This is a genomic window from Bacillus sp. PSXD-155 (genome assembly GCF_049310765.1).
Classification (GTDB): Bacteria; Bacillota; Bacilli; order Bacillales; family Bacillaceae_G; genus Bacillus_A; species Bacillus_A cereus.
Genome location: NZ_JBMOWC010000037.1, coordinates 1 through 46,787, shown reverse-complemented (window position 1 = coordinate 46,787; position 46,787 = coordinate 1). Strand labels below are relative to the sequence as shown.

Genomic DNA, 46,787 nt, shown 5'->3' with positions numbered 1-46,787 from the left:
TGAAGTGACCCCCGAAAGTTAGACAGGTCGTTTCATTAGGCAGCCTCTAGGGTATGAGCCCGGTATTGTACTGGGCTCATACCCTTTAATTTTGCCTTAATTCTTTTATGATTATAGTATTCTATATACTTTGCTAATTCTTGTTTGAAATGTGTTATACTTTCAAATTCTTTTCGATACAGAAATTCCGATTTCATGATACCGAAGAAATTTTCAATAACGGCATTGTCATAACAGTTTCCTTTGCGAGACATACTTTGAGTTATGCCACAATTCTTAAGAGAATGACGGTATTGTTTCATTTGATAGTGCCAACCTTGATCAGAGTGAATGAGGAGTTTATCCGGATCGGTTACACAATAAAGGGCTTGGTCCAACATCGTTGAAACAAGGGAATAGGTCGGTCTGGAACTAATTGTATACGTGATAATTTCACCATTAAATAAATCCAACATTGGTGATAGGTATAACTTCTCCCCAAATAACTTAAACTCCGTAATATCTGTAACCCACTTTTCATTTGGTTTTTCAGCTTGGAAGTTGCGATTTAAAATATTTGGCGCAATTTTCCCAACTGTCCCTTTGTAAGAGCGATATTTTTTCATACGAACCAGACATTTTAACCCTAATTCTTTCATAAGGCGATATACTTTTTTATGATTTACTTTGTGTCCACGATTCATAAGTTCATCACGAATACGACGATAACCATAACACCCATCGTGTTCATTATAAATAGCTTGAATCAGTTCTTTTACCTCCGCATTTGGATCAGGACGATTAAAATGTTTCATCCAGTAATAGTACGTACTACGTGGAATGTTTGCGAGTTGAAGTAACTCCTTGATAGGAAATTCATGCCTTAACTCGTAGATTACTTGCGCTTTGTCTTGTTTGGTGATTTTTCTTTGTTTTGAACTAAGGCATTCAACTTTTTTAAATATGCATTTTCCATACGTAAACGCTCATTTTCCGCTTGTAAGGCTTCGATTGATCCTTCATCTACTGGTTTTATTTTTTTATCTTTCATGGTTGGATGCCCCTTTTTCTTTGATTGTAGGGCATCCAATCCTCCTGTTTCATAAGCTATTTTCCATTTCCGAAGTGTTTCATAAGACGGTATATTGAAAAGTGCCGCTGTTTCTCTGATAGATGTCCCGTGTTCATTCATATAATAAAGTACATCTAGTTTATACTGGGCTGGGTAGAATGTATAGCACTTTTCAAAGGCCTTTTCACCTGAAGACTCATATCGTCTAATCCACTCACGAAGTACGCTAGGGTTAACTCCTATAGATTTAGCAATTATTTTTCCACTTTCTGTACCATCTAAATATCGTTTCACCGCTTGGATTTTTTCTTTTGAAGAAAATTTAGCCATAAAAAATGCACCTCCAATTGTTAGACTGTGTCTAACAATTGGGGTGCACTTCAATGCGGTTGGCCTTTGTATAATTGTTTTTAATAAGTATAATGGCTTTATTTTGAGAATAAGGTTTTAATTTTATTGCGTGTTACTAATAAAATCCCGCCTAATACAGATAGCATTCCTAGAGCCATATTGTTTGATTGCTCGCTACCAGCGTTAGGAAGTTCTTTAGTGTTATTGTTTTTAGTACCATTATCTGCTTGCGTTTGTTTAGACTGTGATACTTCATTAATCTTGTTATCAACATTTTGCTTCGTTGTATGTAACTCAGCTAATTTGTCGTCAATTTTTTTCTCAGTATGCTTAAAGTCGTTAATTTTAATATCTAGGTCTTGTTTTTTCTTTGATAAATCATCTGAAACAGTTTGTTTCGATTGTTTAATTTCGTTAATTTTATTGATTAAATCTTGTCTAGCTTCTTGTAAAACAGCTAGTTTGTTTTTTACATCTTGTTTAGCTAATTCTAAGTTAGCGGAAAGACTGTCTAAATTGCTTTTAATTTTCTTAAGTTCCTCTAACGTGTTACCAGTATTCGGCTTGTTTTCTTTTAGTTCAGCGAGTTTGTCTTCAGCAGTTTGTTTCGCTTTCTTTAACTCAGCTAATTTTTCATCTACTTGTTTTTTAACTTCCTTAAGTTCATTAACCTTTTGATCAATGTTCTCTTTATGTTGCTTCATTTCATTCACTTTTTCATCGACAGTTTGTTTATGTTCTTTAATCTCATTCACTTTGTTATCGATATTTTGCTTATGCTCTTTTACTTCAGCAACTTTATCTTCTACTTGTTTTTTATGCTCTTTAATTTCAGCGATTTTATCTTCGGCGATTTGTTTGTCTTGCTGAAGTTTTGCATCTAGTTCTTGTTTATGCTGTTTAACTTCGTTAATCTTTTCATCAGCAACTTGTTTACGTTCATGTAGTTCATTCACCTTAGTATCAACATTTTCCTTAACTTTGTTAAGTTCATTTAATGTTTGATCCACGTTTTCTTTGTGTTGCTGTAATTTCGCATCTAACTCTTGTTTATGTTGCTTAATTTCAGCTAATCGATCTCCCGTACTTTGCTGAGGAGTAGCATCATTTACTTCTGCATGAGCAGAGTTTGCGCCAGCAATCATTGCTAAAGCTAGTGTAGACGCAGCGATTGTTTGTTTTGTTTTCATATTTTTGTACCTCTTTTCTTTCATATGCATGAGCTGTTTTGTGTAAAAATGAGCATATAGAAGTAGATTCTTCCATCATTATATACCATCTGCGCCGTCTAGAGGAAGTATTTGCATAATAATCTATGATTATGTAATTTTTATAGTCTCTTATTTTGGAGTAGGGGAGAACTCTTTAGCAAGATGGACAATTTTTAATATAGTAGAGTTTACATCCTTACTGTTACGAATAACAAACAAATAATCAGCTTCATTTTCTATAGGATCTACTACATCTTCATGTAGTGATTTAACTTGTTGGCGGTGGAGGACTTCTTTGAAACTGGAATAGTTTCCCCTAAAAATATTTGTACTTCGTTTACTAAGGCCTACTCTTTCATAAAGTACATCATCTGGGATGTCAAAGTGAACTAATATGCGTACATATTCATTCTGTGGAAATAATTCGTTTAGTAAATAGAATCTTCCGTTTTTACTGCGATTGGAGTTACAAATAATAAGGTGTAAATTTGTATGTTCTTTCGCATAATCAACAATGAATTTTGAAAGACCGTGCTTTAGTGTATTTGATCCTTCTGTCGGCTGTAATTTTTCATAATGTGTGTTAATAAATTCAGCTTGGTTGTCTTGGTCCATAATAAAAGAATTAGGTAACTCTTTTTCTAGCTCTTTTGCAAATGTAGTTTTTCCACTGTGTGTTTTTCCTACTGTAATGATGACTAATCTTTTCATGACGACCTCCATTTGTGTTGTTATAAACTGGAATATTCGATGTAGATCGAAATCTTCCTGTTAGAGATTACACAAATTATTGGAGCGTTAGTAGGCTGAAAACTTGACAAAAAAACTTATTTATGATATAATTTACCAATATAAAAATAAGGTGTATAATAGGGTTCTCCTGGCCAGGGGAACCCTATTTTTGTTGTGAAAATGAAGGAGAGTGTATGTGCGTGAAACAAGGTGAAGTAAGTGTAACGTCGTTAGTATCAGCTTTCGGAAGGGCGTATCATAGTGAATTTGATAATCCTAAAATCTTTGATGATTATGTAGCTAAAGATTTCATTTCACAAAAAGAACGTAACAATATTGAAACGAACATGGTTCAAGGGATTCACTTTTTCAATAAAGACATTGCAGAGCAGTTTCAAGACAATCCAAAAGAAATATTAAATTGGATTACGCAAGTTCAGTTATCACCAACACCTTTAGCACGTGCTGCATATTGTGAAAGAGTATTACTACATGAAATTACATTAGGAGCGAAACAATACGTCATACTCGGTGCAGGCTTAGATACGTTCAGTTTTAGACACCGAGAATTAGAAAATAAAATAGAAATATTTGAAGTGGATCATCCTTCTACGCAGGTGTTTAAGAAGGAAAGAATAAAAGAAACAGAACTTGAAGTTCCAAAAAACCTTCATTTTGTTTCAATGGATTTTACGAAAGGATTTTCCTATGAACAGTTACGCAATGAAGGATTTGAACATAAAAAGACTTTCTTTAGCCTTTTAGGTGTTACGTACTATTTAACGAAAGAGGAACTTGCTAGTTTATTAGAATGTTTATTCGAGATGGTTCCGGCAGGTAGTTCTATCGTTTTTGATTATCCCGATGAAAACTTGTTTACAGAAAAGGGACTGTCCAATCGAGTTGAAAATATGGTGAAAATGGCTGCGGTAGGCGGAGAACCGATGAAATCATGTTATTCTTATGCTGAAATGGAAGCACTGTTAGAGAAGGCGGGCTTACTCATGTATGAGCATTTATCGCCAGAAGACATAAATAAATTATATTTTGAAGGACGAAACGATTATTTAGAAGCTTTTGAGACGGTGCATTATGTACATGCGGTGAAAAGGTAAGAAATTAGTAGGCATGGGGAGGAATCTCTGTGTCTTTTTTTATAAAAAAGGAAATGAGCTGTAGTGGTGGAAAATATAAATATATAATATATATAAATTAATGTTTGTAGAAACTAAAGGAAAGGGGAATTAGAAGATGTTGAAATTACGAGGAAAATACAATGAAGCGAAAGTGTATACTACGAATGTAGAAGAAACGGCAGCAGGTCAAATTATTGATCTTTGTAACCAAGAATTTGTAAAGGATAGCAAGATTCGTATTATGCCAGATACACATGCGGGCGCAGGTTGTACGATTGGGACAACAATGACAATTCAAGATAAGATTGTTCCTAATTTAGTCGGGGTTAACTAATCGGCTCAGACTTTAAACTACTCACTCAATTGACTGGGAACCCTAACGATAAAAGGCGAGGGTAATCAGCAGCCAGTGGTTATGGTGACATAATCGAATGGTTCAGAGACTTGTACCATGTTAGCAGACTAAGGTACAGAATTATTCCTCATCCATTTTGAATTGAAGAGGAATAATTAATACGGTGAGCCTACAGTAGAGACTGCATATCTCGATGACTGTAGAGAAGGTATAGTCCACTCTTTCAGGAAACTGGAAGGTAAGTACGATATTGGTTGTGGCATGGAAGTTGTGATGATTAATAAGAAAAAAGAGGAAATCAACTTCGATCACTTAGACGAAACGATACGTAAATTTGTCCCAAGTGGTTTTCGTATTCGAGATAAGGAACATAGATTTTCAAAAATGATTGATTTTGATAGTGTAAGAGCCCCGTTTACATTGCAACGTGCTCAAAAAAGTATTGGTACACTTGGCGGGGGCAATCATTTTGTCGAACTGAATGAGGATGATAAAGGAAATGTATACATTGTCATTCATAGTGGTTCGCGTAATTTAGGGAAACAAGTAGCAGAGTATTACCAAAACTTTGCTTACGAGCAACTTATTAACGTTAAATCGATTAAAGAGGAAATCATTGAACGTTTAACGAAAGAAGGCAGACAACAAGAAATACATGAAGCTTTACGTAAAATTAAGAAACCGGTGATTCGCAAAGAATTAGCTTATTTAGAAGGACAAGGATTTAAAGATTACATGAATGATATGAAAATTGCACAAAAATATGCGGAGTTAAATCGTAAAGCAATGATTGATGAAATCGTCACTAAAATGGATTGGAAAGTATCAGATCAATTCACTACAATTCATAACTACATCGATATGGAAAATATGATTCTACGAAAAGGTGCTATTTCAGCTCAGAAAGATGAACGAGTAATCATTCCAATTAATATGAGAGACGGTTCTATCATTGCATTTGGTAAAGGGAATCCAGATTGGAACTTTTCTGGACCACATGGAGCAGGACGTATTATGAGCCGTAAGAAGGCGAAAGAAGTACTTAACTTAGAGGATTTTCAAAATACAATGACAGAGGTTTGGACTACATCTGTTGCAGAAAGTACTTTAGATGAAGCGCCAATGGTATATAAGCCAATGGATGAGATTATTGAGAATACAAAAGAAACAATTGATATTAAACATATTATTAAGCCGATTTATAATTTTAAAGCGAATTAAAAGAGGAGTAACGTTTATTAAAGAAAGAGAACTTGAAAAGATAGCATATTTTGTGGCGGTTATATAACAGAGATTAAAAAGACAACATATTAAACTAAGAGATTCATCATATTCATTTACATTTATGTAATGTAAAAGGCTAGAAAGCTAGATTGGCGCGAATTGCTAATTGTGGAGTGTGTAAAAAAGACAAAATCTCTTAAAAAACACTTAATTTTTTATTCCATTAATCTTTACATTCTCCCCCTATAATGTGAATTGGACAAGCACCTAAGAGAAAGCAGAACATGTCAGTTTGTACATTCTATTATTAGGGGGAGAATTTGTATGAAAAAGACGGTTGCTTCGTTAGCAGTTATGGCGGCATTATTACCGACGTTTTCAGTGCATGCGGAAGGGAAAGAGCAAGCCCGAAAATCAGCTACAACTTTTAATGTTATTAGTGATATTCAAGGTGATTTAGGGGATTTTGATCATGTGCTAAAAGATATGAACAAAGTGACGCCACTTTCTAGAGCGCTTATTATGAATGGGGATATAACGCCGACTGGACAACAGTCACAATATGATGATGTAAAGCGTGTGTTAAATAAAAATAAGCATCCAGAAAATGTATGGTCTACTGTTGGGAATCATGAGTTTTATGCTGGTAAATGGACAGCAGATGGGAAACTCTCTCAAAGTACATGGCCAAATGGTGTAAATGAGGAAACTTTATTTAACCGCTATCTGAAATTTAGTGGACAAGAAAAGGTATATCATAAAAAAGAATTAGACGGTTATCCGCTTCTATTTTTAGGAACTGAAAAATATATGAAATACCACGATTCAAAAATGTGGGACGAAGTATATATGAGTGATGAGCAATTAGGTTGGTTAAAACAAAATTTAGAAGAGTACAGTCAAAAAGATAAAAATAAGCCAATCTTCATTTTCTCTCATCACGTTTTACCTGATACAGTATCTGGATCAAGGCAATCGCCGTACTTACAAGATTATTTAAACGTGGATAAATTGTACGATATATTAAAAGACTATCCGCAAGTTGTTTTCTTCACGAGTCATACGCATTGGGATTTAAACTTACCTGACTGGGCTGGTAAAAAGAAAATTAAAGGCGGAGATGAAAAAGGTTTCACTGTTGTAAATACGGGCGGGATTGAAACAGGTTGGATGTCAGCAGGACCAAATGGAGGAGAGAAAACTGCTCCAGATGGCTATTCATTTAAACAAGGGTTACAAGTGAAAGCATATGGTAACGATGTAATTGTGACAGCTTACGATTACAAACGTGATAAGGATATAAAGAAGTTATTAATTAGTGATTCAAAAATTGCGCAGATGGCACCAAATGTAACGACAGATGATAGTAAAAATATAATTGTCGGTGCAACTGAATATATGGAGTATTCTATAGAAGGAACGAATGAGTGGCATACGTATAGTAAAGCAAACCCTCCGAATTTTGATGGGGATAAAGTCGTATACGTACGCCACAAAGGTGAAATGAATTTAGAGCCGGGATTAACACAGTTACTTCGTTTTTCGGTAAATAAGTGATTGGAGGGAGTCCACATTTGAATGTGTGGGCTCTTTTTTTGTTGATGAGAAAGGGGTTGCCTGTCTGTCGTTTTTTGTCGATAGATCGATATATTAAGAAAATCGTTGATATACTGCAAGTTACGATCGATATATTTGAAAAATCGTTGATATATTGTAAGTAATGAACGATATATTTAAAAAATCGTTGATATAAATTTCATGTACCGTAATTAAGTTAAAATCATTAATACGGTTTTACTTATCAAAATGAAATTCTAATACATTTTTAACCGAGAAAGATGACTTCACCATTTTTACGTGTAATAATAGTAACGTTACATATATTGTGAAAGAAGTACAAAAGGAGCGTTACAATGAATTTAGCTAAATTCCCGAGAAAAAAATATACAGAATCATATACACCAATTGAAAAGTTAAACAATTTTTCTGAAGCACTTGGTGGCCCGACTATTTATTTTAAACGAGATGATTTACTTGGTTTAACAGCCGGTGGCAATAAGACGAGAAAGTTAGAATTTCTAGTTGCAGATGCACAGGAAAAGGGTGCAGATACGTTAATTACAGCTGGTGGTATTCAGTCAAATCATTGCCGCCTGACACTTGCTGCTGCGGTAAAAGAAAAAATGAAATGTATTCTTGTATTAGAGGAAGGGCTTGAGCCAGAAGAGAAGAGAGACTTTAACGGAAACTATTTCTTATATCACTTATTAGGTGCTGAGAATGTCATTGTTGTACCGAACGGAGCAGACCTGATGGAAGAAATGCATAAAGTAGCAAAAGAAGTAAGTGAAAAAGGTAGTACACCATATGTAATTCCAGTTGGTGGATCAAACCCTACGGGCGCTATGGGATACGTTGCTTGTGCGCAAGAAATTATGGGGCAATCATTTGAGCAAGGAATTGATTTCAGTTCAGTTGTTTGTGTAAGTGGTAGCGGCGGTATGCATGCTGGTTTAATTACTGGTTTTTCTGGAACACAAAGCCATATTCCTGTAATCGGGATTAACGTAAGTAGAGGAAAAGCTGAGCAAGAAGAGAAAGTAGCAAAACTTGTAGATGAAACTTCAGCACACGTTGGTATTCCAAACTTTATCCCGCGCGACGCTGTTACGTGCTTTGATGAATATGTAGGGCCAGGCTATGCGTTACCAACGCCGGAAATGGTAGAGGCAGTTCAGTTACTTGCGAAAACAGAAGGTATTTTACTTGATCCAGTGTATACAGGTAAGGCGGTAGCGGGATTAATCGACTTAATTAGAAAAGGTAAATTTAATAAGGAAGAAAATATTTTATTCGTACATTCAGGTGGTTCACCAGCTTTATATGCGAATACGTCTCTATTTGCGTAAGTGTAAAAAGCATTGGGTAACCAATGCTTTTTTGTTATATACTGGAATTGTCGGGGAGTAGGAGGAGGATTATATGAACTCAAATTTAAAATGGATCATATATACGGTACTCGGCATTTCTATTCTATTAATCTTATTTGTAGTTTATGGGGTGTATTCTTATTTTACATTTTAAAAGCGTAATGGAAGTGAACTATTATATACACTAAAGGCGGAGAGCGCTATGCAAATGAGAAGTTTGTATTTAGTCTTCAGCGTGATTTGTTTATTTGTAGTAACCAGCTGTTCAAATAATATAGGAAATCATGATCAAACAATCGAAGTACAAAAACATGCTGGTGATAATCATTATGAGGATTTGAAGGTAGTTACAGACAAGAATAAAGTATTGCAAGTAAAGAAAATATTAAATGATACTAACTTTGAAAATAAAAAGGTGGAAATGTCTCGTTCAGCTGATTATCAGTTTGTTTTTCAGTTTAAAAATCCGAAAATAGAAGCGAAAGCTGTTTTATATCAAATGTGGATTAGTCCTAATAAGGATAAAGTAGAAATAATGGCGGGGAATAATCAGTACGCTCAATTAGCAGAGAAAGACGCAGCTGCTTTTATGAAGATTGTTACTGGTGAGAAGTTAGCTGAATAAAAGTATATGGTAGATTTTGCTCTCTAATTCCCCGCTTATTTTTCGCTTTGAGGGATAATTAGTGAGAAATATCGAATGAGAAGTAATCGTGAAATAGTAAAGAATATATTCACGGCTAAAAGAAGAGTTGTTTAAAAAACTCTCCGCATCGTTATGTAATGTTAATAAGAAGAAGTAGAAGGTAGAAGTAAATCTAAATAAAACCAAAAAGGGATAAATAGGAAAATGTAGAATCTTTATATATAAGATGTTCTGAATTTTTAGATATAAGGTAGAGTGGAGGAAGAAAGATGATTCAATTTCCTATGGAAGCTGCTGAACAATTTTTTAGATCCTATAGTATTGGTAGGTTTACAGTTAGTGAAGATGAAGGGAAATTAATTTTTAGTACAAACTTAAATGGTCATTCTAATTTATGGGCGATGGATTTACCCAATTTATCCCCTTATCCATTAACATATTGTAATCAATCAAGCAATTTTATTAAAACGGATTCTTTAAATCGATTTATTTTAGCTGGATTTGATAAAGATGGGGATGAAAATTATCATATTTATGCATTAAAACCAGAGGGTGGTGGATTGCTTGAATTGATTCCAGCAGGAGAGACAGAAAAGGATTACTTTGTGCATTTAACAGAGGATGGGGAACGATTATACTATGTCACAAGTAAAGATAACCCAATGTTCTTAAACTCTCGTTGTTATAATATACGCACAAAAGAAGATACGCTGTTGTTAACTGGTGTGGAGACACCTACATATGTAGAGGCAGTAAGTCCGAATGAATCAAGTTACATTGTTTTAAAGTCATATAGTAATACGTATAATGTAGGATATGTAAAAAAGGGAGAAGAACTTATTTGTTTAGTACCTTCCAGTGAGAAAGAACATACTGTAGGCTCTATTTCTTATATTGATGAAAATACAGTGATTTTCGTTACAAATTATGAAGAAGAGTTTTCCTATGTAGCTTCTTTTGATTTAAATAAACAGGAATTCAAACCAATCTGTAAAATAGAGAAGGAAGATATATCCGATATAAAATGGCATGCTGAAACAAAAAATGGCTACATTGTTTCGTCGAAAGGTGTTACAGATAGGTTATATAAATTTGTATGGGATAAAAAAGAGTTAATTCTATTGAATTCTCCGGTAGATACGATAAGTCAAATTGAAATTACAAAATCGGAACATTTATATTTACTAGGTGAAAGTGCGACGAAAACAGCAAACATCTATTACAAGAAGAATAGAGATACAGAATGGGCAGCATTAACAAAAAACTATGTTATTGGTCTATCTGAATCTTCTTTTGTTGAACCGGATGTTATAACATATGCCTCTTTTGATGGATTAAACATAGAAGCATTATTATTCCGGTCGAAAGGAGAAGTACAAAACGGATATACAATATTTTGGCCTCATGGTGGTCCACAAAGTGCTGAGACGAAAGATTTCAGAGCATTATTTCAATATTTATTAAGGCAGGGATATAATATTTTTGCGCCAAACTTTAGAGGTAGTACAAGATATGGTTCAACGTTTACAAAAATGATTGAAGGTGATTGGGGAGAAGCACCGCGTTTAGATTGTGTAGCAGGGATCGAATGGTTATTTGAACAGGGGATATCAACTCCTGATAAATTATTTGTTATGGGCGGTAGTTATGGAGGATATATGACCTTATTGCTTCACGGGCGTCATTCAGAGTATTTCCGTGCAGCCATTGACATTTTTGGACCTAGCAATTTATTTAGTTTTATCGAATCTATGCCTGAAAATTGGAAACCGCTTGCAGTTAATTTAATAGGTGATATTAATAATGATAAAGATAAGCTTATACAAGATTCACCAATTACTTACTTAAATCAAATGAATAAACCACTCCTTATCATCCAAGGGGCAAATGATCCACGAGTTGTAAAGGAAGAATCGGATCAAATTTTTCACGCGTTGCAAGAACAAGGAGTAGATGTAGAATACCTAGTATTAGACGATGAAGGGCATGGATTTTCAAAAAAAGAAAATGAAATATATGTATATCGTCGCATAACAGAATTTTTAGCAAAGCATAAGTAAAAGAAATGGCATTTTACGGGGTATAATCATATCGCTATCAGGCTAAAAATGCAGAGAAATGACAATGAAATTATTGAATAAATAAGAATGAAACAACTTAATCGTTACGTAACAAAAACGCTATTCTTTCCCTATAATCATAGGAAAGGATAGCGTTTTTGTTGTGAACTTATTGATTTTGTATGAACTGGAATTGTTGTCTAAAGAGTTACAACAGATTTTTTTATAAATTGAAAGACAAGGAGACGAACTTGGATGGAGTATTGGAAGCACACAATAAATATATTGAGGAGTACATGTTTGAAAACATTAAATCAATGGAAAATGAAATATTTTGTTGGAATGTCTGAGCTGCGGACCAATTCTATCACTTTAATTAACTAAAAGAAGAATTTCCCCATCCCGATTAGACTACTAATCATTCCTATTCCACTCATGGTGCCTTTTCCTGCTGTAAATAAGTTTCCAAGCATTCCTAGCTGACCGTTACCTCCGTTATTTCCCCATCCCATTGGGGCCCACGGACTACCCCATCCTGGAGGGTTTCCAAAAACACCCGAGTTATTGGTATTGATATGAAAAGGCTTGGCTGGCGGAGATAATAAAGCGGCAAGCTGACCTTGTGCGAACATCCCTGCATGATTGAATGGTTGGGCCCAGGGGAAGGGAGGTTTTTGAAAATTAAAACCTGCATGGCCTGGTAATGGAGTCCAATTGGCAGGATGACCTTGTGGCATTATCCCTGCATAATTGATTGGCTGCTGCCCCCAAGAGAAGGGAGGGGGTTGGGGATTGAATCCCGTATAATTGGCTGATGAATCCCAACTAACTGGATAGACTCGATAACTCCAATTCTCAGGAATCTTCAAATCATTCATTACCTCAGATTTAGTTATTTCGGGCTGTGAATATAATGAAATTTGGTTAGTATATTGTTCCCCGTTTCCCTTTGGATTCAAATACCAATATTGGTCCATACGCTTATTCTCCTCACTTTAAAAATGTAATGTTAGACTTAGCCTATGTAATATTCCTTTTTATGGATGGTTACATAACTAGATCTACAAGCCTGTATTTAAAGGAATGGGTGTGTGGACTTGTTGATTTAAAGTTTCACTTTATTTTAGAAGGGTATTTTCAGTTGCTTCTTTTATATATTTTAGCCTAATTTAAATTCCGTTAACAAACGTTTTTATAAAGGTTTCATCAACAAAAAGATTTTAAAATGGTATGTTGAGCAAGTGGAATTGCTAAAAAGAGAATATCCATTCGAAGAGTTTGGCAAAATACTGCAAGGGTAATGTTTTCTTGTGCAAATATGTAAACGATTTAAATGAATTAATGAAATTTATAATGAAGGGGCAATTAAATATATGAGTGAAACATTACATAAAAGAAAACCACCATATTTAATGCTTGTAATTCTTTTTATTGGGGCATTTGTTTCATTTCTAAATAACTCGCTTTTAAATGTAGCCTTGCCATCAATAATGAAAGATTTAGACATTCAAGATTATTCAACGATCCAGTGGCTTTCTACAGGGTATATGCTTGTAAGTGGTATATTAATTCCGGCATCAGCATTTTTAATAACGCGTTTCTCGAATAGAAGCCTATTTATTACATCTATGTTGATTTTTATTCTTGGTACTGCCTTAGCGGCTGTAGCGCCGAATTTTGGTTTATTACTTACTGGTCGGATGGTTCAAGCGGCAGGCTCTTCAGTTATGGGGCCTTTGTTAATGAATATTATGCTAGTAAGCTTTCCAAGAGAAAAAAGGGGAACAGCAATGGGGATTTTTGGACTAGTTATGATTACAGCTCCAGCAATTGGACCGACACTATCAGGTTATATTGTAGAGTATTATGACTGGCGTTTGCTTTTTGAAATGATTTTACCGTTAGCAATCATTAGCTTACTGTTAGGGATTTGGAAATCTGAGAATGTCATGAAACAAAACAAAAATGCAAAACTTGATTATCTCTCATTACTATTATCTTCTGTCGGTTTTGGCGGTTTGTTATATGGATTCAGTTCTGCGAGCTCCGATGGTTGGACAAATAAAGTTGTTTTAACAACCTTAATCATAGGCGCTATTGCCCTAATTGCTTTCATTATTCGTCAATTAAAAATGAATGAGCCGTTATTGGATTTACGTGTTTACAAGTACCCAATGTTTGCACTTGCGTCTGTAATTGCAATTGTTAATGCAGTGGCCATGTTTTCGGGTATGATTTTAACCCCAGCTTATGTACAAAACGTCCGGGGTATTTCACCGCTGAGCTCTGGGCTGATGATGCTTCCAGGTGCGGTAATAATGGGGATTATGTCACCAATTACAGGTAAACTATTTGATAAATATGGTCCTCGTATTCTTGGTATAGTAGGACTTTCCATTACAGCCGTTTCAACTTATATGCTAGCAAACCTGCAACTCGACTCTAGTCACACACATATTATTCTTATTTACACACTGCGGATGTTTGGGATGGCGATGGTGATGATGCCACTTATGACAAATGGTCTTAATCAATTACCAACTCGTTTAAATCCGCACGGTACAGCTGTTAATAATACAGCTCAACAAGTGTCCGGTTCGATTGGTACGGCTATTCTTGTTACGATTATGAATTCTGTAACAAAAACAAAAGTTGAAAGTTTAATGTCTGATATAGATCCAACAACCTTCACAGAAACTACGAAGGCAATAGTAACTCAAAAGGCTTTATTATCTGGAATTCAGTATTCATTCTATGTAGCGCTTGGCATGAATGTTGTTGCACTACTATTAGTTTTTTTCGTTAAACGTGTAGATACAAGTGCAGAGGCTGTCGAGAAGTTAAATCGGTAGAGAAGAATAAAACGTTAGATAATGATTCCTACAAGTTGTTTGCTGCTAAGGCGCCGGTATTTAAAGCTGGAAAAGAACTGAAAGAAGCAGTGAAATAATTATGTGGTGAAAGAGGACCTGATATTCATATCAGGTCCTCTTTCATTAGTAACACGGTATACTTGCTTATCGTATTGGTTTAACTAAACTACTGATTTTTCGAATACTACAATCTTAAGCTCGTCAACTTCTCTATTTTTGGGTGTTTTAGAAGAAAATGAATCAAAATAATCATTTTTATAAACAAATACAAGAGATGAGATCTGTTTGCAATTTCTCATAAACATTACAAGTTTAGATTATCTTTTAACACCAACATTAAAAGGCTCCAATTATATTTATTCGCTTCATTTTAATTTAGTATTTTTCTACAAGTTATAAATCTAATTGCCAAGCTTATACGTAATATCATAATCATGAATAGTTAGGGAAAAGATAAAATAAGGTAATCAATTACATATCTTTATTTCATGCTTTTTTGAAAGGGTGTTTTAAATGGAAAAAAAAGTATCTGCCATTCCTCAGCCGAAAACATATGGACCGCTGGGTAATCTCCCATTAATCGATAAAGATAAACCGACCCTATCCTTTATCAAGATAGCGGAAGAGTATGGTCCCATTTTTCAAATTCAAACTTTAAGTGATACCATCATTGTCGTTTCTGGACATGAATTGGTAGCAGAAGTCTGTGACGAAACGCGGTTCGATAAAAGTATAGAGGGTGCTTTAGCAAAAGTTCGTGCCTTTGCTGGGGACGGATTATTTACTAGCGAGACTCACGAGCCTAACTGGAAAAAAGCTCATAATATTTTGATGCCTACATTTAGCCAACGGGCAATGAAAGATTACCATGCCATGATGGTCGATCTTGCTGTACAACTCGTTCAAAAATGGGCACGGCTTAATCCGAATGAAAACGTAGATGTTCCGGAGGATATGACTCGCCTTACGTTAGATACAATTGGTCTATGTGGTTTTAATTACCGATTTAATAGCTTTTATCGTGAGACCCCTCATCCTTTTATTACTAGCATGAGCCGTGCTCTAGATGAGGCGATGCACCAATTGCAGCGGTTAGATATAGAAGACAAACTTATGTGGAGAACGAAACGTCAATTTCAGCATGATATTCAATCCATGTTTTCTTTAGTAGATAATATTATTGCTGAACGTAAAAGTAGTGGAAATCAGGAAGAAAATGATTTACTTTCCCGTATGTTAAATGTGCCAGATCCGGAAACTGGTGAAAAATTAGATGATGAAAATATTCGTTTCCAAATTATTACCTTTTTAATAGCTGGACATGAGACAACAAGTGGATTGTTATCTTTTGCAATTTACTTTTTATTAAAGAATCCGGATAAGTTGAAAAAAGCCTATGAAGAAGTAGACCGTGTTTTGACAGATCCTACTCCAACATACCAACAAGTTATGAAACTAAAGTATATACGGATGATTTTAAATGAATCGCTACGTCTATGGCCTACCGCTCCAGCATTCAGTCTCTATGCAAAAGAAGATACAGTGATTGGCGGGAAATACCCAATTAAGAAAGGAGAAGATCGTATTTCTGTTCTTATTCCACAGCTACATAGGGATAAAGATGCATGGGGAGACAATGTGGAAGAATTCCAACCTGAACGATTTGAAGAGCTGGATAAGGTTCCTCATCATGCTTATAAGCCATTTGGAAATGGCCAGAGAGCATGTATCGGTATGCAATTTGCACTTCATGAAGCCACTCTTGTAATGGGAATGCTTCTTCAACATTTTGAATTAATCGATTATCAAAACTATCAGCTGGACGTAAAACAAACATTAACGCTAAAGCCCGGTGATTTTAAGATTAGGATTCTACCCCGAAAACAAACTATTAGTCATCCTACTGTTCTTGCACCTACAGAGGACAAGCTGAAAAACGATGAAATTAAGCAACACGTCCAGAAGACACCTTCTATTATTGGGGCCGATAATCTTTCACTTCTTGTTCTGTATGGCTCGGATACAGGTGTAGCAGAAGGGATTGCAAGAGAATTAGCAGATACAGCTAGTTTAGAAGGAGTTCAAACGGAAGTGGTAGCTCTTAACGATCGAATTGGAAGTTTGCCAAAAGAAGGAGCGGTACTTATTGTGACTTCTTCTTATAATGGAAAACCGCCAAGTAATGCAGGGCAGTTTGTGCAATGGTTGGAGGAACTAAAACCAGATGAGCTAAAAGGGGTTCAATACGCAGTTTTTGGTTGTGGAGATCATAATTGGGCTAGTACCTATCAACGGATTCCAAGATACATTGATGAGCAGATGGCTCAAAAAGGAGCAACAAGGTTTTCTAAACGCGGAGAAGCGGATGCAAGTGGTGATTTTGAGGAACAGCTTGAGCAATGGAAACAAAGCATGTGGTCTGATGCGATGAAGGCATTTGGATTGGAACTCAACAAAAATATGGAAAAAGAGCGCAGTACTTTGAGTCTGCAATTTGTCAGTCGTCTTGGAGGATCTCCTCTTGCACGAACATATGAAGCAGTTTATGCATCTATACTAGAAAATCGTGAACTCCAATCATCCAGCAGCGATAGAAGTACACGACATATCGAGGTATCCTTGCCAGAAGGCGCTACATATCAAGAAGGAGACCACCTTGGAGTGCTGCCAATTAATAGCGAGAAGAATGTTAATCGAATTTTAAAACGCTTTGGATTAAACGGAAAGGATCAAGTCATACTGAGTGCAAGTGGACGGAGTATAAATCACATACCTTTAGACAGTCCTGTTAGTTTATTGGACCTTCTTAGTTATAGTGTCGAAGTTCAAGAAGCAGCCACTCGTGCACAAATACGAGAAATGGTAACATTCACAGCATGTCCTCCTCATAAAAAAGAATTGGAAGCATTATTAGAAGAAGGAGTTTACCATGAACAAATACTAAAGAAACGGATTTCAATGTTGGACCTTCTTGAAAAGTATGAGGCTTGTGAAATCCGATTTGAACGTTTTTTAGAACTTCTTCCTGCGCTCAAACCGCGTTACTATTCTATTTCAAGCTCTCCACTCGTTGCACAGAATCGTCTGAGCATTACGGTCGGTGTTGTTAATGCGCCTGCATGGAGTGGGGAAGGGACATATGAAGGAGTCGCTTCTAATTACTTAGCTCAGCGTCATAATAAAGATGAGATTATCTGTTTCATTCGAACGCCACAATCAAACTTTGAATTACCTAAAGATCCAGAAACACCAATTATTATGGTTGGGCCAGGTACTGGAATTGCACCATTCCGTGGATTCTTGCAAGCGCGTCGTGTTCAAAAGCAAAGAGGTATTAATTTAGGACAAGCGCATCTATATTTTGGTTGTCGTCATCCTGAAAAAGATTATCTCTATCGTACAGAACTAGAAAATGATGAAAGAGATGGATTAATCTCTTTACACACAGCTTTTTCTCGTCTAGAGGGACATCCAAAAACATATGTACAGCATTTAATAAAACAAGATAGAATCAATTTAATTTCGTTATTAGATAATGGAGCACATCTTTATATATGTGGTGATGGAAGTAAAATGGCTCCGGATGTAGAAGATACCCTTTGTCAAGCATATCAAGAAATTCATGAAGTCAGTGAACAAGAAGCAAGAAATTGGTTGGATCGTGTGCAAGATGAAGGGCGATATGGAAAAGATGTTTGGGCTGGTATATGAATGTTTCTTAATTAGTTACGTATTAACTAATGAATTTCTTTCGAATAAATTTCACTTTATTAGTATAGTGTATTTAGATGAATAGTGATTAACCGGACTATTTAGTATCTACTAAATAAAAAACAGGACCTGATATTCATCTATCAGGTCCTGTTTCACATAGACGTTATACATGGATATTTTCCACACATTATCAATGTTTGTAATGTAGTTAGTCTTGTGGGTCAGCAATAAAATCAGATATTATTTTTTCGATATCGAAAGGAGTAATCCCTTTATCCAAAGAAAAAATGCTTTCTGCTTCTTCGATTTCTTGAACGAGTTCACCTCTAGCTTCAATATGTAATCGGAACAAGTCATATAAATTCGGTTTAACTAAATTAGTTAAAGCCTTTCCAACTAGTATCATACCTTTTTGATTAGCCTCGATGGTATTATCATATGTTAGATCTCTTGTAAGAGACAAATCTGTCCAAATCAATTTTCGTTCCTTTAAGTCTAAAATAACTGGAATAGAGATTTGGGTGTCGGCAGTAATATCCACTTTATCTTGAACAGTAGAAGGTTCAAATATTTCACCTGAACCAGGATATTGACGAACCATCCAACCAGTAAAGCATTCTGGTAAATCTTTATATGGTTGATCTGTGTAAGAAAGCAAAGTCATGACTACATAGCGTCCACCATATTTCAGCACAGACGGAATATCGAAATCAATGAATTCAGATGCCCCCTTTGGTGCAGAAGTAATATCTCCGCTATGGTAGGCTTTGAAATTTTTTGAACGTAAGTTCGTGAAGGAGACATGTTCTTTGTATTGCCAATCTTCGTCGTACATTGCAGCAGACAAATCAATGTCAACGCGTCCTGTATGTTGTCCATCCACATAGCCTTCTTTCCACCATAGGAAAAAACGAATCGTATCTCCTTCTGGCAAATCTACTTTACTCCCTCGAGATAATGTGCGAAGCGATTTGCTGGCTGAACGTTGAGAGAAGGGAACTAAGTGATTTTTTAACTGTTCATCCAAAAATACTTTTCCGAGACTTGGAAGTTCTGCGAAGCGATTTTTTAAAGTATCTTCACACATTTTTACAATCATTAAACAAATATCCTCTGAGATAAATGGAAGTGTATTTTCAATACCTATAGCTTTTGCTACATTTCCCTTTGGAAAAAAGGTACGAAATTCATTTTTATCATTTCGATGCTTAAAATGAGCCGTGAGTTGAAGTAATACAGGAGTAGAAACGTTTCCTATTATACTTAGAAAATCTTCGAGAATATTGAAAACATCTGTTGACTTATTACTACATAAACGGATTAAATGATCCAAACGTCTGGCAAATTCCCCTGGGCGAGTTTTTAAAAGATTTTTCGCTGTCATGATATCACGATTCAACAAAGCTGCTTCTATTTTTCCATTAAATGTTTCAACTTTAATGTTGTTGCGAAGCATCTCAAATGCTCGGTGGGTTTTTGGGAAACGAGTATGATATTCTGCTGGATGAAGAATTTCACCTAAACGAATCCAACGTTTTTTGTATCGAATCATATCTTCGGTAATGTTTCCACATTGCTCTAACAATCCTAAAAGGAAGCGTCTTTCGGCTCGGTTAAACTTCTTGAATCGAACGGAGGATGCTAAACTCACATCACCTTCAGATAAAGCAACTGCAAGGCGAAGAACATCAGTTGCTGTTTTAAAATACTTTGCAGCAGCATCGGCTGATATTTTTCTGTTTATTAATAAAACCCCGATTATAAAAGACATATTTTCCTTATGAGGAATTACATTAGGTAGAAAACAGGAAACATCTTCAGTGTGTGTAATAGCCCATTCTACATCTGTCTTATCAGTTGAGGAAATAGAGCTGTTTGCACTAATCAATTGAGAAATCATTTGATTGAAATCTTCTTCACTTCCTAAGTCAATCACTTTCAAATCAACGCTATCTAAAAGAGGAAGTCGTTCTTCTACTTTTGATATAGGTAGGCACAACGTCACATAGTGAATAACGGCATTGATGTATAAATCAGCGTCACTTAAATCCATCATTTGTTGCGGAAAGTTTGGATACATAGGAGTAAACTGAATATGTGCACCAACCATTTCTTTTAAATGTTTTACCAACTCTTTGTAAAAAGATGTGAATGCATCAACCGAAAGTGTTTGCAACTCTTCTATTAAAGGCTCGGAAAAAGTAAATCCTAAACTTTCCAAGTTTTTTAAAACAGTGGCTAAATAAATGTTCGGTAGTTTATTTTCTTCTCTTTTTATAATTACTTTCAAACTTCTTCTTATGTAAATAGAATTTTTCATGAGAACGCCAGCTATTCACTCCTTATAAAAGAGGGGGAATAGTCCGACTGTCCTCCTTTCAGTGGTAGATTTTTATTTTTACATGCATAAACACACTAATTGTAGAGAAATGCACTGAGGGTATAAAGCTATTTTTTAGTGAAAAATTAGGGGTATAACATTTAGTTGTTAAGTGGTAATTTGTTAATTAAGAAAAGAAAACCTCTACATCAATGGTTGATAAACTAAAGTTTATTCAAACCTAAAGAAGAAAGAGGTTTTATAGTCTAATTATTTTCATAGGAAATTGACAACTCTAAAACAATTTGAAATTTCTACAAAGAAGGAAGAATTGTCATAGCCTATGTGTTTAGCAGGAAAGTAACATCCCTATTTCGCCAAAGAAGTTAGAAGGAAGGAACGTCATAGCCTGCTTTATTAGTATATTCTCATGCGAAGAGCAATTCAAGTATACAGTCTGATTTTTTATATTTTTCTTAAAGGGGAATTTTCATGTTTATCCCGCATTGACGGGTAGCCCGATTGGTGAGGGGGATTAAAGTTTCACTTTATAAATAGGGAGACCATCACATGCCCTTTTTATAATACTATTACGGGAGGATTTTTATTTTTGATATATTATACCATTTATTTAATGGTATAATATGATATTAGTTCTATGGTTAGGGGTGAATTAGTTAACCTTGATACAGATTCAGAGAAAAATATATATTGGAATTATCCAGATACCAATCCATATATTGAATGGGTAAATAAGAATATTGTTAGAATTGGAGATCAAACTTTAGATGTTTCGCAGAAAGAAAACTATGATTGGCGTGATGATGATAAGCACGTTAAAGAAATGCCTAAACAGTTTAGTAGATAAAACAAGAAAATTTAAATTTATTTAATCTTATTCGTTTAACTATAGATAGGATTATATGAGTGAAAAATTCCATTTAGATCTTCTAAATGGAATTTTTTAGGTTTCTAGATACGACTACTGATAAAAATGGAACAAACTTGTTACTTAGGTTGTCTATTAATTATACGCATAAAACAGGGGTTCATGATAGTTCGCTCATTTTATCCCGCTATTTGCCCGTAAAAGCCCGATTGGTGAGGGCTTCTTGCATTTCACTTTATGAAAAGTGAAATGCAAGAAGAGTGATATCCGATACACTCTTTAATTGTATCGATATGTATAATACCTAGAAAAACTATATATTCTTGAAAGAGGTTGAAAATGTATGATAGTCTTAAACAAGTTTTTTAACATTTTACATTACAAAAAGATGGTACCTGTAGTATTTCTTTCATGTGCAACGCTTATAGGCTGTTCCGATGGTAATACTCAATCTGAATTACCTAAACAAACGAAACAAACAAATCAAACCAAACAAGAAACTAACGGTAATGATTCTTTTGCTAAACTTGAAAAAGAATTTGATGCTAAACTCGGTATTTATGCATTGGACACTGATACGAATCAAACCGTTACGTATCAATCAGATAAACGGTTTGCATACGCATCTACCCACAAAGCTTTAGCTGTGGGAGTACTTTTACAAAAGAAATCAATAGAAGATCTAAATCAAAGAGTTTTGTATACTCGTGAAGATCTTGTTAATTACAATCCAATTACAGAAAAGTATGTTGATAGGGGTATGACTCTGAAAGAGCTTGCAGATGCTTCCCTTCGATATAGTGATAATACTGCACAAAATCTTATTCTTAAACAATTAGGTGGACCTAGTGAATTCAAAAAATCACTGAGAGAAATAGGAGATACCGTTACAAATCCTGAACGTTTTGAACCAGAGTTAAACGAAGTACATCCAGGAGACGTACATGATACTAGTACCCCAAAGGCATTAGCTACTAGTCTTCAGGCTTTTACGCTAGGAGATGTACTTTCAACTGAGAAACGGGATTTATTAATAGATTGGATGAAAAGGAATACTACGGGAGACAACTTAATTCGTGCTGGAGTTCCAGGAGGATGGGAAGTAGCTGATAAGACGGGATCGGGATCTTATGGAACCAGAAATGATATCGCAATTATTTGGCCACCAAATAAAAAGCCAATTGTTCTTGCGATACTTTCTAATCATGATAAAGAGGATGCTAAATACGATGATAAGCTTATTGCAGAAGCAACCAAAATAGCGCTGGGTGTCTTAAAAGCTAAAAATAAATAATAATAGTATTAGTTATTGAAATTTTCTTGTTTTTTCGTCACAATACTGTGACGATCTTTTTATGTATTTTACAAAAAATCGTCTTAAGTAAAGAAAAAAGATAGAAACCATCTCTATTAAGTTTATTAACTAACAACAAATATATGCTTTATTGAATACTTATTGCATTTAATGTGGAGGAATAAAATGGAGTCAAAAATTCTTATTGTTGATGATGATAAAGAGATTAGAAATCTTATCTCGGTATATCTGGAAAATGAAGGCCTAAAAACTCAAAAGGCAGAAGATGCTATACAAGCTTTACAACTGTTAGAAGAAAAGGAATTTGATTTGATTATTTTAGATATTATGATGCCGAATATGGATGGCATTGAAGCATGTATGAAAATTAGGGAAGATCGCAATATGCCTATCATTATGCTATCTGCAAAATCTGAGGATATAGACAAAATTCAGGGCCTAGCCTCTGGTGCAGACGATTATTTATCAAAACCGTTTAACCCACTAGAATTAATTGCTAGGGTAAAATCCCAATTAAGAAGGTTTAAAAAATACAATACGTCCATAGAACATAATAAAAGCATTCTAGAAATTGGTGACTTAACCGTGAATACAGATACTCGTCAAGTATGGGTAAGGGGAAAAGAAACAAGGTTAACTCCAAAAGAGTTTGCTATTCTCGAACTACTCGCCCGCAACAAAGGGATTGTCCTGAGTGTAGCAAAAATATATGAAGCAGTTTGGAAAGAGGTTTTTTATAAATCAGATAATACCGTCATGGTGCATATTACAAAAATAAGAGACAAAATTGAAGAAGATTCTAAACATCCCATTTATATTAAAACTGTTTGGGGAATTGGGTATAAAATATGAAGAATGTTAGTTTCAGAAATAAGATTATTATAAAACTTCTTGGTGCTGTTGCAATTAGTTTTTTTATTTCATTTGGTTTAACAATCCTCATTGTGCAATACGTCATAGATCCATTTTTTATAAAACACGAAGATTTTGGCATATTTGAAGTGAGACTCGCAATGTTGTTCTTATTTACGTTCGCAATCTTAAACTTTATAGTAATCTTTTTGCTATTGGTTCGAAAGAAAATAGTATATTTGAAGCTCATTTCGGAAAATGTGAATGATATTGCAAATGGAAAACTGGGTTTAACAATTGGGATTAAGGGGAAGGACGAATTGACCCAACTTGCTCAAAATATCAACTATATGTCCAAGGAATTGGAGAATACATTTGAACAAGAAAGACAATTAGAACGTACAAAAAATGAACTTATCACCAATGTATCTCATGATTTACGCACACCTTTAACATCTATTATTGGCTATATAGATTTATTAAAAAGAGGGCAATACAACAGTAACATACAATTACAGGAATACCTTGAAACCACGTATTCAAAGTCACAGAGACTGAAATATTTAATTGATGAGCTGTTTGAGTATACTCGTTTATCAGGTATAGATGCTAAGTTAAACCTTAATGAAGTTGATTTATCAGGTTTGTTGGAACAAATAGTTGGAGAATACATACCTATATTTGAAAAGAAAAGTTTAATCGTTCAAAGATCTATCGCGGAAGAAACAATACCTATCTTCATAGATGTAGAAAAAATGGTACGTGTATATGAAAATCTCTTTATGAATGCGATAAAGTACAGCATGAAACCATCCGAATTATCTATATGTCTTGAACTAATAGGTAACAAGGCAATTTTGAAAGTATCAAATAAAGTCGAGAGACCGCCTGTTAGCGATCCAAATAAATTGTTTGAAAGGTTTTTCAGAGGGGACAAGGCAAGAAAAGATGACCAGGGAAATGGACTGGGACTTGCTATCGCAAAAAGAATTGTTGAACTTCATCATGGTAATATACATGCAGAATATAAAGATGGTTGGATGTCTTTTATTGTTGAACATTCAATCAAATAGACTGGCTTATGGAATTACAGATTCCATAAGCTTTTTTTTAAAACTTAAGAATTCTTAAGGATTTTACGGGGTGTTTCCTAATTTTCATAGTTTATCATGGATGTATTCAAAGTGATGAGGTGAGCAAAGAAGATAAAAGAAAAGATTTCATTGTAGCTTTAGGGTGAATGCAACGTGTCTATTTTGTTAGTAGTAAACAAACATAGTAGCTTATTGTAATGAAATAAAAAAGTAGGAGGATATAAATGATAAAACCAGTTGTAGATGTAAAAAACATTCAAAAATTGTACGGTAAAAAAGGTGAGAATCAATCACACGCATTAAAAGGTGTATCATTCTCAATTCAAGAGGGAGAGTTTGTTGGTATTATGGGGCCTTCTGGTTCTGGTAAAACAACATTATTAAATGTAATTTCAACGTTAGATAAAGCGACAGGTGGCGTTGTTGAAATTGCAGGAACGGATATTACGAGGATGAAGCAGGGTGAACTTTCTGATTTTCGTTCACAAAAGTTAGGATTCATTTTCCAAGACTTTAACTTATTGGAGAATTTATCTATCTATGAAAATATCGCACTCCCACTTTCACTTCAAGGTGTTTCATCTCGTAATATTGGAAAGAAAGTAGAAAAAGTAGCTGATATGTTAGGCATTACAGCTATACTTCAAAAATATCCTTCTGAAGTATCTGGTGGACAAAAGCAACGTTCCGCAGCAGCACGTGCGTTAGTTCATGAACCAGCAATTATTTTGGGAGACGAGCCGACTGGATCCCTAGATTCTAAAAATGCAACGAGTTTACTTAATGCCATGACAAGCTTAAATAAAGAGCAAGGTGTATCCATTATGATGGTTACGCATGATCCTTACAGCGCAAGTTACTGTCAACGTATTTTATTCATTCAAGATGGTGAGTTATATAAAGAAATTCATCGCGGTAGTACCCGTGAAGAATTCTATAAAGAAATTTTAGATGTGCTTGCAAACTTAGGCACACAAAAAGCGTAAGGAAGGAAGTTTAATCATGTTATTTAAGCTCTCTATGTCAGGCCTAAAAAGTAAGTTGCAAGATTACATTGTTTTACTTGTTGGTCTTATTGTCTCTATTTCAACTTTTTATATGTTTCAAACGCTAGCATCCAATAAAACGTTCCTTGAATCTAACTCTTCTATTAGGGATATTATGGCTGTCTTTAAAATTGGTTCCGTTTTGTTAGCGATTATCACATTTTTCTATATTTTATATGCAAACTCTTTCTTATCAGCTCTTCGTCAAAAAGAATTTGGTATGTATATGATGTTAGGAGCAAAAAAGCATAAAGTTACATTACTTATGTTTATCGAAACAATCATATTAGGTGCCACCTCTCTTTTGATTGGAATTACAATTGGTGTAGGACTTGCAGAAGGTATCGGTCAGCTATTAATGAAACAACTCGAGTTTGCTGGCGAAGGTTATAAAGCATTTTATCTGCCATCTATAGCTATTACTTGCATCTTTTTCTTTGCACTCTTTGTATTATCTGCAATTATGAATAGTATTAAATTATCTCGCATTTCTGTACTGCAACTTGTACATGCTGATGAACAAACAGAACGTGTTGCCATAAAAGGAAAAATGACAGTTGTAGTTGCATTCCTTGGTATTCTTTTATTGGGTATTGGTTATGCATCACTTATTTATATATCATATGCAAATTCGCTAATTGTTTTGGGATTAATGGCCGTTGGATTAATCTCAGCAACTGTTGGTACTTACCTTATATTTGGATCACTTCTTCCAGTTATGATTAACAAGCTAAAGAGTAATAAAAAACGTAGTGAAAAAGGCCTTAATGCTTTTACTTTTGCACAATTAAATTTCCGCATTAATAGTCTAACAAATGTGCTTGCAACAGTAGCAATTTTAGTGGCTCTTGGTGCTGGTGGAATTGCTTGTGGTATGGCATTTAAAAACAACATCCTAAAAATTACAGATCAAATACAAATTTACGATTCAGTTATTCATAATCCAACAGCGGAAGAAAAGACAATTTTGGGTAGTATCTTATTTCAAGAAAAACTTGAATATCATTACAAAGTTGATGATAGATATGTTTATTATCTTAAAGAAGATGTAGAGAAAAATCGCCCTTTCTTGCAAGGTATGAAAATAGAGAAAGTTTCAGAGGAAATACCAATTGGTGCGTTTTCAATGAAACGGGCTGAAGGAGAGACAGACACAAAACAATGGATTCAGGCTTTCAGAACAATCCAGCCAAATTATTTATATCCTGATTATGAAATGAAAATTGTAGATTATAAAATATACAATCGATTGAAGGGGAAAGAAAGTATTGTGTTTATGGGGAAAACAGATGATTTTGGATCATACATAAAAGAATGGAAAAAACTTGATGAATTACAGATAGCAAAATATAAAAATGTGAAAGCGGAAGAATTGGGTAGTAAGTATCAAACATATATTATGAGTCATGATTTTGCCAGCGGACTAATGTTTATGGGTTTCTTCGTTGGAATTGCATTTTTAGCAATGATGGCAAGCTGCTTAATGTTTAAAGTTCTGTCGGGAGCATCAAAAGATGTAACACGTTATCAAATGCTTCATAAAATTGGTGTTCGCCGAGAGTTATTAACAAAATCAATTTATAAAGAGTTATTCTTCATATTCTTATTCCCAGCAATTGTAGGGATTACTCATATATTAGTTGGTATGAACATGTTTAGCCCTCTTGTAATCGATCCGTACTCTCGCATTTGGTTACCACTTGTTATTTTTGTAGTAATTTACTCGATGTATTACTGGATTACTGTTCGATTATTTAAAGGAATTGTACTCCCTAAAAAAGATTAATGTAATGATGTTGTTTATCCCGCATTAACAGGCAGCACGATTGGTGAGGGCTCATAATCAGTGGGGGATGAACAAACCCCACTGATTAAAGTTTCACTTTATCTTTTACTGTACCTTGTAATTACATTTTACCTTGCTGTAAAGAAACAAAAAACGTTTTTTTATTCAATAATTCCAATTTCTAGAGCCTTTTGCACAGCTTCTTCTTTGTTGCGGACTCCTAGCTTTGTATAAGCTGTGGAAGCATAATTTCTGACCGTACCATTCGATAAATATAACCTTGATGCTATGGTAGTGTATCGAAGTCCCTTTGCTACTAGCTGCAATATTTCTATCTCCCTAGCTGTTAGCTCATAAGCGGTTGCTTTTGATTGTGGTGTCTCTTTTTGCGCATCAAACTTCTCAAATATTTTGTGAGACATTCCTTGATCAATCAGTGTCCCACCTTTGTGAATAAGTCGGATCGTATTAGCTAGCTCCAATGTTTCAATAGATTTGAGTAAAAAACCGTCCGCACCGTTGCGAAGCGATTCCAACGCCTGTTCGGTATCCTGAAAAGTAGTAAAAATCAATATGCGGATATGTGGCCATTGTTGCTTAATCTTTTTGGTTGCTTCGACTCCATCCATGTGCTGCATATCTAAATCCATAAGTATAACATGGGGTTGAAGGCGCCCACACAAATCGATGGCTTCATTGCCATCCTCGGCCAAACCGATTACATTTAAATCTTCATATCTATCGAGTAGTGTCCTCAAACTTTCCCGAACAAATGGCTGGTCGTCTACAATTAACAAACGAATAAGTCCATCTTTTATTTCAGTTTGTCGCGGCATGGTACATGTAACAAGCATTCCTTCATCTGGCTTTGTATATACAGACAATTGACCTTGCAAATTCATTGCCCGCTCTTTCATCGCATTCATACCGAAGCCTTCTTGCCATTCTACATTTCCTTTTCCATTATCTTGAACTTCTAATCTCGTATATTGTTGTTCAAACTGCAATGTAACTATAATTTCAGTCCCTTGACCATGACGTACTGCATTTGTAAGAGATTCTTGTAAGCAGCGAATGAACGCGATTTTCGCTTGCCGAGATAATTCATATTCCTCTCCGTATGCCCGAAAACTTACATTTACCTGAGCGTGCTCCTGAAATTCGGCTCCAAGATTTTGTAGAGATTGAATCAAGGAAGGCGATTGACACGGAGAATCCATTTGATGTAGGTAACCTCTCACATCCTCGATGCTTTTACGTCCCATTTCAAGCAGAGAATCTAGCCTCTGTATACCCGTTTCAGTAGCAAGTTCGGTGCGCAACGTTTCCATCCCCATAATAATAGAAGTATAAGCGTGACCAACTGTATCATGAAGCTCACTTGACAGTCGGTTTCGTTCTTCAGCCAGTGTAATGCGTTCAATTTGAGACATATATTGCTCAAGTACCGCGTTTTGTTTACGAATTGATTCATTTTGCTTATGATTGACGATTAATAAATGAAAAGCGAAGCCCATTACATATGCGAATCCATAATAGGTGACCATAACCCAATAGCTATTACTTGGCGCAACCGCATAGAAAATTCCAGTTGTTATAAAAACCGTTATTGGAGCTGTCCAATAATAGGACAAATGCTTACTATTCGCAGCAATTAGAAACACCGATATAAGAAATGTGTTGTAAGCTTCTGGAAATAATAAGGTTAAATATATACATAGTCCACCATACAGCAGTATTTCTGTGAACAAATAATATTTATAATTGAATAGTAAGGCTACCCATGGAACAGAGAAGGCAATAATTTCCCAAAGAATAATAATCCAAAGTGGTAATGTTAAACCATCCTGAAAATTTAATGTAGCTAGAATGATAGACACACTAGCAAGTAGGCGTACCCCTAACATAATCCAATCATACCAAAACCAATACTTAACCATATCTAACAAGTCCTTTACCCCCTAAATAGCCTACCATTTTACTTCCTATATTATAATTTAATCCTTTCTGCCTTATTATACTTTTTAATTTAAAACTACGATACTACTCACAGACTGCAAACTTCTATTGATTTAGTTGCCGAATCATACTACGTGTATAGCCCCCAATTTTCTTTGTCAAACCATCTACTATTCTAATACTTATGGCGGTAAATACTATACCCATAAACATTACAAAGAGTGACTTGGCAAAAGTATCTATCTGTATGAATATAATGTTCATATCGATGTATCGATACAGTAGTGGTGCCAACAGGAACATAAGTGGCATTACATAAAAAATGATTGCACTAATGAGACTGAAAATGCCAATCGCAAATTTCTGCATTAACCAATAGACAGCACACCAAGTGTGACGATCTGTTAGCACTAATTTCACCTGAGACCAGTTCGATGTATTCATTGTTATACTTCTATCGTAAGAGTCTGTTGAAATATCTGTATAAATTTTCGTCTGTATGCGCTCGAATTGGATAAAGGGTGTGGTAGTCTGTAGTACGCGCATAATTAATGGAATCCCAACAACAGTAAATGAAAGGGTTAAACTAAATAGCAGAGCTATTATATAAAAACAAAAATAAAACAATCCTGTAACGAAAGTTAGCAATAAAAAATAACCATTCTGGATGAATCTTGATTTCATAAAGTTCATCGCTCCTATCTATGTAATAACCGAATCATACTGCTTTTTTTGTCATTCTCACTAGTGTAAAAGTGTCATATGACAGTTCTAAATGATGTTAAAAAGGGGAGAGTAGCCTACTTCTGGTTAAAAAAGATGCTTTTATCCCGCTATTTGCCAGGCAGTAAGACTCCCACCCCAAAATTCAGCGTTAGGTGGGGGGCGGGCTGCCGGTAAACGCACGATTGGTGAAGGCTAATAATCATTGGGGGATGAACAAAAACCTGCTGATTAAAGTTTCACTTTATTAATCCCCACAAAACAATCCCGTTCTTACATCTGCAAGAACGGGATTGTTTTGTACTTTTATTTAATATGAGATGGACTTGTTTTTCGAATATGAAAAATAATATCAAATTGCTCAAGCAATGAAGTATCAAAGTACACCGAACTGTTCGGGATGATTTGTCCCCCTATACTTAGTAATGGTCTTTTTGCTTTAACCCATTTTTCTGCTTGTCCTTTAAGGTGACGGTTATCCAATAAAAACATTTTATATGGTACTTTCCCGAGAGTATAATTGAAACTTTTTACATCTTGTGGAATAGTGTCAGTTGTAATCTTACCTCCAGTGGAAGGATCATATTCGCTGTATAAGGTAAAATTCCCCTCCGTAGTTGTACTACCAATTGTGACATAATTATTGTCTAAACGTTCCTTCAAAAATTGCCCCGCAACATAAGGGTATAATTTCTCATCGATAATTCCTTTAGCTATATGAATATTGTGTGCCCATACCATCGTTTTACCACCAAATGTCTCTTGTGCCCACATTGCATGATCGGCCAAGTATTGTTCATGTAGTTTTATTATACTTGGATAGTCGTTAGGAAGTAGCATTGTGGTAAATTTCTCTATTGCACTTGCTGTTGCTTTCGCCCAGATGTACTCGGATGGAATTATTTCTGTGTTGGCTTGTTCATTCTCATCTTTTAGTAATCGGGCTACTCTCCCAGCGTTTGTTTTAAACTTCTCTTTCCTTTCAGGAGCAAGTTTCATATATTCCTGTATACTTCCAGTAAAAGAAGACAATTCTTTATAATTTTCTTCTACTTCTGCCAGCAAATCTGGTCGATGCAGCCTTACATAATCAATTACTTTATTAAAGCTACCTTGGTCCAACGCCTTTAAGTCGAGCCCAATAAATTGGATCTTTTTTTTATTGGATGGATCAGCATTATAATCTTTCATCCACTCAATCATGGCTATAATTTCATCAGTAGGATATAACAATTTTAAAAATTCCCTAGGGTTTCCTTTTCCTGTTTGGATATATTCATTTAGTTTTAAGCCGTTTCCCCAATCTTCTTCCATTGCAAAATTCGTAAAACCCATTTCAGTAACCAAATATTTCACAAGGCGAAACTTCATAGTAAAAATTTCAGAGCTTCCATGAGTATTCTCTCCTAATCCTACATATTGCGCGTTCCCAATCATTTTCTTAAGTGGTTTTAAATCTTCAAATGGTTTTGACGGCTCTATCGTTTTTAATGGGTTAGCCTGTGATTGTATTGATTTAACTATATTTTTTTGGACTGATTGACCTGAATTTTCGACTGCTACAGTTTGAGCGTTTCCTACTTCCGCGCATCCTGTGACTAATAAAGCTGTACTAACCATTGCAATCATTCTTTTCTTATTCATTGTTGCCCACCTCAATTGAATTATTTTTATAAACAAGATTGATTCATGTACTTGCACGAATCAATTGCCTTAATTTAATTGTTATTTATTCCATATCATATTTTCTAGTTACATATTGTCATAAGATTAATTGACACAAGTCATAGGTTAATCATTACACTTTTGTACTATCGGCTATGACAGTTTATAAATAATAATTAAATTGTTGAATCGCAAGTAAGACTAGATTATGAATTTGGGAGGGATTTTAAAGATGAATGATCTGTATGTCAAAATATTTTTATTCTAAGTTGTAGCTGTTGAAATGACAGGAAGTAAATTTGATAAACAAATGAATAAAAGGGGAAGGGCGGATTACAATGTTATTACACGCAAAATCGTTCCACAATAAAGATAAAATCCATCGTGCTAAAATAGGACTTCAACTTTTTCTAAGTATCTTAACCATTACTTCTATTATTCTAAATGTAGTAGTAATGATTACTAAAAGTATGCCGCTTATTGTGGTATATATGTTTACCCCAGCATTTTCTTCTATTTTGACTCGCATAATATTGAAAGAAGGGTTTAAAGATGTATCTTTTAGTCTCGGTAACTTAAAGATATGGAAGGGGATTGGTTTTGCTCTGTTAATACCTATGATTATATGTGGAATTACTTATTCTATCGCCTGGTTGAGCGGAATTGCGAAGTTTCAGCCCCCGCAAGGTGGTATGCTAGAACCTATTTACAATATACTTGGATTTCAATATCTACCGATACCATTAAGTTTCATTTTTATAGTAGTACTGAGCGGAGTTTTAGGAAGCTTGCTTAACTTAATCCCAGTTATGGGGGAAGAAATAGGATGGCGAGGTTATATGCTCACAAGGCTAATCGATGCAGAGTTTTCACGTCCCATTCTTATTAGCGGATTAATTTGGGCAACGTGGCATGTTCCAATTGTTATTGCTGGTCTATATGTAGAGGGAACATCTGCCCTACTTTCAGTACTTGGCATCTATTTTTGTATTGTGCCATTCAGTTATATTACAGCTTATTTACGACTTATCACAGGTAGCGTTTGGCCTTCGGTTATCATTCATACTACTTGGAATGCCATTATTCAAGGACCTTTCGCACGTGCAAGTACAGGAGATCAAACTGAGATTTGGATTGGAGAATCTGGTTTGATAACCGCTATTATTATCTTGGCTACTGCAATAATTATGTCTCGAATCGTAAATTCTACTAAATAGCATACGGATGTGTTTTAAATTCTATTAGTGTAATATAACGATACTGAAATAAGACGCTCCTAAAAATATTAGAAAAAATCTAGTTGAACGGACTCTTACTTAATCTTAGGCTGCTGGATATATGGGAGGCATCAAGCTAAGGGTTTAATTTATAAAAATAAACTTGATTGTCATAAAAAACATAATGTTTTTCATTTAAAGGCTATGAGATGAAATTTCATCATCTTCATCACGTTAGACCTTCAGGAAATAAAAAGTTAAACGATTATACAAATACTCTAACTGAAAAAAACGATAGTCCTTTTATCAAAAATGTAGAAGGACTATCGTTTATTTTTTTGACAAAATTAGGGGTTGATGTTCATAAAAATGGATAATATAATTCGTATTTTACGTAAAGAGAAAAATTTCCCCCTAGAATATTAAGCTAAATCTCTTGGTGTGACGGTTGATTTAAGTTTCACTTTATGACTTGTAAAGGGCTGTTCAATGCATCGTACTATTAAAAAATCTAAATTTAATTATTAAATTGCGATAAAATGTGGTCGGAAATAATGAAATTTTAGGGAAAATAAGGTACACTAGTCTATGATTTTAGTTGAAAATCGTTTGACGTTAATGCATACGGGGGAAAGATTGATGAACAACAATACAACAAATGAATCAGTTGAAGAAATTGATCAAAAACGAGTAAGATCCAAAAAACGTTATACAAATTGGAAGTTTATCGCAGTGGGTATTGGTGTAATTGCACTTCTTATTGGGGGAATGAGTTATTATCAGGCAACTCACTTCAATTCGAATGTTACAATTAATGACACAAAAGTTGGTGGTCTGAGCGCTGATCAGGCAATACAGAAATTAAAGACATCTGGACTAGCAAACAAAGTCTATGTTGATCAAGAACAAATTTTAGATGAAAAAGATACAAAAACGGAACTTACGGAAAAAGATTTGCCTCAAGTTAAGAAACTATTAAAAAGTCAGTGGACATTTTTCCCTTCCTCAAAGGGAGAAAATTATTCATTACTACCAGAGAAGGCAGATCAGTATCGTAGTGAAACGATGAAAAAACTTGTAGAAGAAACGCTCATCTCTATGAATGAAAAATTAAAAGCGCCTCAAGATGCTATGGCGAAGCTAGAACAAGGGAAAATTGTTATTTCGAAAAGTGTTGAAGGAAAACAGTATGACGTTACTAGTCTACTGAAAGATTACGATAAGCAAAAATATAAAAGCGAAATTCATCTGAAGTCTGCATACATAAAACCTATTAAAGAAGACGATCCGATTGTCAAAAAAGAGGAGAAAGCACTACAGAATCTTCTTGGGCAGTCTGTTGAGTATAAAGTGCAGGATGAAGTTTATCCTTTAAAAGCGAAAGATTTAATTCAAAATGCCTCTATGTCAAAGGATATGAAAGTTACAATTGATGCGAGTGACATTAAGAAGAAAATTACTGAAATTAATAATGCCAAATCAACATTAAATAAAGATTTCTCATTTAAAACGCATTCCGGTTCAGTTATATCAGTAAAAGGGCAAGGCTACGGCTGGGCACTAGATGTTGAAAAAGAAACTAAACAAGTTCAACAAGCCTTTGAGAAAGGCGAAAAGTCGCTTTCTGCTTCTAATATTCACGGAAATGGTTGGGAGAAGGAAGGTATCGGTTATAAAACAACATCGAATAATGGCATCGGAGACACGTATGCGGAAGTTTCAATTGCAGAGCAACAAATTTGGATTTATAAAGATGGAAAATTAGTCGTTACAACAAATGTAGTAACGGGTAAACATAGCACGGGTGAAGATACATCACCAGGTGTGTGGTACGTCCTATACAAACGAACACCGTACACGCTAAGAGGTAGCGCAGTAGGGAAAGCTGATTATGCGGTTAAAGTAGATTACTGGGTTCCATTCACAAATAGCGGTCAAGGATTCCACGATGCCGGCTGGCGAAAAGACTGGGGAAATAATGCTTATTTAACAGGAGGATCAGGTGGGTGTGTGAACCTTCTTCCTAATGTTGCAAAAACTGTATATGATAGTTTGAACACGTATGATCCAGTAATTGTGTACTAAAAAATAGCTACGTATCTAGAAATAAACAAAGCAGGAAATCTTACCTGATGGTATATGAAAAAACACCTCTTGCATTCGCATACTAAGTGTGCAAATGTAATGGAGGTGTTTTTGTTTGAATATAAAAGTGTATTGCTTATAAGAAACAAAGTAGAAAGAGATTAAGAATAAGTATTCAAATAATCAATAAAATTGACAATGAATATCATTTTCACTTAATATAGAATCGTCGCATTTAATTAGACATGAATTTTTTGTTAATATAATAGATTTCTATTAAGTTGTCATATTTACGAACTATCATTAAATATTTTAAGAATTTAAACGTAGGAAAGGGTAATATAAAATGAACTGGAAAAAAGGCGGGTTATGGGTTATTATTTTTTTCGTTGTAAAAGGCACGATTTCTACACTTTTAATCGTTACAGGTGCTAAATATTTTGATCTATCATTTATGCAACTTATCTTATTAATTCTGACCTTATTAGTGATTTCTCTAATAAGTCGAAAGTTACTGTATAGACATAAACAAAACAAAAAGCAAAAAGAGCTAAATATATAATGAAGCCCCAGAGACCATTGGATTTCTGGGGTTTTATTTTGATAGTTTTTTCGCATGTATATTAATTTAACAGAATAGGTTGTCCAAAATGATAAAATCGATGATGTTTAAAATGCGTCAGTTATTTTTACATAAGGATTGTAGAGAGCCTTTGAATCAATCTTTATTCTGAAGCGACAGACACGTATAAATTATGCTCTTTTTTCAATTGGTAGTTTAAATGTAAAAGTACTGCCTTCTCCTAATTTACTTTCAACCGTAATTTCTCCTCCATGTAGTTCGACAATCCATTTTACCATCGACAATCCTAAACCTGTGTTTCCGATGTTTGAAGATGTTCGTGCTGCGTCAACTCGATAGAAGCGGTCCCATATTTTAGTAATATGTTGCTCGCTGATGCCGATGCCATTATCGGAGACTTTACCTATTATGTTGGTTTCATCACGGAATAGTTGCATATGCACAGTTCCGCTCGCTTTACTATAAGCAATCGCATTCGTTAGTAAATTCATTAATAAGCGCATCATCAATGTTTGATCTGCTTTAATAAATAGGTCTTCCTCTATATTAGTTGTTATATCAATCGAAGCTTCTTGAACCATTAATGAAAGCTCTTCTACAACGATTTCCGTTAATTCACTCATATTGATACATTCAAATTGGAAAGTATTATGGTTTCCTTGGTCAGCTCGTGCTAATAATAAGAGTTGTGAGATTAGAGCGGACATTTTACGTGATTGTTTTAAAATTACTTCTAACGATTCTTCCATTTCTTTCGGATTATTTCTCTGCGATAAAGCGTATTCGCATTGCGAAATAATAACAGATGTTGGTGTTCTTAATTCATGAGATGCGTCAGATGTAAATTGTTTTTCACTTTCGAATGATGTCTCCAATCGCTCAAACATTTTGTCAAAGGTTTGTGCTAAATGATATATTTCGTCTTTCGGTGAACCCTGTAAATTAATTCTCTTCGAAAGGTCTTTACCATCACCAATTTTACTAGCTGAATCACTCATTTGTTGCACAGGTCGAAAAGCTCTTTGCGTAATAAAATATCCCCCGACTGCCGCAATGAGAATAAGTAATGGGAATGAGATGATCGTTACTACGATAAGCGTATTCATCGTTGAGGATAATTGGTTCATAGTCATTATTCCACGAACCCAGACTTGCTCATCGCCGCCTGCATTATGGAGAAAATCATATACTATCCATTCTTTATTGCCGTCTTTAATGGTTTGTATTTCATCGGATTTAAGCGATATCTTTTTATTAAAGCTTGTTGGACTATGTCCTACCAACAGCTCACCTTGTTTACTATAAATGCTTATATTTACTCCATCTTCTAAGGTTTCAAAATCATCGTCAATCTTTAACTGCCCATGCTTATATTCGATATCTTCCATGCTTTCTTTTACTGTGCTCTTTAATTGATCTTTCATATTAAAAAGCAAAACTTTATCTGAAGAAGTTAAAATAAAAGCTAACACGAGTGCCATAATAATTACAATTAGCCCCGTATACCACAGGGTCACTCTCATTTTTATTGATAGTCTTTTCATGATTCTACTCGCAATACGTAACCAGTTCCGCGTACTGTATGAATTAACTTCGTTTCAAACTGGCTATCAATTTTTTTACGAAGATAGCGGACGTAAACATCAATAATATTCGATCCGCCTTCATAGTCGTAATTCCACACATGTTGCTCAATTTTATCTCGTGTCAGCACAACTTCTTTATTACGAATCATATATTCTAAAATAGCAAATTCTTTACTGGAAAGAGTGATAACTTGGTCTCCTCTTGTTACTTTATGCATATTGCAATCTACCACTAGGTCAGCGATTTCAAACACATTAGATGTATTTCCTGTTTTTCTTCGCATTAACACTCGAATTCTTGCTAACAGTTCATCAAAAGCAAACGGCTTTACTAAATAATCATCCGCACCTAAGTCGAGTCCTGTTACACGATCATCAATTGTATCTTTAGCTGTAAGAAGCAAGACAGGAGTTGCATTATTGTCCGCGCGTAATCTTTGTAATACGCGTAAACCATCTATTCCGGGAATCATAATGTCAAGGACAATCAAATCGTAGGTAGCCATGTTTATATAATCTAGGGCATCTTCTCCATTCCCACATGCATCGACACTATAATGTTCTGCATTTAATCGTTTCACCAATATATTTTGTAAGTCTTGTTCATCTTCGACAATAAGAACTCGCATTAACATTCTCCTTTTCTTCTTATTAATATGTATCACTATAATTCCAAAACATTAAAGAAAGATTAGAAACTAGTTAATTATATCATTTTATCCCGCATTAACGGGCAGTAAGACTACTCCCTCAAAATTCGGTGAATGCGAGGGAGTTAGGTAGGGATTAACTGCCTGTAAAAGCCTTCACTTTATTTTTTTGTACATTAATCTTCCTTTAATGTTTGTTCAGTAATATAAAGGCAAGGATAAGGTGCACATGTAAAGGGAGGAAAACAGAATGGGAAAATGGATGCTGATTGGAGCAATGTCCTGTTTATTCTTAACAGCTTGTTCTACTCAAGCTGATAACAATACAGAAGTACAACAACTGAAAGTGGAAAATGATAAATTACAAAAAGAAGTCGCTCAACTACAACAAGAACCAAACAAAATAGGGCCTGCTACAAATGATAAGAAGCAAATACAAGATTTCAAAAACGAAGTCACATCTATTGTAGAAAAGGCAAATAAAACGAAACCAGTTGGAGCAAAAGAAGAAAACTTAAATACGTACTTAGCAGCAAAAAAAGAAATTGACCAATTGGATGACAAGATAGATCTATCTGATAATCAGCTAGAAGCAGATTATCACGCTGGAACGATAACTGTTGAACAATATCAAACGCAAGAAAAAGAACACGATATACTGGAAGATCAATTAGAGCAAGCAGAAAATGCACTTGAAGCAAGATTTGGAATAGATGATTAATCATTAAGGAGTGGATGAAAATGTTAAAACATAAAAAGAAAATAATTATAAGTGTAATTGCTATTTTAGTAAGTGGTATTGCTATTGTTGGTGGATATTATGGTATGGGTTACAATTATGCAAAAAAGAATGAAAACTACACAGAGAAACAAGTTCGTGAAATTTCTTTAGCTCATACAAATGGAGAAATTATGAATGTGAAAAAAGAATTTGAATTAGAAGATGACAACTTAGCACAATCAAAATTTGAATATGAAGTGGAAATCAAGACACCTGATAATCTGTTAAATATTTTAAAAGTTAGTGCTAGGACAGGTACAATAGAAATCAATAATGAAGATTAAATAAATATCGCATATTTGAAAAAACACCTAACAAATTTGTTAGGTGTTTTTTCATGTTTATACTTTACTATTTTAAAATGTGGAAAATCTTCATACTTCTACAATCTATATAAATGACTCAAGCTTCACATCTTATGAATTACTTGAAGCGCTAAACTTAAGCAAAATAATGAGCTATCCTATGGAAGAAAGTTGAGGTAGCTAATCGCATATGTTTTATTGAAAGGATGTGATTGAATTATGGAACGGCCGAATTGGGGAATTGGAGGATTAGTATTCGTTGGCTGTATGTTTCTTGGTGGAGGAGTGGGATCTATGTTAGGTAATGCCCAAACTGGATGGCTAATAGGAATGGGCATTGGATTTCTTGGGATGGCTTTAACGAGACTGTTCAGAAAATAATGTAACTGAGATTCTTCTTCTGGTAAATAAGGAAATATGTAAGTAATTCATGGCATAAGAGTTCTATAAATTATAGTTAGAATTTTCTCTTTTGTATTTGTCTTTTCTAAATTTCTCCATACATAGATACGATTCTCAAGTCGGAGGATAGCACCTTAGGGTGTCTTTTTTATGCTTTTTAAAAATGTCTTAATATATATAGCTGAGTTAATTTAAATAATCAAGAATAATTGAGCTAATAGCTCTCGGTAGATTGCCATCATTTTTTTAATAGATTAGATTCATTACCGTTTCAGACCTATGTATTCATTCATAACCTAACAGTAAAAGGGGGGATGATTAAAGGTATGGCGTTTAATGATGAATTAATTTGTCAACAGTTTGCAAGAATTATTGGCGGGCAAGAAGGATTCGCCGGTGGGAAATGCGTGGCAACAATAAACAGGGATGAAATACGAGCAACAATCTTAGGAAAACGTTTTAGAGTAACAACTTCCTTTTCATTCGAATCACGAGACAATAAAACTGGACGGGCATTATGCCTAGGTCGAGTAGCACTCTTACAAAAAGAAGTCACTGAATTTGTGGCGACAATTATTAAACAAGGAATAATCGTTTCGTCTATACACAATGAGTGGTTATGTGATGATCCAAATTTGATTTACGTTAATATCGAAGACGTTGATGATCCACTAAATTTTGCAAGAAAAGTCAGAAGAGCATTGTGCAATTAACTAAGTTTTTTAGTTAAATGAGTGATTACGTTAAATAGAAGATTTCAGCGTGTTGAATGTTATATTTGTAAAATAGATTTAAGTGGATGGTTTTATAAAACGAAAGAAGGTGTTTCATATTTGGAATGCCTTTTCTTTATGTTTTCGTTGCTAATGTGGGTGGTTAACTGATTATATGCTGTTTATCTTGCAACAGCAAGAACGGGATGAGGTATCTTGAAAGGTGTTTGACAGTCTGTAGATACCATATTTTATCAAATGTTATTAGAATATCATAAAACGACAGGGGAGAAATCGCCAGAGAAATACGTCAGATTAGTTATTCCTGCTATAATCTAAGGGTGCGATTTTGTTTTCGAAAAATAATAGGTAAATCATTTGACAATTAAAATAATCTACTTTAATATATGTGCCATAGCATATATATGGTGAAACAAATACATTCATTGTGAATGATTGACTGGTATGCTATATCCTTTTATATTTTAATTTATAGAGGTGATATATGAACTTACATGATTTAATAGGCTATCTTGTTCACCGTACTGACGTGAAAATGACCAATTATTTTACGAAGAAATTAAAGCCGTATGGAGTTACGCCAGAGCAGTGGGGGATTATTAGTGTTCTTTGTAGCCAAAGGAGCACTACTCAAAAAGAGTTGGCGGAAGCTATTGATAAAGATCAAACTACTGTTGTTAGAATGATACAGTCAATGGAGAGAAAAGGGATTGTAAAGAAGGCTTTGAATGACCAAGATAGGCGTTCACATAACCTTTTTTTAACTGAAAAAGGTGACGAGTTAAAGAAAACAATCTTGCCTGTAGTGAAAGACGCTCACCATTTCGTTACGAGTAATTTGAGCGAGGAAGAAATTAAAGTATTACAATCGTTATTAAACAAATTGTATGATACACACTATTAATATTTGTTCCTTATTGATGCTACGCTATTCATAAGGAACAAACTTTGTTTTAGGTATTATATGTGCTATAGCATATAATTTTTGTTTGTTTGGACGAATGGGAAGATAACTTTATTTTGTATCATATCTGATTCAGGGTCACTTTTTTACCTAGTACCAGTCAAATTTTCGTATTATATATGCTATAGCATATAATTTCCGGCCCTTTAATATTGAGAAGGGTAATGTAAATTGAAGCGACTTCCATACGGGTAATCTCAGGAAATAGGGTAAAGGTAGTGACTACTACCTGAACAATACTGAGTTTTTATCAAATAATAAGAAAGGTGTGATTACTATTTTAATTTTCATCAATATTGTAAAAGTAGTGTTGTTTCTGTTCTTTTTAATGACAGGAACGAAAATTATATCGGGGAAAATGGCAGATGAATTCAAACGATTTGGTTTACCTTCGTTTTTTAATTTCTTAACTGGAGCTTTTGAGATTGTAGGAGCGATTGGAATGTTGATAGGAATTTGGATTCCAACAGTAGCTTTATTAGCAGGATTGTTATTAGGCGGTACGATGCTTGCAGCCGCATTAACTCTAATTGTATTAGCGAGAGATCCCTTTAAGAAAGCAATACCTGCACTTGTTTTGTTTGTCCTTAGTTTAGGGATAAGTTTGTATCACATTTTTTAAACATAACTGAAAACTATTAAACTTTCACTTTATGCGTTCAAGTTACTATCGTTTTGTGATTATGTTACAAATAGGGGGATTCTCCAATTAGTGCTTGAATAATAATAGCAATACGAATTTAGACATTACTTTCATTCGAATCATGATCAGTAAAAGAATGGGAAGAATTTTTATACAAAGGAATTCTCGATGAATTTTATATTAAAATAGGAGTGAGTGAAGATGGCATATTTATTACAAGTTGATTTTCCGTTTGAAGGTCCTTTTGGTGAAGAAATGGAAAAAGGATTTTGGGATTTAGCAAATAGTATTAACGAAGAAGAAGGATTCCACTGGAAAATATGGACTGAGAATGAAGAAACAAAAGAAGCTGGAGGCATTTATGTATTTGAAGAAAAACAAGATGCTGAAAAATATGCGGAAATGCACAAGAGCAGACTTGAAGCAGCTGGTGTTAAAGATATTAGAGTAAGAATTTTTAACATCAATGAAAAGTTAACTAAGTTGAATCGTGGTTATATTAAATAATTCCGACAGTCGGAGCAAGCGTAAAAAGGAGGGGGATAATCCCCTCTTTTTTAATTCTTAAATTGATGGTGAGGGGGCTCGCATAAAAAATAAACCTAGTACTATCATGAGATATTTTTTATTTGAACGATCTACAAGACTTCCTGACCAAATATTAGTAAACAATGTTGATAAAGCCCTAATAATATATAAACCAGAGACAGCAATTGCCGATTCTGTTATGTTAAGAACGATTAGGTTTAGAGCAATAATGTAGATTTTCGTTTTACTTTTATCTCAGCAAGTATAACACCGCTTAGAATAAGTAATGCTCCGATATACCCTTTGAGTGACAATACTTCGTTCATGAACAGGTATGCAAATAGTGCAGAAAATACAGGTTCTAATGAAAAAATGAGTCCTGTATGTGTCGGTGTTGTGTATTTCTGTGCCATCACCTGAATGATGTAGGCAAAAGCACTGCAGAATATACTTAATACCAGTACAGCGATCCAACTTTCTTTAGTGGATGGAAGTTGCGGTTCTTCGAAAATCAGGGCAGAGAGTACGCCAAACCCTCCTGCAAATCCCAACTGAAGAATTCCAAGCTGCAATGTATTGGCAACTTTAGCCGCCCTTCCGGTGACAATAATATGAAAAGCATAAAAGAGAGCAGCGAGTATACAGAGTAAATCTCCAGAATTAAGTGTTAATTGATTATTCAAAGTCAGTAAACCAATTCCAGTCATTGCAACAAGGGAACTAATGATTAGTCTGTAGCTCAGTCGATCCTTAAACAGAACGATAGATAATAAAGGGATAAAGATTACGGTCAAACTGGCTAGAAAACCAGCATTTGAAGCTGATGTCGTTTTTAAACCTAAGATGACTGAAGCAGATACAACGAAAAGTAAAAATCCTAGAATAAAGCCGTATTTTAAGGTGACAAAATGAATTGAACGAAATTGTTTAAAAAAAACAGCAGCACAAACCAAAAAAGCAATACCAAAGCGTAATGCAACAAGAGAAAATGAAGGGACAGTTTCCAATCCGATTTTCATAAAAAGGTAGGAAGTACCCCAGGTCATTGTAACAAGTAAGATCATAAGATTAGCCTTTATTGGTTTCATTTTTAGTTCTCCTTTAAAATTTTTATGTACTTAGTTTAATTGTGATTCAAGTATTAGTAAAACGAATATATGTAATGTTATACTTGAACAAAATTCATACATGAGAAAGTAGGAGAATCGATGAGTCTGACTAAGTTAGAAATCTTTCTGAAGACGGTTGAAATGGGGAACTTATCAAGAGCGGCCGAAGCACTGAATGTGACTCAGTCAGGTGTCAGCCATGCGATTAGAAGTCTTGAATTGGAGTATGGTTTTCAACTGTTATCCCGGAATAAAACGGGTGTTCGATTAACAGAAAATGGTGAGCGTGTTTTAACGCATGTTCGTGAAGTAGTAAATCATAATGAGCGATTGAAGCAAACTGTTGCAGAGATTAATGGGATAGTGGCAGGAACCTTGCGCATCGGAACCTTTACAAGCGTTTCTATTCACTGGTTGCCTGCAATCATTCATCGATTTCACTTGGAATATCCTCGAATTGAAATCAAATTAATGGAAGGTGATTATGGAATGATTGAAACGTGGATTCAACAAGGGGTGATTGACTTAGGTTTTATGTCACTACCGTCGTCGGGCCATCTAGAATCTATTCCACTAAGAAAAGATCGAATGCTATGTGTCCTTCCTAAAAATCACTCATTAAGTAAACAATCTATAATTCAGTACGATCAGCTCAAGAAAGAGCCTTTTATTATGCCTGCTTCTTCATGTGGTTACGATGTTAGGAAAGTATTACAAGCTGCTAGGGTTCATCTCGATATCCAATTTGAAACCGGTGATGATCATGCGATTGTCGCGATGGTGGAGAACGGCCTTGGAATCAGTGTCATGTCTGAACTCGCATTACAAGGACAATGCAAAAATGTTACGGTTGTGGAATTGGAAGACAAACCTAAACGATCGCTTGGGTTGTCACTTACTTCAATTAAACACGCATTACCAGCGACAAAACGTTTTATCGAACATACCCAAAAATGGCTGGATGGCGATTGAATATATAGGCAAGCAAAAGAAAATTAACATTTTATGATATTTAGTCCATATAGGGGTACCTTTTCAAAAGAAGAAATGAACGGGGAAAGAAAAGGACCAACTCACAGAAGATATTCACAAAAGCTCTCCAATTATAAGTATGTAGTTAGTGTATTCATCTTATAACGTATAAAAAGACACTATAGAAAGTGTCTTTTTATACGTTGACATACTATGAAAGAAAATGTAGTGATTAATAATAATTTGTTGGATGCTTCTTGGTTAATCCTAGTATATTAATATAGACAAACGTAAATTAAATTTTTAATATATATAGATTTTTTATGTTTGTACACATCGTTCGTCAACTTCTTTTCGTTTTGATAATTTGTTATTCTGATTTGTAATAACGATAATCAACTAGTAAGTTAGAATAAAGATTTAATACTTGCTAAGATTGTAAGTACTCCTACAATAATAACAAATACATTGCTCATTTTACCTCTATATTTAGCTAATACCGGTACTTTACGGATCGCATACATTGGTAATAGACATAAGATAGCAGCAACTAATGGACCGCTTAGAGCGTCAATGAGCCCAAGAATACTTGGATTTGCATAAGCAACATACCAGCATGTTAATACGACAAAAGTAAGAATTACTGTCTTAACTGTTTTTTCTTCTATATCTTTTCCACGTGTTTTACCAAATTTGATAATCATGTCACGCATTACTTCATATGATCCTATATAATGACCAAGGAAAGACTTTGTTATAGCCATAAAAGCAATAATAGGAGCTGCAATCGTAATTACTGGCGAATTAAGTTCATTAGCGAGATAGGATAGGATTGATAAGTTCTGCTCTTTTGCCACTTTTAAATCATCTGGAGTCAAACTCAGTGCGCTGCTCCAAACGAAGAACATAACAACAACGAATGTCATGATATAACAAACTTTTTGTATTTGAGCACATTTAGCATCAGTTGCTTCTATTCCATACATAGATCTTTGTTTTATCACAAAAGACGAAATCATTGGAGAATGGTTGAATGAAAACACTATGATAGGTAGTATCATCCATATCGTTCCCAAATAACCTGTTCCGGTTGAAGCAGTAGAGACATCTGAAAAACTAAGCATTGATGTGTTCCACTGAGGAATTAGAGATATTGCGATAAATAGTAGAGAAGCTATGAAAGGGTATACTAGCAAGCTCATAATTTTTACAGTGATATCTTGACCAAAATTTAGTATAGCGATAAGACCCAGTACTAAGACAAGCGATAAAATGGCTCTTGAGGGCTCTTTCATATGTAATTGATTCACAATAAAACTACTTGCAGTATTTGTAAGTGCAACTGAATACATCAAGACAATTGTATAAATTGAGACGAAGTATACGATGTTAAAAATAATACTCGCCTTATTTCCGAAATACTCTCTTATTGTACCCGTAATTCCCTCATCGGCAGAATTGGAAGCATATATCATTTTAGCAAGCGCTCTATGTGAGTAATACATAACTGGATAGGCAAGTAATGTAATGAGTAATAATGATAATAAACCACCTGAACCTGCATTAATTGGTAAAAAGAGTACTCCTGCTCCAATTGCTGTCCCAAAAAGGCTCAATGCCCACGTAGTATCTTGCTTATGCCACTTTTTAGGATCCAAATATTTCTCGTTTGTAATCACAGCATTTTCAGATTGCAATTCTATTTTTTTAGCAGTATTCCCATTCATATAATAAATCCTCCTTGTATCCTATTCTTAAGTCTTAGGAATATAAGTCGTTCTGGAAAATGAATCTCCTACAAGTTCCTCAAATCGTGTGTTCTTCTCTAATTGAATCTAAAATCCAACGTTTGTTAACGCTTTCAAAATCTTTTGATTGTAGATGGGTATATTTAAGTGAATAAGGATTAAAAAATTGTAAGTATGTCCAGAATTCCCCCTAAAACTATTGCTTTTAATTCGTGAGACATCTGTCTTCCATCCCTTTATATCGCTTCAATAACCTCGTCAACATTGTAGACATTGCTAAGGCATAGCTAATGCGATGTCTTTTGCTACTAAAGAATTTTTAATGAATTTTCTTTTGATTACACACCTTTCTATGAGTGATTTTTTCATCTTGTCCAATTTTAGAAAGTTGATATTTTCTAAGGTACTAATAGGTTATCCCTAGACATCCCTATTATAGCTTGTATATTTATAAGTTAAATATTTTTGTATTTTAAGAAAAAATGAACAAACAGAATTTTGAATAGGTAATAAATTCAACATTACATGTAGTATTTGTGTCTAATGTT

General features: G+C 34.6%; 37 protein-coding genes and 2 pseudogenes. 26 read left to right on the top strand and 13 right to left on the bottom strand.

What is annotated here, in order from left to right:
- Positions 1–35 precede the first annotated feature (35 nt).
- From ACO6VI_RS25695 to ACO6VI_RS25685, 3 genes are all read right to left on the bottom strand, one after another.
- Positions 36–1,381 (bottom strand): IS3-like element ISBth10 family transposase gene (locus ACO6VI_RS25695; protein ID WP_098840180.1). Its coding sequence is split into 2 segments (ribosomal slippage): positions 36–940 and positions 940–1,381, totalling 1,347 coding nucleotides; the frame shifts between segments, so codons are not numbered across the junction.
- A gap of 98 nt (positions 1,382–1,479) precedes the next feature.
- Positions 1,480–2,592, bottom strand: coding sequence for an LPXTG cell wall anchor domain-containing protein (locus ACO6VI_RS25690; RefSeq protein WP_088020608.1), 1,113 nt, complete (start codon positions 2,590–2,592; stop codon positions 1,480–1,482).
- 150 nt (positions 2,593–2,742) lie between these two features.
- Positions 2,743–3,324, bottom strand: coding sequence for an AAA family ATPase (locus ACO6VI_RS25685; protein ID WP_063547936.1), 582 nt, complete (start codon positions 3,322–3,324; stop codon positions 2,743–2,745).
- Between the two features lie 215 nt (positions 3,325–3,539).
- Between ACO6VI_RS25685 and ACO6VI_RS25680 the strand changes: the two genes are divergently transcribed.
- From ACO6VI_RS25680 to ACO6VI_RS25650, 7 genes are all read left to right on the top strand, one after another.
- Positions 3,540–4,460, top strand: coding sequence for a class I SAM-dependent methyltransferase (locus ACO6VI_RS25680; RefSeq protein WP_080469842.1), 921 nt, complete (start codon positions 3,540–3,542; stop codon positions 4,458–4,460).
- Positions 4,461–4,596: 136 nt separating this feature from the next.
- Positions 4,597–4,815 (top strand): RtcB family protein, encoded by a 219-nt coding sequence (locus tag ACO6VI_RS25675; RefSeq protein ID WP_000916247.1) that lies wholly within the window; start codon positions 4,597–4,599, stop codon positions 4,813–4,815.
- A gap of 282 nt (positions 4,816–5,097) precedes the next feature.
- Positions 5,098–6,057, top strand: a complete 960-nt coding sequence (locus ACO6VI_RS25670; protein WP_098840554.1) for an RtcB family protein — start codon at positions 5,098–5,100, stop codon at positions 6,055–6,057.
- 327 nt (positions 6,058–6,384) lie between these two features.
- The gene (locus tag ACO6VI_RS25665) at positions 6,385–7,617 is read left to right on the top strand and encodes a DUF4073 domain-containing protein (RefSeq protein WP_063547930.1); all 1,233 of its coding nucleotides are present in this window, start codon (positions 6,385–6,387) and stop codon (positions 7,615–7,617) included.
- A gap of 356 nt (positions 7,618–7,973) precedes the next feature.
- On the top strand, positions 7,974–8,969 hold the full coding sequence (locus ACO6VI_RS25660; protein WP_023522464.1) for a D-cysteine desulfhydrase: 996 nt from the start codon (positions 7,974–7,976) through the stop codon (positions 8,967–8,969).
- Between the two features lie 223 nt (positions 8,970–9,192).
- Positions 9,193–9,615: a hypothetical protein gene (locus ACO6VI_RS25655; protein ID WP_088020612.1), complete on the top strand. Its 423-nt coding sequence runs from the start codon at positions 9,193–9,195 to the stop codon at positions 9,613–9,615.
- Between the two features lie 290 nt (positions 9,616–9,905).
- On the top strand, positions 9,906–11,696 hold the full coding sequence (locus tag ACO6VI_RS25650; RefSeq protein WP_063547924.1) for a S9 family peptidase: 1,791 nt from the start codon (positions 9,906–9,908) through the stop codon (positions 11,694–11,696).
- 380 nt (positions 11,697–12,076) lie between these two features.
- Here the strand turns inward: ACO6VI_RS25650 and ACO6VI_RS25645 are convergent, their stop codons facing one another.
- Positions 12,077–12,673 carry a hypothetical protein gene (locus tag ACO6VI_RS25645; RefSeq protein WP_063547922.1) on the bottom strand — a complete coding sequence of 199 codons (597 nt, stop codon included), beginning with the start codon at positions 12,671–12,673 and terminating at the stop codon, positions 12,077–12,079.
- A gap of 396 nt (positions 12,674–13,069) precedes the next feature.
- Between ACO6VI_RS25645 and ACO6VI_RS25640 the strand changes: the two genes are divergently transcribed.
- The gene (locus tag ACO6VI_RS25640; RefSeq protein WP_023522461.1) at positions 13,070–14,548 is read left to right on the top strand and encodes a DHA2 family efflux MFS transporter permease subunit; all 1,479 of its coding nucleotides are present in this window, start codon (positions 13,070–13,072) and stop codon (positions 14,546–14,548) included.
- Between the two features lie 534 nt (positions 14,549–15,082).
- Complete coding sequence (gene cypD, locus ACO6VI_RS25635; RefSeq protein WP_063547920.1) at positions 15,083–18,280, top strand: bifunctional P-450/NADPH--P450 reductase; 3,198 nt, start codon at positions 15,083–15,085, stop codon at positions 18,278–18,280.
- 211 nt (positions 18,281–18,491) lie between these two features.
- On the opposite strand, the gene ACO6VI_RS25630 is transcribed toward cypD, so the two are convergent.
- The gene (locus ACO6VI_RS25630; RefSeq protein WP_063547918.1) at positions 18,492–20,603 is read right to left on the bottom strand and encodes a TerD family protein; all 2,112 of its coding nucleotides are present in this window, start codon (positions 20,601–20,603) and stop codon (positions 18,492–18,494) included.
- Between the two features lie 661 nt (positions 20,604–21,264).
- Between ACO6VI_RS25630 and ACO6VI_RS25625 the strand changes: the two are divergent.
- The 6 genes and pseudogenes from ACO6VI_RS25625 to ACO6VI_RS25600 form a co-directional block, all read left to right on the top strand.
- A pseudogene (locus ACO6VI_RS25625) lies at positions 21,265–21,471 on the top strand (DUF5412 family protein); the annotation flags it as partial.
- 364 nt (positions 21,472–21,835) lie between these two features.
- The gene (gene bla, locus ACO6VI_RS25620) at positions 21,836–22,786 is read left to right on the top strand and encodes a class A beta-lactamase (RefSeq protein WP_088020614.1); all 951 of its coding nucleotides are present in this window, start codon (positions 21,836–21,838) and stop codon (positions 22,784–22,786) included.
- A gap of 186 nt (positions 22,787–22,972) precedes the next feature.
- On the top strand, positions 22,973–23,659 hold the full coding sequence (locus ACO6VI_RS25615; protein ID WP_016081007.1) for a response regulator transcription factor: 687 nt from the start codon (positions 22,973–22,975) through the stop codon (positions 23,657–23,659).
- A complete protein-coding gene (locus ACO6VI_RS25610) occupies positions 23,656–24,732 on the top strand; it encodes a HAMP domain-containing sensor histidine kinase (RefSeq protein ID WP_063547914.1) in 1,077 nt (358 codons plus the stop codon). The genes ACO6VI_RS25615 and ACO6VI_RS25610 overlap by 4 nt, the downstream gene beginning before the upstream one ends.
- A gap of 245 nt (positions 24,733–24,977) precedes the next feature.
- Complete coding sequence (locus tag ACO6VI_RS25605; protein WP_153593060.1) at positions 24,978–25,739, top strand: ABC transporter ATP-binding protein; 762 nt, start codon at positions 24,978–24,980, stop codon at positions 25,737–25,739.
- 16 nt (positions 25,740–25,755) lie between these two features.
- A complete protein-coding gene (locus ACO6VI_RS25600) occupies positions 25,756–27,585 on the top strand; it encodes an FtsX-like permease family protein (protein WP_422424400.1) in 1,830 nt (609 codons plus the stop codon).
- Positions 27,586–27,746: 161 nt separating this feature from the next.
- Here the strand turns inward: ACO6VI_RS25600 and ACO6VI_RS25595 are convergent, their stop codons facing one another.
- The 3 genes from ACO6VI_RS25595 to ACO6VI_RS25585 form a co-directional block, all read right to left on the bottom strand.
- Positions 27,747–29,534: a response regulator gene (locus ACO6VI_RS25595; RefSeq protein WP_422424399.1), complete on the bottom strand. Its 1,788-nt coding sequence runs from the start codon at positions 29,532–29,534 to the stop codon at positions 27,747–27,749.
- 115 nt (positions 29,535–29,649) lie between these two features.
- Positions 29,650–30,228, bottom strand: coding sequence for a sensor domain-containing protein (locus ACO6VI_RS25590; protein ID WP_088020616.1), 579 nt, complete (start codon positions 30,226–30,228; stop codon positions 29,650–29,652).
- Positions 30,229–30,573: 345 nt separating this feature from the next.
- On the bottom strand, positions 30,574–31,911 hold the full coding sequence (locus tag ACO6VI_RS25585) for an erythromycin esterase family protein (RefSeq protein ID WP_161519805.1): 1,338 nt from the start codon (positions 31,909–31,911) through the stop codon (positions 30,574–30,576).
- Between the two features lie 359 nt (positions 31,912–32,270).
- Here ACO6VI_RS25585 and ACO6VI_RS25580 point away from each other — a divergent pair, with 359 nt between their 5' ends.
- The 3 genes from ACO6VI_RS25580 to ACO6VI_RS25570 all read left to right on the top strand — a co-directional run bounded on the left by ACO6VI_RS25580 (position 32,271) and on the right by ACO6VI_RS25570 (position 35,796).
- Positions 32,271–33,149, top strand: coding sequence for a CPBP family intramembrane glutamic endopeptidase (locus ACO6VI_RS25580; protein ID WP_098851873.1), 879 nt, complete (start codon positions 32,271–32,273; stop codon positions 33,147–33,149).
- 639 nt (positions 33,150–33,788) lie between these two features.
- The gene (locus ACO6VI_RS25575) at positions 33,789–35,234 is read left to right on the top strand and encodes a L,D-transpeptidase family protein (protein WP_142340405.1); all 1,446 of its coding nucleotides are present in this window, start codon (positions 33,789–33,791) and stop codon (positions 35,232–35,234) included.
- Between the two features lie 346 nt (positions 35,235–35,580).
- A complete protein-coding gene (locus tag ACO6VI_RS25570) occupies positions 35,581–35,796 on the top strand; it encodes a hypothetical protein (protein ID WP_001104104.1) in 216 nt (71 codons plus the stop codon).
- Between the two features lie 191 nt (positions 35,797–35,987).
- Here the strand turns inward: ACO6VI_RS25570 and ACO6VI_RS25565 are convergent, their stop codons facing one another.
- Both ACO6VI_RS25565 and ACO6VI_RS25560 read right to left on the bottom strand, forming a co-directional pair.
- On the bottom strand, positions 35,988–37,361 hold the full coding sequence (locus tag ACO6VI_RS25565; RefSeq protein ID WP_088020617.1) for a sensor histidine kinase: 1,374 nt from the start codon (positions 37,359–37,361) through the stop codon (positions 35,988–35,990).
- On the bottom strand, positions 37,358–38,032 hold the full coding sequence (locus ACO6VI_RS25560; protein WP_001264528.1) for a response regulator transcription factor: 675 nt from the start codon (positions 38,030–38,032) through the stop codon (positions 37,358–37,360). Before ACO6VI_RS25560 ends, ACO6VI_RS25565 begins: the two co-directional genes overlap by 4 nt.
- Before the next feature lie 271 nt (positions 38,033–38,303).
- On the opposite strand from ACO6VI_RS25560, the gene ACO6VI_RS25555 reads away from it, so the two are divergent.
- The 7 genes from ACO6VI_RS25555 to ACO6VI_RS25525 all read left to right on the top strand — a co-directional run bounded on the left by ACO6VI_RS25555 (position 38,304) and on the right by ACO6VI_RS25525 (position 42,389).
- The gene (locus ACO6VI_RS25555) at positions 38,304–38,774 is read left to right on the top strand and encodes a hypothetical protein (protein WP_088020618.1); all 471 of its coding nucleotides are present in this window, start codon (positions 38,304–38,306) and stop codon (positions 38,772–38,774) included.
- 20 nt (positions 38,775–38,794) lie between these two features.
- Entirely contained in the window at positions 38,795–39,118 is a 324-nt protein-coding gene (locus ACO6VI_RS25550; protein WP_063547896.1) for a PepSY domain-containing protein, read from the top strand.
- A gap of 240 nt (positions 39,119–39,358) precedes the next feature.
- A complete protein-coding gene (locus ACO6VI_RS25545) occupies positions 39,359–39,520 on the top strand; it encodes a hypothetical protein (RefSeq protein ID WP_000441009.1) in 162 nt (53 codons plus the stop codon).
- 335 nt (positions 39,521–39,855) lie between these two features.
- The gene (locus tag ACO6VI_RS25540; protein ID WP_000589729.1) at positions 39,856–40,254 is read left to right on the top strand and encodes a DUF1259 domain-containing protein; all 399 of its coding nucleotides are present in this window, start codon (positions 39,856–39,858) and stop codon (positions 40,252–40,254) included.
- Positions 40,255–40,759: 505 nt separating this feature from the next.
- Positions 40,760–41,179, top strand: a complete 420-nt coding sequence (locus ACO6VI_RS25535) for a MarR family winged helix-turn-helix transcriptional regulator (protein WP_001048563.1) — start codon at positions 40,760–40,762, stop codon at positions 41,177–41,179.
- Positions 41,180–41,510: 331 nt separating this feature from the next.
- Positions 41,511–41,861 carry a DoxX family protein gene (locus tag ACO6VI_RS25530; RefSeq protein WP_033657524.1) on the top strand — a complete coding sequence of 117 codons (351 nt, stop codon included), beginning with the start codon at positions 41,511–41,513 and terminating at the stop codon, positions 41,859–41,861.
- Positions 41,862–42,083: 222 nt separating this feature from the next.
- Positions 42,084–42,389, top strand: a complete 306-nt coding sequence (locus tag ACO6VI_RS25525; RefSeq protein WP_023522446.1) for a monooxygenase — start codon at positions 42,084–42,086, stop codon at positions 42,387–42,389.
- Between the two features lie 87 nt (positions 42,390–42,476).
- Here ACO6VI_RS25525 and ACO6VI_RS25520 read toward each other — a convergent pair.
- Together ACO6VI_RS25520 and ACO6VI_RS25515 are read right to left on the bottom strand one after the other, a co-directional pair.
- A pseudogene (locus ACO6VI_RS25520) lies at positions 42,477–42,647 on the bottom strand (MFS transporter); the annotation flags it as partial.
- Entirely contained in the window at positions 42,629–43,498 is an 870-nt protein-coding gene (locus ACO6VI_RS25515; RefSeq protein WP_161519806.1) for a DMT family transporter, read from the bottom strand. The gene ACO6VI_RS25515 and the pseudogene ACO6VI_RS25520, both read right to left, overlap by 19 nt.
- A gap of 120 nt (positions 43,499–43,618) precedes the next feature.
- Here ACO6VI_RS25515 and ACO6VI_RS25510 point away from each other — a divergent pair, with 120 nt between their 5' ends.
- Entirely contained in the window at positions 43,619–44,491 is an 873-nt protein-coding gene (locus ACO6VI_RS25510; protein ID WP_098355525.1) for a LysR family transcriptional regulator, read from the top strand.
- Between the two features lie 407 nt (positions 44,492–44,898).
- Here ACO6VI_RS25510 and ACO6VI_RS25505 read toward each other — a convergent pair whose 3' ends face one another.
- The gene (locus ACO6VI_RS25505; RefSeq protein ID WP_161519807.1) at positions 44,899–46,218 is read right to left on the bottom strand and encodes an aromatic amino acid transport family protein; all 1,320 of its coding nucleotides are present in this window, start codon (positions 46,216–46,218) and stop codon (positions 44,899–44,901) included.
- Positions 46,219–46,787 lie beyond the last annotated feature (569 nt).

What these genes read in the sequence shown, in the direction of transcription:
- ACO6VI_RS25565 (WP_088020617.1), bottom strand. Translation starts at nt 37,361, where the DNA reads ATGAAAAGACTATCAATAAAAATGAGAGTGACCCTGTGGTATACGGGG.
- ACO6VI_RS25640 (WP_023522461.1), top strand. Translation starts at nt 13,070, where the DNA reads ATGAGTGAAACATTACATAAAAGAAAACCACCATATTTAATGCTTGTA.
- ACO6VI_RS25590 (WP_088020616.1), bottom strand. Translation starts at nt 30,228, where the DNA reads ATGAAATCAAGATTCATCCAGAATGGTTATTTTTTATTGCTAACTTTC.
- ACO6VI_RS25535 (WP_001048563.1), top strand. Translation starts at nt 40,760, where the DNA reads ATGAACTTACATGATTTAATAGGCTATCTTGTTCACCGTACTGACGTG.
- ACO6VI_RS25645 (WP_063547922.1), bottom strand. Translation starts at nt 12,673, where the DNA reads ATGGACCAATATTGGTATTTGAATCCAAAGGGAAACGGGGAACAATAT.
- ACO6VI_RS25685 (WP_063547936.1), bottom strand. Translation starts at nt 3,324, where the DNA reads ATGAAAAGATTAGTCATCATTACAGTAGGAAAAACACACAGTGGAAAA.
- ACO6VI_RS25690 (WP_088020608.1), bottom strand. Translation starts at nt 2,592, where the DNA reads ATGAAAACAAAACAAACAATCGCTGCGTCTACACTAGCTTTAGCAATG.
- ACO6VI_RS25615 (WP_016081007.1), top strand. Translation starts at nt 22,973, where the DNA reads ATGGAGTCAAAAATTCTTATTGTTGATGATGATAAAGAGATTAGAAAT.
- ACO6VI_RS25680 (WP_080469842.1), top strand. Translation starts at nt 3,540, where the DNA reads ATGTGCGTGAAACAAGGTGAAGTAAGTGTAACGTCGTTAGTATCAGCT.
- ACO6VI_RS25660 (WP_023522464.1), top strand. Translation starts at nt 7,974, where the DNA reads ATGAATTTAGCTAAATTCCCGAGAAAAAAATATACAGAATCATATACA.
- ACO6VI_RS25670 (WP_098840554.1), top strand. Translation starts at nt 5,098, where the DNA reads ATGGAAGTTGTGATGATTAATAAGAAAAAAGAGGAAATCAACTTCGAT.
- ACO6VI_RS25510 (WP_098355525.1), top strand. Translation starts at nt 43,619, where the DNA reads ATGAGTCTGACTAAGTTAGAAATCTTTCTGAAGACGGTTGAAATGGGG.
- ACO6VI_RS25585 (WP_161519805.1), bottom strand. Translation starts at nt 31,911, where the DNA reads ATGAATAAGAAAAGAATGATTGCAATGGTTAGTACAGCTTTATTAGTC.
- ACO6VI_RS25555 (WP_088020618.1), top strand. Translation starts at nt 38,304, where the DNA reads ATGGGAAAATGGATGCTGATTGGAGCAATGTCCTGTTTATTCTTAACA.
- ACO6VI_RS25560 (WP_001264528.1), bottom strand. Translation starts at nt 38,032, where the DNA reads ATGCGAGTTCTTATTGTCGAAGATGAACAAGACTTACAAAATATATTG.
- ACO6VI_RS25550 (WP_063547896.1), top strand. Translation starts at nt 38,795, where the DNA reads ATGTTAAAACATAAAAAGAAAATAATTATAAGTGTAATTGCTATTTTA.
- ACO6VI_RS25675 (WP_000916247.1), top strand. Translation starts at nt 4,597, where the DNA reads ATGTTGAAATTACGAGGAAAATACAATGAAGCGAAAGTGTATACTACG.
- ACO6VI_RS25540 (WP_000589729.1), top strand. Translation starts at nt 39,856, where the DNA reads ATGATTAAAGGTATGGCGTTTAATGATGAATTAATTTGTCAACAGTTT.
- ACO6VI_RS25665 (WP_063547930.1), top strand. Translation starts at nt 6,385, where the DNA reads ATGAAAAAGACGGTTGCTTCGTTAGCAGTTATGGCGGCATTATTACCG.
- ACO6VI_RS25605 (WP_153593060.1), top strand. Translation starts at nt 24,978, where the DNA reads ATGATAAAACCAGTTGTAGATGTAAAAAACATTCAAAAATTGTACGGT.
- ACO6VI_RS25650 (WP_063547924.1), top strand. Translation starts at nt 9,906, where the DNA reads ATGATTCAATTTCCTATGGAAGCTGCTGAACAATTTTTTAGATCCTAT.
- ACO6VI_RS25580 (WP_098851873.1), top strand. Translation starts at nt 32,271, where the DNA reads ATGTTATTACACGCAAAATCGTTCCACAATAAAGATAAAATCCATCGT.
- ACO6VI_RS25545 (WP_000441009.1), top strand. Translation starts at nt 39,359, where the DNA reads ATGGAACGGCCGAATTGGGGAATTGGAGGATTAGTATTCGTTGGCTGT.
- bla (WP_088020614.1), top strand. Translation starts at nt 21,836, where the DNA reads ATGATAGTCTTAAACAAGTTTTTTAACATTTTACATTACAAAAAGATG.
- ACO6VI_RS25525 (WP_023522446.1), top strand. Translation starts at nt 42,084, where the DNA reads ATGGCATATTTATTACAAGTTGATTTTCCGTTTGAAGGTCCTTTTGGT.
- cypD (WP_063547920.1), top strand. Translation starts at nt 15,083, where the DNA reads ATGGAAAAAAAAGTATCTGCCATTCCTCAGCCGAAAACATATGGACCG.
- ACO6VI_RS25570 (WP_001104104.1), top strand. Translation starts at nt 35,581, where the DNA reads ATGAACTGGAAAAAAGGCGGGTTATGGGTTATTATTTTTTTCGTTGTA.
- ACO6VI_RS25505 (WP_161519807.1), bottom strand. Translation starts at nt 46,218, where the DNA reads ATGAATGGGAATACTGCTAAAAAAATAGAATTGCAATCTGAAAATGCT.
- ACO6VI_RS25515 (WP_161519806.1), bottom strand. Translation starts at nt 43,498, where the DNA reads ATGAAACCAATAAAGGCTAATCTTATGATCTTACTTGTTACAATGACC.
- ACO6VI_RS25630 (WP_063547918.1), bottom strand. Translation starts at nt 20,603, where the DNA reads ATGAAAAATTCTATTTACATAAGAAGAAGTTTGAAAGTAATTATAAAA.
- ACO6VI_RS25575 (WP_142340405.1), top strand. Translation starts at nt 33,789, where the DNA reads ATGAACAACAATACAACAAATGAATCAGTTGAAGAAATTGATCAAAAA.
- ACO6VI_RS25610 (WP_063547914.1), top strand. Translation starts at nt 23,656, where the DNA reads ATGAAGAATGTTAGTTTCAGAAATAAGATTATTATAAAACTTCTTGGT.
- ACO6VI_RS25655 (WP_088020612.1), top strand. Translation starts at nt 9,193, where the DNA reads ATGCAAATGAGAAGTTTGTATTTAGTCTTCAGCGTGATTTGTTTATTT.
- ACO6VI_RS25600 (WP_422424400.1), top strand. Translation starts at nt 25,756, where the DNA reads ATGTTATTTAAGCTCTCTATGTCAGGCCTAAAAAGTAAGTTGCAAGAT.